The organism is Streptomyces shenzhenensis, from assembly GCF_003688995.1.
Classification (GTDB): domain Bacteria; phylum Actinomycetota; class Actinomycetes; order Streptomycetales; family Streptomycetaceae; genus Streptomyces; species Streptomyces shenzhenensis_A.
The window spans coordinates 1-56,873 of record NZ_PENI01000042.1 but is presented as its reverse complement, the minus strand read 5'-3'; the positions used below and the strand labels follow the sequence as shown (position 1 = coordinate 56,873).

The 56,873-nt window shown below is 72.7% G+C and carries 49 protein-coding genes and 2 pseudogenes (1 of these 51 running past the window's edge); 29 read left to right on the top strand and 22 right to left on the bottom strand.

Translation table 11 applies throughout. The features are described 5' to 3' along the window. Together CTZ28_RS40400 and CTZ28_RS40395 are read right to left on the bottom strand one after the other, a co-directional pair. Positions 1-429 carry the 5' portion of an AraC family transcriptional regulator gene (locus tag CTZ28_RS40400; protein ID WP_121894745.1) on the bottom strand. The gene continues 441 nt to the left of window position 1, outside the view, so the window shows 429 of its 870 coding nt (coding positions 1-429); the start codon lies at positions 427-429; its stop codon lies off the left edge, out of view. Positions 430-658: 229 nt separating this feature from the next. After that, entirely contained in the window at positions 659-1,111 is a 453-nt protein-coding gene (locus CTZ28_RS40395; RefSeq protein WP_121894744.1) for a phospholipase, read from the bottom strand. Between the two features lie 200 nt (positions 1,112-1,311). On the opposite strand from CTZ28_RS40395, the gene CTZ28_RS40390 reads away from it, so the two are divergent. The 3 genes from CTZ28_RS40390 to CTZ28_RS40380 all read left to right on the top strand — a co-directional run bounded on the left by CTZ28_RS40390 (position 1,312) and on the right by CTZ28_RS40380 (position 3,163). Next, the gene (locus CTZ28_RS40390) at positions 1,312-1,695 is read left to right on the top strand and encodes a DUF6086 family protein (protein ID WP_121894743.1); all 384 of its coding nucleotides are present in this window, start codon (positions 1,312-1,314) and stop codon (positions 1,693-1,695) included. Between the two features lie 82 nt (positions 1,696-1,777). Further along, positions 1,778-1,969 carry a hypothetical protein gene (locus tag CTZ28_RS40385; protein WP_121894742.1) on the top strand — a complete coding sequence of 64 codons (192 nt, stop codon included), beginning with the start codon at positions 1,778-1,780 and terminating at the stop codon, positions 1,967-1,969. Between the two features lie 216 nt (positions 1,970-2,185). Further along, positions 2,186-3,163 (top strand): NADPH:quinone reductase, encoded by a 978-nt coding sequence (locus CTZ28_RS40380; RefSeq protein WP_121894741.1) that lies wholly within the window; start codon positions 2,186-2,188, stop codon positions 3,161-3,163. Positions 3,164-3,245: 82 nt separating this feature from the next. Here the strand turns inward: CTZ28_RS40380 and msrA are convergent, their stop codons facing one another. Next, on the bottom strand, positions 3,246-3,755 hold the full coding sequence (msrA, locus tag CTZ28_RS40375; RefSeq protein WP_121894740.1) for a peptide-methionine (S)-S-oxide reductase MsrA: 510 nt from the start codon (positions 3,753-3,755) through the stop codon (positions 3,246-3,248). Positions 3,756-4,146: 391 nt separating this feature from the next. On the opposite strand from msrA, the gene abc-f reads away from it, so the two are divergent. Beyond that, entirely contained in the window at positions 4,147-5,781 is a 1,635-nt protein-coding gene (abc-f, locus tag CTZ28_RS40370; protein ID WP_121894739.1) for a ribosomal protection-like ABC-F family protein, read from the top strand. 71 nt (positions 5,782-5,852) lie between these two features. Here abc-f and CTZ28_RS40365 read toward each other — a convergent pair whose 3' ends face one another. Further along, positions 5,853-6,290, bottom strand: a complete 438-nt coding sequence (locus CTZ28_RS40365; protein WP_121894738.1) for a cupin domain-containing protein — start codon at positions 6,288-6,290, stop codon at positions 5,853-5,855. Positions 6,291-6,564: 274 nt separating this feature from the next. Between CTZ28_RS40365 and CTZ28_RS40360 the strand changes: the two genes are divergently transcribed. Together CTZ28_RS40360 and CTZ28_RS40355 are read left to right on the top strand one after the other, a co-directional pair. Further along, positions 6,565-7,209, top strand: coding sequence for a hypothetical protein (locus CTZ28_RS40360; RefSeq protein WP_259472040.1), 645 nt, complete (start codon positions 6,565-6,567; stop codon positions 7,207-7,209). Positions 7,210-7,696: 487 nt separating this feature from the next. Continuing rightward, positions 7,697-7,912, top strand: a complete 216-nt coding sequence (locus tag CTZ28_RS40355) for a hypothetical protein (protein WP_121894736.1) — start codon at positions 7,697-7,699, stop codon at positions 7,910-7,912. Positions 7,913-7,970: 58 nt separating this feature from the next. Here the strand turns inward: CTZ28_RS40355 and CTZ28_RS40350 are convergent, their stop codons facing one another. The 4 genes from CTZ28_RS40350 to CTZ28_RS40335 form a co-directional block, all read right to left on the bottom strand. After that, entirely contained in the window at positions 7,971-8,594 is a 624-nt protein-coding gene (locus CTZ28_RS40350; protein WP_121894735.1) for an Rv1733c family protein, read from the bottom strand. A gap of 231 nt (positions 8,595-8,825) precedes the next feature. Then, on the bottom strand, positions 8,826-9,665 hold the full coding sequence (locus CTZ28_RS40345) for a rod shape-determining protein (protein ID WP_121894734.1): 840 nt from the start codon (positions 9,663-9,665) through the stop codon (positions 8,826-8,828). Further along, positions 9,662-10,039 (bottom strand): TraR/DksA family transcriptional regulator, encoded by a 378-nt coding sequence (locus tag CTZ28_RS40340; RefSeq protein ID WP_398657730.1) that lies wholly within the window; start codon positions 10,037-10,039, stop codon positions 9,662-9,664. The genes CTZ28_RS40345 and CTZ28_RS40340 overlap by 4 nt, the downstream gene beginning before the upstream one ends. Before the next feature lie 47 nt (positions 10,040-10,086). Further along, positions 10,087-10,434 (bottom strand): TraR/DksA family transcriptional regulator, encoded by a 348-nt coding sequence (locus tag CTZ28_RS40335; RefSeq protein WP_121894770.1) that lies wholly within the window; start codon positions 10,432-10,434, stop codon positions 10,087-10,089. Positions 10,435-10,798: 364 nt separating this feature from the next. On the opposite strand from CTZ28_RS40335, the gene CTZ28_RS40330 reads away from it, so the two are divergent. From CTZ28_RS40330 to secD, 4 genes are all read left to right on the top strand, one after another. Beyond that, on the top strand, positions 10,799-11,758 hold the full coding sequence (locus CTZ28_RS40330) for a HAMP domain-containing sensor histidine kinase (RefSeq protein WP_183154835.1): 960 nt from the start codon (positions 10,799-10,801) through the stop codon (positions 11,756-11,758). A gap of 2 nt (positions 11,759-11,760) precedes the next feature. Further along, positions 11,761-12,420, top strand: coding sequence for a response regulator (locus tag CTZ28_RS40325; protein WP_121894732.1), 660 nt, complete (start codon positions 11,761-11,763; stop codon positions 12,418-12,420). Positions 12,421-12,542: 122 nt separating this feature from the next. Further along, positions 12,543-13,058 (top strand): hypothetical protein, encoded by a 516-nt coding sequence (locus tag CTZ28_RS40320; RefSeq protein WP_121894731.1) that lies wholly within the window; start codon positions 12,543-12,545, stop codon positions 13,056-13,058. A 68-nt stretch (positions 13,059-13,126) separates the two neighbouring features. Beyond that, positions 13,127-15,502, top strand: coding sequence for a protein translocase subunit SecD (secD, locus tag CTZ28_RS40315; protein ID WP_121894730.1), 2,376 nt, complete (start codon positions 13,127-13,129; stop codon positions 15,500-15,502). Positions 15,503-15,520: 18 nt separating this feature from the next. On the opposite strand, the gene CTZ28_RS40310 is transcribed toward secD, so the two are convergent. The 3 genes and pseudogenes from CTZ28_RS40310 to CTZ28_RS40295 all read right to left on the bottom strand — a co-directional run bounded on the left by CTZ28_RS40310 (position 15,521) and on the right by CTZ28_RS40295 (position 19,358). After that, a complete protein-coding gene (locus tag CTZ28_RS40310; RefSeq protein ID WP_398657727.1) occupies positions 15,521-15,832 on the bottom strand; it encodes a hypothetical protein in 312 nt (103 codons plus the stop codon). A 282-nt stretch (positions 15,833-16,114) separates the two neighbouring features. Continuing rightward, a pseudogene (locus CTZ28_RS40300) lies at positions 16,115-16,336 on the bottom strand (class I SAM-dependent methyltransferase); the annotation flags it as partial. Between the two features lie 418 nt (positions 16,337-16,754). After that, positions 16,755-19,358, bottom strand: a complete 2,604-nt coding sequence (locus tag CTZ28_RS40295) for a PA14 domain-containing protein (RefSeq protein WP_121894729.1) — start codon at positions 19,356-19,358, stop codon at positions 16,755-16,757. A gap of 157 nt (positions 19,359-19,515) precedes the next feature. Here CTZ28_RS40295 and CTZ28_RS40290 point away from each other — a divergent pair, with 157 nt between their 5' ends. From CTZ28_RS40290 to CTZ28_RS40270, 5 genes are all read left to right on the top strand, one after another. Next, positions 19,516-20,529: a LacI family DNA-binding transcriptional regulator gene (locus CTZ28_RS40290; protein WP_121894728.1), complete on the top strand. Its 1,014-nt coding sequence runs from the start codon at positions 19,516-19,518 to the stop codon at positions 20,527-20,529. A gap of 164 nt (positions 20,530-20,693) precedes the next feature. Then, entirely contained in the window at positions 20,694-21,791 is a 1,098-nt protein-coding gene (locus tag CTZ28_RS40285) for an ABC transporter substrate-binding protein (protein WP_121894727.1), read from the top strand. Between the two features lies 1 nt (position 21,792). Then, positions 21,793-23,310, top strand: coding sequence for a sugar ABC transporter ATP-binding protein (locus CTZ28_RS40280; RefSeq protein WP_121894726.1), 1,518 nt, complete (start codon positions 21,793-21,795; stop codon positions 23,308-23,310). Beyond that, positions 23,303-24,265: an ABC transporter permease gene (locus CTZ28_RS40275; protein ID WP_121894725.1), complete on the top strand. Its 963-nt coding sequence runs from the start codon at positions 23,303-23,305 to the stop codon at positions 24,263-24,265. Before CTZ28_RS40280 ends, CTZ28_RS40275 begins: the two co-directional genes overlap by 8 nt. Positions 24,266-24,288: 23 nt before the next feature. Further along, positions 24,289-25,293 (top strand): ABC transporter permease, encoded by a 1,005-nt coding sequence (locus CTZ28_RS40270; RefSeq protein WP_121894768.1) that lies wholly within the window; start codon positions 24,289-24,291, stop codon positions 25,291-25,293. A 1,115-nt stretch (positions 25,294-26,408) separates the two neighbouring features. On the opposite strand, the gene CTZ28_RS40265 is transcribed toward CTZ28_RS40270, so the two are convergent. Continuing rightward, positions 26,409-27,047, bottom strand: a complete 639-nt coding sequence (locus tag CTZ28_RS40265; RefSeq protein WP_121894724.1) for an HD domain-containing protein — start codon at positions 27,045-27,047, stop codon at positions 26,409-26,411. Between the two features lie 356 nt (positions 27,048-27,403). On the opposite strand from CTZ28_RS40265, the gene CTZ28_RS40260 reads away from it, so the two are divergent. Together CTZ28_RS40260 and CTZ28_RS40250 are read left to right on the top strand one after the other, a co-directional pair. Further along, a complete protein-coding gene (locus tag CTZ28_RS40260; RefSeq protein WP_121894723.1) occupies positions 27,404-28,615 on the top strand; it encodes an acyltransferase family protein in 1,212 nt (403 codons plus the stop codon). A 628-nt stretch (positions 28,616-29,243) separates the two neighbouring features. Then, positions 29,244-30,395 carry a glutathione-independent formaldehyde dehydrogenase gene (locus CTZ28_RS40250; protein ID WP_121894721.1) on the top strand — a complete coding sequence of 384 codons (1,152 nt, stop codon included), beginning with the start codon at positions 29,244-29,246 and terminating at the stop codon, positions 30,393-30,395. Here the strand turns inward: CTZ28_RS40250 and CTZ28_RS40245 are convergent. The 5 genes from CTZ28_RS40245 to CTZ28_RS40225 form a co-directional block, all read right to left on the bottom strand. Continuing rightward, positions 30,392-30,964: a DUF2269 domain-containing protein gene (locus CTZ28_RS40245; RefSeq protein WP_121894720.1), complete on the bottom strand. Its 573-nt coding sequence runs from the start codon at positions 30,962-30,964 to the stop codon at positions 30,392-30,394. The two genes, CTZ28_RS40250 and CTZ28_RS40245, sit on opposite strands and share 4 nt — an antisense overlap. 400 nt (positions 30,965-31,364) lie before the next feature. Next, positions 31,365-33,086, bottom strand: a complete 1,722-nt coding sequence (locus CTZ28_RS40240) for an MFS transporter (protein ID WP_121894719.1) — start codon at positions 33,084-33,086, stop codon at positions 31,365-31,367. A 60-nt stretch (positions 33,087-33,146) separates the two neighbouring features. Further along, positions 33,147-33,614 (bottom strand): MarR family winged helix-turn-helix transcriptional regulator, encoded by a 468-nt coding sequence (locus CTZ28_RS40235; protein ID WP_259472039.1) that lies wholly within the window; start codon positions 33,612-33,614, stop codon positions 33,147-33,149. Between the two features lie 153 nt (positions 33,615-33,767). Further along, entirely contained in the window at positions 33,768-37,142 is a 3,375-nt protein-coding gene (locus CTZ28_RS40230; RefSeq protein ID WP_183154836.1) for a pyruvate carboxylase, read from the bottom strand. Between the two features lie 180 nt (positions 37,143-37,322). Further along, complete coding sequence (locus CTZ28_RS40225; RefSeq protein WP_121894716.1) at positions 37,323-38,279, bottom strand: ion transporter; 957 nt, start codon at positions 38,277-38,279, stop codon at positions 37,323-37,325. Positions 38,280-39,438: 1,159 nt separating this feature from the next. Here CTZ28_RS40225 and rpmG point away from each other — a divergent pair. Continuing rightward, a pseudogene (rpmG, locus tag CTZ28_RS40220) lies at positions 39,439-39,605 on the top strand (50S ribosomal protein L33). A 13-nt stretch (positions 39,606-39,618) separates the two neighbouring features. On the opposite strand, the gene CTZ28_RS40215 reads toward rpmG, so the two are convergent. Continuing rightward, entirely contained in the window at positions 39,619-39,885 is a 267-nt protein-coding gene (locus CTZ28_RS40215; RefSeq protein ID WP_121894767.1) for a hypothetical protein, read from the bottom strand. A 172-nt stretch (positions 39,886-40,057) separates the two neighbouring features. Between CTZ28_RS40215 and CTZ28_RS40210 the strand changes: the two genes are divergently transcribed. From CTZ28_RS40210 to CTZ28_RS40170, 9 genes are all read left to right on the top strand, one after another. Next, positions 40,058-41,701 (top strand): multicopper oxidase family protein, encoded by a 1,644-nt coding sequence (locus tag CTZ28_RS40210; protein ID WP_121894715.1) that lies wholly within the window; start codon positions 40,058-40,060, stop codon positions 41,699-41,701. A gap of 234 nt (positions 41,702-41,935) precedes the next feature. Then, on the top strand, positions 41,936-42,400 hold the full coding sequence (locus CTZ28_RS40205; RefSeq protein WP_121894714.1) for a hypothetical protein: 465 nt from the start codon (positions 41,936-41,938) through the stop codon (positions 42,398-42,400). A gap of 142 nt (positions 42,401-42,542) precedes the next feature. Beyond that, positions 42,543-43,586, top strand: a complete 1,044-nt coding sequence (gene mgrA, locus CTZ28_RS40200; RefSeq protein WP_121894713.1) for an L-glyceraldehyde 3-phosphate reductase — start codon at positions 42,543-42,545, stop codon at positions 43,584-43,586. Between the two features lie 137 nt (positions 43,587-43,723). Continuing rightward, a complete protein-coding gene (locus CTZ28_RS40195; protein WP_121894712.1) occupies positions 43,724-43,906 on the top strand; it encodes a hypothetical protein in 183 nt (60 codons plus the stop codon). A gap of 357 nt (positions 43,907-44,263) precedes the next feature. Next, positions 44,264-45,274 (top strand): substrate-binding domain-containing protein, encoded by a 1,011-nt coding sequence (locus CTZ28_RS40190; protein ID WP_121894711.1) that lies wholly within the window; start codon positions 44,264-44,266, stop codon positions 45,272-45,274. A gap of 169 nt (positions 45,275-45,443) precedes the next feature. Then, complete coding sequence (locus CTZ28_RS40185) at positions 45,444-47,822, top strand: sensor histidine kinase (protein ID WP_121894710.1); 2,379 nt, start codon at positions 45,444-45,446, stop codon at positions 47,820-47,822. Between the two features lies 1 nt (position 47,823). Next, the gene (locus tag CTZ28_RS40180; RefSeq protein ID WP_121894709.1) at positions 47,824-48,255 is read left to right on the top strand and encodes a roadblock/LC7 domain-containing protein; all 432 of its coding nucleotides are present in this window, start codon (positions 47,824-47,826) and stop codon (positions 48,253-48,255) included. 1 nt (position 48,256) lies between these two features. After that, positions 48,257-48,616, top strand: a complete 360-nt coding sequence (locus CTZ28_RS40175) for a DUF742 domain-containing protein (protein WP_121894708.1) — start codon at positions 48,257-48,259, stop codon at positions 48,614-48,616. A 77-nt stretch (positions 48,617-48,693) separates the two neighbouring features. After that, positions 48,694-49,326 (top strand): GTP-binding protein, encoded by a 633-nt coding sequence (locus tag CTZ28_RS40170; protein WP_121894707.1) that lies wholly within the window; start codon positions 48,694-48,696, stop codon positions 49,324-49,326. A 36-nt stretch (positions 49,327-49,362) separates the two neighbouring features. Here the strand turns inward: CTZ28_RS40170 and CTZ28_RS40165 are convergent, their stop codons facing one another. The 4 genes from CTZ28_RS40165 to CTZ28_RS40150 form a co-directional block, all read right to left on the bottom strand. Beyond that, positions 49,363-49,986, bottom strand: a complete 624-nt coding sequence (locus CTZ28_RS40165) for an HdeD family acid-resistance protein (RefSeq protein WP_121894706.1) — start codon at positions 49,984-49,986, stop codon at positions 49,363-49,365. 56 nt (positions 49,987-50,042) lie between these two features. After that, positions 50,043-50,240 (bottom strand): hypothetical protein, encoded by a 198-nt coding sequence (locus tag CTZ28_RS40160; RefSeq protein ID WP_121894705.1) that lies wholly within the window; start codon positions 50,238-50,240, stop codon positions 50,043-50,045. A gap of 149 nt (positions 50,241-50,389) precedes the next feature. Beyond that, a complete protein-coding gene (locus tag CTZ28_RS40155) occupies positions 50,390-53,038 on the bottom strand; it encodes a winged helix-turn-helix domain-containing protein (protein ID WP_121894766.1) in 2,649 nt (882 codons plus the stop codon). A 172-nt stretch (positions 53,039-53,210) separates the two neighbouring features. Then, entirely contained in the window at positions 53,211-54,170 is a 960-nt protein-coding gene (locus tag CTZ28_RS40150; RefSeq protein WP_121894704.1) for a LysR family transcriptional regulator, read from the bottom strand. A gap of 199 nt (positions 54,171-54,369) precedes the next feature. Between CTZ28_RS40150 and CTZ28_RS40145 the strand changes: the two genes are divergently transcribed. Together CTZ28_RS40145 and CTZ28_RS40140 are read left to right on the top strand one after the other, a co-directional pair. Further along, the gene (locus CTZ28_RS40145; RefSeq protein ID WP_121894703.1) at positions 54,370-55,824 is read left to right on the top strand and encodes a glyceraldehyde-3-phosphate dehydrogenase; all 1,455 of its coding nucleotides are present in this window, start codon (positions 54,370-54,372) and stop codon (positions 55,822-55,824) included. A 399-nt stretch (positions 55,825-56,223) separates the two neighbouring features. Further along, positions 56,224-56,873 (top strand): lectin (locus CTZ28_RS40140; RefSeq protein ID WP_183154833.1); only part of this gene is annotated, 650 nt, incomplete at its 3' end.

Sequence of the window (56,873 nt, the reverse complement as noted above, 5' to 3'; positions counted from 1 at the left end):
GGCCTTGAGGCCGACGACGGTGAAGTCCGGCCGGTCCACTACGCGATAACGCATGCTGCTGCTCCCTTCGACGGTGAGGCGGAAGGCCAACCGGGGCTGGGAGACCAGCGCGGCACCGGTGCGGCGGGCCTCGCCCGGGCCGACGCCGTGCATGGCCCGGAACGCCCGGGCGAACGCCTCGCCCGAGCCGTAGCCGTAGCGCACCGCGATCTCCAGGAGCGGCTCGCGCCCGGCGAGCACCTCGGCGCCCGCGACTGTCAGCCGCCTGCGCCGGACGTACTCCGACAGCGGCATGCCCGCGAGCGCGGAGAACATCCGGCGCAGGTGGTACTCCGACGTGGCCGCGATCCGGGCCAGCCGGGCCACGTCGACCTCCCCGCCGAGATGGTCCTCGATATGCCCCATGGCCTGATTGAGCCGCTCCAGCACACCCGTTCACCTTCCTTGCCCGTGCCCGCCACGCTAGGCGGCACGCGTCCGGCCCGACCCGACATCCTGTGCCCGATCGGGTCGGGTGGACGCGTGGGCCCCACCGGCGACAGGCCCCCGGGCGGGCCCGCTTGGAAGGTTCATGACTCTCGCAGGGCGGAATGACGCGTTCCGGACGGGGGCGCGGCGCCGCCCGGGACACCCGCGCCCCGTCCGGTCGGTCAGTCGCTCAGCCGAAGACCTTGACGGCCTGGTAGTAGGTCCAGGCCGTGCCGTCGCAGGCGGTCTTGGTCGCACCGCCGTAGCCGGCGCAGACGCGCTTGAGGTCCTCGTAGAAGGCGCTGTCGAGGCGGGACTTGTTGGTGTCGAACGCGCCGGCCGCCTTGTAGTTGCGGTAGCCGAAGTCGTGCCGGGCGCAGGACGTGGCGAAGGGGAAGCCGAAGGGGTTGTCCGGGGAGGACGAGCAGTAGTCCGTGGACCAGTCGAACCCGTACGCGGACCAGGTCGCCTGATTCGCACGGGCCGCGGCCCACTGGTTGTAGCTCGACGCGCTGGTCTGCGTCCAACTGGCGAGCACCTGGGGCTTGTCGGCGGGGGCCGCGGTGGCCGCGGTGGCGGTGGCGGCGACGGTGATCAGGGCGAGCGCCGATGCGGCGAGGCCGGTGGCGAGTCTGCGGTGCATTCCACTCCTCCCGGAAGCTGCCGCTCTTTTACGAGCGACAGGGTCATGACAACCATGATCCGAACCGACCGGCCGCCCTCCCACCCCTCACCCCCTAATGAGCCGTGAACTCTTGGCTACACAAAGAAGCCTGAGATCCCGACGACAGCGCTGCGGCGGCTGGATACGCTGGCCCGTCGCGATCGTCTGAAAGGTGCCCTGTGAGCCAGTACTTCGACCTGGGCGACGAGACGCTGTGGAACCCGTCGAACGGGGTCTCCCGCCTGTTCCAGCACCACGTAGCGGTATTCGAAACGGAGTTGGGACTCCCCTCGGGCATCGGGCCGATGGCGGACGACGCATGTCAGATCGTTCCCGACACCTTCGAGGTCTTCGTCGAGGCCCTGCTGGCACGGCACCGGAGAACGAGCCACGCCGTCGCGCTCGCACTCTCCGAAGGCTTCGTCGCCACTGTGCTCGTTCTCGCGGAGCGCGCCGCGATCGAGGTGGACTGGGCACGGCCGGGAACCGCCCCGGAAGGCGGTGCCTCGGGCGTGGGACTGCGCGAGATGACACGGGAGTTGGGACGGCGTATGCCTCGCTGATCGGGGCCGGGCAACCCGAACGGCGCGTATCGGCAGCCGTGTTGGGGCATCCGAACAGGCGAGCAGTTGTTCCCTGGAACAGGTGATCGTCGCTCAGATGGTCGCCGGGGAGTCCGGGACGGGACGAGACTTACGGTGTGCGAGCGACGGGCTGCAGACCGTAGTCGACGCACAGGTCCCACACGACAGCTACACCGCTAGGAGCAGCACGATCATGAACCTTCTCACCGACGTCCTCGCCGGCCTCATCCACTTCATCGGCTGGCTGATCTGACGTCCGAGGACGTCCGCAGAAGCGCACGCGGCGCCGTCTCCCCGTCCCCGGGAGGCGGCGCCGCCGCGTTCCCGGACCCCGCCAGGACAGCGCGGCTCTCCTCCCCCGACCGGCCCCCACCCGCCGGCCAGGCGACAGTGCCGTTCCGGCGTACCGTCCCGCCGCCTCGCGCGTGCCCGGCGACCCGGGCGGCCCCGCGTGCCACAGTCGGTGTCCATGCGCGCCGCCTACATCACCGGACTCGGCCCACCCGACGCCATCCGCCACGGCGAACTGCCGCCGCCCGAACCCGGCCCCCATGACGTCCTCGTCGACGTCGAGGCCAGCGCGGTCAACCCCGTCGACGCCCTCGTCCGCTCGGGGGCGTACGCCACTCCCCTGCCCTTCCCCTTCGTCATCGGCCGTGACCTCGTCGGCACCGTGGCCGCCGCCGGGCCCGCAGCCCACGGTTTCCGGGCCGGGGACCGGGTCTGGTGCAACAGCCTGGGGCACGCGGGCCGACAGGGCGCCGCCGCGGAGCAGGCGGTCGTGCCAGCCGACCGGCTCTACCACCTGCCGCCGGACACGGACCCGATCGAGGCCGTCGCGCTGGCACACGCGGCGGCCACGGCGCACCTCGCCCTGTTCACCCACGGGCGGCTGCGGTGCGGCGAGACCGTCGCCGTACTGGGCGCCGCCGGCAATGTGGGCAGCGCGCTCGTCACGATGGCGGCGCACGCGGGCGCCCGGGTCATCGCCGTCGCCTCGGGCCGCGACGCGGCCTACGTCCGCTCCCTGGGCGCCGACCTGGTCATCGACTACCACCGCCCGGACACGGGCGCACTGATCCGGGAGGCCGCGCCCGCCGGGGTCGACCTCCACATCGACACCTCCGGCCACAACGACCTGGAGACCGGCGTGGGGCTGCTCGCCGACTGCGGACGCATCGTCGTCATGTCCGGCCTGCGCTCCCGGCCCGTCCTGCCCGTGCGGGACCTCTACGTCAAGGACTGCTCACTGCACGGGTTCGCCATCTCCCACGCCGACACCGCACAGCTCGCCGGCGCCGCGCACCACGTCAACATGCTCCTCGGAGCGGGCCGGCTGCGACCGCGCGCCGTCGAGACGCTGCCGCTGGACGCGGCGGCCGAGGCCCACCGCCGCATCGAGAACGAGAGGGTGCGCGGCAAGCTCGTCCTGCGCATCCGTGACTGACCCGCCCGGAGCCGGTTCCAGGACCCGCCGGTACGCGCGGCATCGGGCAGGCCGTCCGCCGGCCGGACGGCGCCACGACACCTCACGCCGCGCGCTTGGGCAGCCGCCAGTCGGGGCGCGGGAAGTGGCAGGTGTAGCCGTTCGGGTAGCGCTGCAGGTAGTCCTGGTGCTCCGGCTCGGCCTCCCAGAACGGGCCGGCCTGCACCACCTCGGTCACCACCGGGCCGGGCCACAGCCCGGACGCCTCGACGTCGGCGATGGTGTCCTCGGCGATCCGCCGCTGCTCCTCGTCCAGGTAGAAGATCGCGGAGCGGTAGCTGGCACCCAGGTCGTTGCCCTGCCGGTCCTTCGTGGTCGGGTCATGGATCTGGAAGAAGTACTCCAGGACGGTGCGGTAGTCGGTCACCGCGGGATCGAAGGTGATCTCAATCGACTCGGCATGGTTTCCGTGGTGGCGGTACGTCGGACGGGACACCTCGCCGCCGCTGTAGCCCACGCGCGTATTCAGGACTCCCGGCTGCTTGCGGATCAGTTCCTGCATGCCCCAGAAGCAGCCACCGGCCAGCAGGGCCTTCTGCTCATTGTCACTCATCACACATCACCCTTCGTCAGCGTCCGGACCTCCGGCGCGCCGCTCCCCGCCCGCGCCTCACGCCACGCGCGGGTCCCGGCCGTCCGCCGTGATCGTCCCTGCGAACCACCGGTGCTTCGCAGGATATTCCCCCGGGGGCCGTGGCACCGGGGGGCCGGGCCGGGCACGGCCCGTGGGCACACCGGGCTGCTACACTCGCCCGGACCTTTGACCGTTTCGGAGGGGACCAGACATGGCAGGTGACGACGACATCTCCGGGTGATACCCGGAGCTGATCGGCCACCGGCCGGCGCCACGGAGCGCCGCCGTCGTGGCCCGGTCGTCGTCGCCTTCTTCCCCTGTCTGCCCGGGCAGCGCTCTGCCCTGCCCCGTCCTCCCCCGAGGTCCCCTCATGTCCGACGCCCGCGTCGTCTGCTCCCAGCTGTCCTTCTCCTGGCCCGACGACACCCCGGTCTTCCGCGACCTGTCCTTCACCGTGGAGTCCGGCCGCACCGGTCTGGTCGCGCCCAACGGTTCCGGCAAGAGCACCCTGCTCCGGCTGATCGCCGGTGAACTGCGGCCCGCTGCCGGGTCGTTGACCGTCTCCGGCACGCTCGGCCACCTCCCGCAGTCCCTCCCGCTGACCGCCGGCCTGACGGTCGCCGAGGTACTGGGCGTCGCCGCGGTGATCCGCGCCCTGGACGCCGTCGAGTCCGGGGACGTGAGCGAGGAACACTTCACCACCATCGGCGACGACTGGGACATCGAGGAACGCACCCGGGCCCAGCTGGACCGGCTCGGCCTCACCGGCCTGGCCCTGGACCGGAGCCTCGGCACCCTCAGCGGCGGCCAGGTCGTCTCGCTGGGGCTCGCGGCCCAGCTGCTCGGGCGTCCCGATGTGCTGCTGCTCGACGAGCCCACCAACAACCTGGACCGCGACGCTCGGCACCGGCTCTACGACGTGCTGGACGACTTCACCGGCTGTCTGCTCGTGGTCAGCCACGACCGCGCCCTGCTCGACCGCATGCAGCGCATCGCGGAACTCGACCGCGGTGAACTGCGACTGTACGGCGGTGACTTCACCGCGTACGAGGAGGCCGTACGGGCCGAGCGGGAGGTCGCCGAGAAGAATGTCCGCACCGCCGAACAGGAACTGAAGCGGGAGAAGCGCGAGTTGCAGCAGGCCCGCGAGCGCGCCGAACGGCGTGCGAGCAATGCCGCACGCAACCTCAAGAGCGCGGGCCTGCCCCGTATCTTCGCCGGAAACATGAAGCGCGGCGCGCAGGAGTCCGCGGGCCGGGCGGGCCAGCTGCACGCCGCCCGGGTCAGCGCGGCCAGGTCACGGCTGGACGAGGCGGGGCGGGCCGTGCGGGACGAGCAGCGCATCAGCCTGGACCTGCCCGACACCGACGTTCCGGCGGGCCGCACCGTCTTCCAGGGCGAACACCTCCAGGTCCGGCACGGCGGGCGGACCCTGTTCGCCGGCGACGGCGTCGACCTGACGATCCGCGGTCCCGAACGGATCGCGCTGACCGGGCCCAACGGCGCGGGCAAATCCACCCTGCTGCGCCTGATCAACGGCACCCTGGAAGCGGAGACCGGGCGGATCAGGCGGGCCGACGGCCGGGTCGCCCACCTTTCGCAGCGCCTTGACCTGCTGGACCTCGACCGGACGGTCGCCGAGAACTTCGCCGCGTACGCGCCGCACCGCACGGAGGCCGAGCGGATGAACCTGCTCGCCCGCTTCCTGTTCCGGGGTGCGCGGGTCCACCTGCCGACCGCGGTGCTCTCCGGCGGGGAGCGGCTGCGGGCCACCCTGGCCTGCGTGCTGTGCGCCGAACCGGCCCCGCAGCTGCTGCTCCTCGACGAGCCGACGAACAATCTGGACCTGGTCAGTACGGGCCAGTTGGAGAGCGCGCTCGCCTCCTACCGGGGCGCGTTCGTGGTCGTCAGCCACGACGAGCGGTTCCTCCGGGAGATCGGAGCGAGCCGCCGGCTCCTGCTGGACCGGGGTGCACTGCTGGAGACGACGGCGCCCGAGGTGTGATCCGCCGGCGTGCCGGCCGGGCCGCGCACTCCGGTTGACGGGTCCTCGGGCGGCCCCCGGAGACATCCCCGCTACTGGAAGTCACACCCGGGGTTGGGGGCGTCCTCGGAGAGCGGCGCCCCGTGGGGCAGGACGTACAGCACGTCCAGGACGACCGGGGTCCTGCCGAGGTTGCGGCCGATGTGGACGTGGTCCTCGCCGGGCGGTTCGGTGAGGTGGCTGCCGGCCCGGTGGACGCCGTCGGACGCGCAACTGGCGTCGAAATGGCTGAGCGTGCCCTGCCGCACGGAGGCGTACAGAGGTCCGTCGTGATAGTGCCAGCCGGTGCTCTGGCCCGGCGGCACGGTTATCCGCCGGAGTATGTAGTCCGTCCCGCCCTTCGTGGTCTGGGCGATGATCGTGCCCGTGACGCCCGGTCCGGGCGGGGTGGCGAAGGCGGTGCCGGAGCAGAGCGACAGACCGACGGCGGCGGTCACGGCCATGGCGAGCCGTGACAGGTTTCTGCGCATGTGGAACACCTTTCCCGGTGAGGTGACCGACGTTGCCCCGCACGGCCGTTCGGCACCTGCGCGGGCTGCGCACACCCTAGTCGGCGGGGGCTGTCGCCGGGTACGGTACGCCGCAAACCGCGGTGCCCGGCACATGCCTTCCGTACGCCGGCCGTCGCTCGATCGAGTGCGATGTACGTGTGTTTCCGCCCCGACTCCCTCACACCTCGCAATACCGGGTCGGTGGATCGGTACCATCGCAGCACCATCCATTGTCTTCAGGGAGTGAATGATTGTGCCCAGCCCATCGACCGATGCCTCGATCCGTTCCCGTTACCTCGAGCAGGCCGCGTCGGATCTGCAGGAGAACCGGCGTCGGCAGGAAGAACTCGCCGAGAGGATCAGCACGTTGAAGCAGGAGGAGGCTCTCCTGCTGGACATCCTGAATCTCGCGGAGCGTTTTGACGCCCCGTCGGCCGGCCCCGCACCCGAAGCGGCGCCGCTGCCGCAGCAGGCACAGGACGAACCCACCCTGGTTCCCGCCGCCGCCACCGCCGCTGCCACCGCGGCACCGGCAGCGCCGCAGCGCCGTGCGCGTGCCGCGCGTGCGGTGGTGGGCCCCAAGCCCGGGAAGAAGAAGGCCGGTCGTGTCTCCGCGCAGGCGAAGTCACGTCAGCCCCTGCTCGGCGATGTGTTCCTGGACCTGCTCGGCGCGCACGACGAGCCCCGTCTGGCCAAGGAGTTGCGCGACGAACTGATGCGGGAACACCCCGAGCGGACGCCGACCCCTCAGGTCGTACGCAACACACTGGAGGCACTGGTCGCCAAGGGCCGCATCCAGCGTCACAAGCAGCAGCGCTCGGTGCTGTACTCGCTCACCGAGCCGACGTCTTCGCAGCCGGCCGACACCGAGAGCAACACGGCGGAGGGCGACGCCTGACACACTCCGGCACCCCAGGACGCCGGAGGTGACGCGCAGACGAAACGAGACGCACCGACCGAAACTGCGTTCGCCGCTCTCACACCTGCACGGCCGCACGACACATGTCCGCGGCCGGAGGCGGCTGGGCGGAGCCTTGTGCGGCCCGGGAACGATGCGAACGATGAAGTCGGCGTCCGGCCCGAACCCCTCCGCGCGGATCGTCGGCAGCCAGTTCTGGACGTATGCGAACCGCGTGGCCACGTATCCAGCCAGGCCCTGAGCGTCGACGGGATCGAGAAGCCGTACATCGGCGCGCCGATGAGCGGCTGCCCGACAGCCCGCCCTGCCTGGCGCCCACGGAGAGGTGACCGCACCGGGCTCGGTGCGCAGGCCGTCCTCCATCCGGGTCCGAGCCGGCCTCGGCTCCGCCGGGGAGCGGTCGGCAGCGATCACTCTGGGACGGCGTCCGCAAGGGCGCCGACGCCCCGTGATCAAGGAGAAGTGGATGCCGATCGACACCCTGGAGCGTTTTCTGGCCGCCCTGAGCCCGCACGACCGGGACCAGGTCCGGCGGCAGCCGCACGACGAGCAGGAACGGCTCGCGGCCGCCTGGGAAGAGGAACTGCGCACGGACACCGACCTCGACACCCTGAGCGAACTCTCCCCGGCCGCGGCCGAGAGCGAGGCGGCCAAGCGGGTCGTGGAGGGGCGGTTCGAATAGACCGAGGGGTGCTCGACGGGCCGGTCCCTCCCGGCCGGGGCCGGCGGGGCGTGGCCGCTCAGGTGGGGGTCGTCCAGCGGGGCGCCGTGCGGGCCCAGGCGGTGTCCCAGGCGGCGAGGTTGCGCCGTCGCAGGGCGCGCTCGGCGATGCCGTACACCGCGGCTCCCGCGAGGGCGACCGCCAGGGCGGCGATGATCGCCCAGCCCATGCTGCGGCTGCGGATCTGGTCGACGGACATGGGCGGATCCATGACCTCGCCCTCCGCGCCGGTCCAGACGGGGACCATGCTGCCCGCCGGCAGTCCGGGGCGGACATCGACGCGTCCGGTGTGGGAACGGCCGAGCCGGTCGATGAAGCGGACCTCGACCCGGTAACGGGTCCCCTTCTCCTCGTCCGACCCCGGCTCGGGGTGCTTCGGGGAGTCGTGGAGGAGCACCGCGGTGGCCTGGTGCCGGGTCTCGGCCTGGAGGCGGGCCGTGTGCGTGTAGTGCCGGTAGGCGGTGTCACCGATCAAGAACATGGCGCCGGGCATCGCCGCGAGCACGGCCAGCAGTATGCCGAGGCCGATCCACGCCTGGGCCGCATCGGTGGTCCGCCGCAAGGGGTTGCGGCGGAAGCGCCAGAGCAGGAGGCGGGGCAGGTCGTCGGGGGGCGGCTGTGCCCGCGGAATGCCGCCGGGCATGGGGATCCTCCTTTCCTCGGCCGGGGGAACGGGGGGACCTGTCGGCCGGAGAGCACGAGGGGACGTGGGACGTGGGGCGTGGGGTGGGAACGGGGCCGAGAACGACGGAGCCCTCGGCGCCGAGGACCGTGGGGACGGGGTGTGCGGACCTGGCCCCGGGCGGGGCCAGAAGGACGGGGCTGTGCGTCGCGGACCGTGGGACGGGGGTGCGGAGCGGGTCTGGACCGGCCGTCATGTGGGGTCGGGTGACCGGTGCGGATGCCCGGCGGGCGGTGGGACGACCCCGGTGACGGCGGGATGGGTGTGCGCCGCCTTCAGGAGTCTGGCGGCGCCGCGGACCGCCGCGGTGTGCGGTGCCGGCACCGGGCGCAGCGGTGCGTGCAGCCGGTCGGTGAGGCGGTGGGTGATCTCCGGCCACAGGGCGCCCCCGCCGGCCAGCAGCGCCCCTCGGTCCAGGGCGTCGCGCGTCAGTGACGTGCGGTCCTGCCGGACCATCGCCGTGACCATCGCGACCACCGCCTCGCTGATCTCCGCGGGCGGCGCGGAGTCGAGGTCGCTGGTGCCCAGCGGGGTCCGGTGGGCGTCCACGACCGCGCCCTCGGACAGCAGCACCACCTCGGTGAGATGCGCGCCGACGTCCACCACGAGCAGCGGACGGGTCAGATCCGCTTCGGCGCCCAGCGCGACGGCGCGGGCGCTGGGCACGGTCAGCACGCTCCGGGGCCGCAGCACCTCCACCGCGGCCCGGGCCGCGGCGCGGTAGGCGATCCCGTCCAGTACGGGCGTCGTGACCACGACCAGCGGACGGACCAGGCGGGGCAGCCGATGGCCGAGCAGCCGGTCGAGCAGCCGGGCCGCGCCCGCGGTGTCGACGATGGCCCCGCGCCGGATCGGGTACACGGCGCCACTGCCGGGGAACGTCACCGTGGGGACGTCGACGATCGTCCTCCGGCCGGCGAGCCATGCCCGGGTGCGGGCGCTGCCCATGTCCAGGGCGACACCGCAGCACTGCCGGCAGGCCGGCCGGTACCGGTGCCGGGACACGGCGAGGGAACTGCGCGCGGGGTTCATCGTCCGGCTTCCCTCACCTGCTGGCAGCGCGCGCAGTAGCGGGCCTGCGGCACGATCATCAGCCGTTCCCTGGCGATCGGACGCAGGCACAGGTGGCAGTCGCCGTAGCGGCGCTCGTCCATCCGGCGCAGGGCCGCCTCGACGTCGGCGAGGACCATGCGGGCCGAGGTCGCGAGTTTCACCCGGACCTCGACCTGTGAGGCCGCCGGCAGCCCGCTCCCGGCGGCTTCGCCGGGCCCGGCGGCCGCCGCCATCTGCTGGAGCTGCTCCCGGCGGAACAGACGTTGCTCGGTCAGGTTCTCGCGGAGCGCGGCGAGGTCCTCGGGTGTGAGGCCTGTGTCGCGGTCCCTGATGGTCTGCTGGTTCGGGTTCACCACTTCACCCCTTGGGCAGGGCCGGAGGACGGGGCCGGAGGGACGGCTCAGGCGGTGCTGCGGCGGCAGGCGACGCAGTGGCTCGTGTAGGGGAGGATCTCCAGGCGCTCCGGGGGCACGGGCTGGGCGCAGCCGGAGCAGATGCCGTAGCTGCCGTCCTCGATGCGGGCGAAGGCGGCCTCGATCTCTGCGAGCACTCCCTTGATGGCGGTCCGCTGCGTGGACATGAGGTGGTCGTCCGCCGTCTGCCCGGTCTCGTCCAGGGCCTCCAGCTGGGTCAGCCGGGTGGCGCGCGCGTGTTCGAGGCGCCGGCGTGCCTCGTCCGGGCTCAGCCGGGCGGGACGCGGTTCGGTGCGCGAGGTGTCGAGGGGCGTGCGCGGGGTGTCGACAGACATGGTGAGGGCCCTTTCTCGGCCGGTGCGGATGGTGGGCGGCGGCGGACGGCCCCGGGCGGCGGGCGGTCCGACGGCCACACCGTCCGTGGCCGGAGCGGTTCGGTCATGCCTCAACCCTGATCGCCGCGGCGGCGGAAACCCATCGGGCGCAGGCCCCATTTCCCTGCGGTCGGAACATCCATCCGGGGGCGGCATGGGTACGTCGAGCCACCCGAAATGGGCGTCAGGTCCCATCGACCCGCGACCTGGCGACGGTCATGCTGGGGCGGGCGCGGGCCGGGACCCGGGGGGCCGCGGGCCGGTGCCGGGGTGCGATGGACGACAGTAGAGGCAGACCGCGTCACACGAGGAGGAGTACGCACCGGTGTCCCTGTTCTGGCGGATCTTCGCGCTCAACGCCGTGGTGCTGGGTACGGCCACGGGGCTGCTGCTGTGGGCTCCCGTCACCGTTTCCGTGCCGGTCGTGCTGACCGAGGCGATCATCCTGTTGGGCGGGCTCGCCGTGCTGCTGGCCGCCAACGCCGCCCTGCTGCGCTGGGGCCTGGCCCCGCTGGACCGGCTCACCGGGCTGATGACCACCGTCGACCTGCTGCGGCCCGGCCAGCGGCTGCCGGCCCGAGGCGGCGCCGAGGTCGCCGACCTGATCCGCACCTTCAACGCGATGCTGGACCGGCTGGAGCAGGAACGCGCCACGAGCAGTGCCCGGGTGCTGCTCGCGCAGGAGGCGGAGCGCCGCCGTATCGCCCAGGAACTGCACGACGAGGTCGGACAGAGCCTGACCGCCGTGCTGCTCGCCCTGAAGCGGGCCGCGGACGAGGCGGAGGAGCCGCTGCGCGGGGAGCTGTGCCAGGTGCAGGAGATCACCCGGGAGAGCCTGGACGAGGTGCGCCGCCTGGTGCGCCGGCTGCGTCCGGGCGTGCTGGACGACCTGGGCCTGGTGAGCGCGCTGACCTCGCTCACCCATGACTTCGCCACCCACACCGGTCTGCGGGTGCAGCGCCGCTTCGCGGCCGACCTGCCCGCCCTGGAGCCGGAGACCGAGCTGGTGCTCTACCGGGTCGCCCAGGAGAGCCTGACCAACGCGGCCCGCCACGCGGACGCCGAGCGGGTCGTGGTGGCGTTGCAGCACACCGACGACGCGGTGGTGCTCGCCGTCACCGACGACGGCCGCGGTATGAAGGCGGCGCGCGAGGGCGCGGGCATCCGTGGAATGCGGGAGCGGGCCCTGCTCATCGGGGCCGCCCTCGACATCTCCCCCGTCTCCGCGCCCCGTACCGGCACCCAGATCCGGCTCGCCGCGCCCGTCCCGAGAAAGCAGTCCTGAGCATGCCCGACCCGACCAAGATCCGCATTCTGCTCGCCGACGATCACGCGCTGGTCCGGCGCGGCGTGCGGCTCATCCTCGACCGGGAGCCCGACCTGGAGGTGGTCGCCGAGGCGGGTGACGGGGCGGAGGCCATCGAGATGGCCCGCAGTCACGAGGTCGACCTCGCGGTCCTGGACATCGCCATGCCCCGGCTGACCGGGCTGCAGGCCACCCGCGAACTCGCCGGGCTGATGCCGGGCCTGCGGATCCTGATGCTCACGATGCACGACAACGAGCAGTACTTCTTCCAGGCGTTGAAGGCCGGCGCCTGCGGCTATGTGCTGAAGTCGGTCGCGGACCGCGATCTGGTCGCCGCCTGCCGGGCCGCGATGCGCGACGAGCCCTTCCTCTACCCGGGCGCGGTCACCGCCCTGATCCGCAACTACCTGGACCGGGTGCGGCACGGCGAGGAGACCCCCGACCAGATCCTCACGCCCCGCGAGGAGGAGGTGCTCAAGCTGGTGGCCGAGGGGCGGTCCTCCAAGGAGATCGCCGAGCTCCTCTTCATCAGCGTCAAGACGGTCCAGCGGCACCGGGCCAACCTGTTGCAGAAGCTCGGCCTGCGCGACCGGCTCGACCTCACCCGCTACGCGATCCGGGCGGGGCTGGTCGAACCCTGATCCTCCCCCCGCTCCCGGGGTCCTGGCCGTGCGCCCCCACTGCCAGGACCCCGGGTCAGCCCGCCGCACCACACCGACAGCCACCACGAGACGAACCACCACGAGACGAAAGGGGACGGCGCATGTCCGTGCGTCCGCACGCCGTCCCCGGGCCGGCGGCCCGCCGGCCGACGGCCATCCCCCGGACCGCGGCCGGCGGCCCGGCGCGGCAGCTGGCCGTGCTGGCTGCCGTCCTGCTGGCCCTGCTGACGACGGCGTTCGCCCCTGCGGACGCCCGGCCCGGTCCGGGCGCCTCGGCGCCGGTCACCGCGTCGGCGATCGCGGACGGTCACGAGGACCGTGCCGTCCACCACGACGAGGGCGTCCGCCTGAGCGCGGCCGTCCACCGGTTCGACACCGGCCCGCGCGCCGACGAGAACCACTACGCCGTCGGCGCCGCGCGAGCCGGCACCCGAGACGAGCAGCGCGCCGAACGCCCCGGTCCGCCCGGCCATCAGGCGGCCACCGCGGCCACCGCCGCGGCCCTCCCGGTACCCGCCGCCACGCGGGCACCGTGGTACAGGGCCGTTCCCAGCCCCTCCGGTACCGACGCGACCCGGCAGCGCGGGCGGGCGCCTCCCCCGCCCTCCGGCTCCTGACCTTCCCGTCCTGACCGTCCGCCGCGACCGCGCCGGCCGCAGCCGCGGCGTGCCCGCCGGAGGCACCGTTGACCCGTTCCCGTCCTGTCCGCTCTCGTCCTGCCCGTTCCCGTCCCTCCCGTCCGCCCTCGCGTTCCCGCTCCTCGCGCGGCCGTGCGCTGCTCGCCCTCGCCGTGATCGCCCTGTCGCTGTACATCACCCTGACCGTGCCGGTCCATCTCGGACTCGATCTGCGCGGCGGCACCCAGATCGTGCTGGAGACCCGCTCGACCAAAACCGTCGACGCCGACCGCGCGGCCACCGACCGCACCCTGGAGGTGCTGCGGGGCCGCGTCGACGCGCTCGGCGTCGCCGAACCCACCCTCGTCCGCTCCGGCAGCAACCGGATCATCGTGGAACTGCCGGGCGTGCAGGACCCGAAGAAGGCCGCCGGCGTGCTCGGCCGGACGGCTCAGCTCACCGTCCATCCGGTGCTCGGCATCGCCGACGAGAAGGCCCGGCCACAGTCCGGCAAACCCGACAAGCCCGACACATCCAAGGAATCGGTCCTGCCCGACGAGTCGGGACAGCTGCTGCGGCTCGCGCCCGCCGCCCTGACCGGGCAGGACGTCAAGGGCGCCGCCGCGCGCTTCGACCAGGAATCCGGCGCGGGCTGGGGAGTCACCGTCGACTTCAGCCGCTCCGGCCGCGACCAGTGGACCGAGCTGACCGGCGAGGCCGCCTGCCGTCCCGTCGGCGATCCCACCCGCCGGGTGGCGATCGTCCTCGACGACAAGATCATCTCCGCGCCGCAGGTCGACCCGTCGGTCTCCTGCGGGACGGGCATCCCCGGCGGCTCGACCCGGATCACCGGGTCCTTCGACGACGCCGACTCCCGTGAACTGGCGCTGCTCATCAGCGGCGGCGCCCTGCCGGTGCCGGTCGAGACCGTCGAGCAGCACACCGTGGGCCCCAGCCTGGGTGCCCGCGCCATCACCGCGAGCGCCTGGGCCGCGGCCATCGGCACCGCGCTCACCTCACTGTTCATCATCTGCGTCTACCGGCTCATGGGCGTCCTGGCGGCCGTGGCACTGCTCTGCTACGGCCTGATCTCCTACGCCGCTCTGGCCGCCGTGGGCGCCACCCTGACGCTGCCGGGCCTCGCCGGTTTCGTCCTGGCGATCGGCATGGCCGTCGACGCCAATGTGCTGGTCTTCGAACGCGCCCGCGAGGAGAGCGCCGCCCGGCCCAGGTCCGGCCCGCGGTCGGCCCTCGTCGCCGGTTTCCGCAACGCCCTCAGCGCGATCGCCGACTCCAACATCACCACCCTGATCGCGGCGGCCCTGCTGTTCTTCCTCGCCTCCGGTCCGGTGCGCGGCTTCGGCGTCACCCTCGGCATCGGCGTGCTCGCGTCCATGATCAGTGCCCTGGTCATCGCGCGGGTGCTCGCCGAGTTCGCCGCCGCCCGGCCCTGGGTGCGGCGCCGTCCACGGCTGACCGGCATCGCCACCACCGGCGCGGTCCGCGACTGGCTCGTGAAGCGGGACCCGCGGCTGCTGCGCCACCCGCGGCGCTGGCTGGCGGTCTCCTGCGCCGCCCTCGTCCTGGCCGGGTCGGGCATCGTGTTCCGCGGGCTCGACTTCGGCATCGAGTTCACCGGCGGACGACTCATGGAGTACGCCACCACCACCCCGGTCGACCCCGAGCGGGCCCGCGCCGCGCTGGCCGACGCCGGCTTCCCGCAGGCCGTCGTGCAGACCTCCGGCGACAGCGGGCTCACGGTGCGCACCGGAGAGCTGACCGATGCCGAGGCGGCCGAGGTCACCGAGGCCGTCGGCGGTCTCGGCGGCACGGCGGAGCGGGTCCGCGACGAGCTGGTCGGCCCCAGCCTGGGCGACGAGCTGCGCCGCAACGCCCTGATCGCACTGGCCGTCGCCCTCGGTGCCCAACTGCTGTATCTCGCCGCCCGCTTCCGCTGGCTCCTCGGTACCGCGGCGATCGTCGCACTGGCCCACGACGTGCTCATCGTGGTGGGCGTCTTCGCCTGGCTCGGCAAGCCCATCGACGGTGTGTTCCTCGCCGCGCTGCTCACCGTCATCGGCTACTCGGTCAACGACTCGGTCGTCGTCTTCGACCGGCTCCGTGAGCTGCTGGGCCGTGACCGCAAGGCGACGCTGCCGGACGTCGCCGACCGGGCGATCCTGCAGACCCTGCCGCGCACGGTGAACACGGGGATGGGCGCCACGCTGATCCTCACCGCGCTTGCGGTGCTCGGCGGCGACTCGCTCACCGACTTCGCCCTGGCCCTCCTGATCGGGCTGGTGATCGGCACCTACTCCTCGGTGTTCACCGCCACGCCCCTGGCCGTCGAGATGCACGGGCACCGTGGCCCGGTCAAGGCGAGCCGCCGGGCGGCCCGCACGGCCGCGCCGCGCAGCCGCGGGGAGCGCGAGCCGGCGGGCTGACCGGGGCGGGCGCGGCCGTCAGTCGCCGGTGCGGCGCAGACGCCACACGTTGTCGTCGCGGAAACCCTCCGTGCCGTCCGGCGACTCGCTCGTGCGCCGCACCGTCTCCAGCGTCTCGACGGTCCAGCCCGCCTCGGGGAGCGCGAGCTCGTCGAGGACACCGCGCAGCGTGGGGAACGGGTGGTCGAAGGGCGGCTCGGTCTGCCAGGACGGCCAGCCCGCGTGCAGCACGACGAGGAGCGTGCCGCCGGCGGCGACCGCGTCGGCGGCACGGCGCAGCACCTCGCGCTGGTCCAGTTCCACCGGGGACTGCAGATACTGGGCGTTCACCAGGTCGAACCGGCCCTGCGGGAAGCTCGGGCCCAGTTCGTGGCGCTCCCAGACCGTGCGGCCGGCGACCCCGGCCGCGGCGGCGTGCGCGGCGGCGCGGTCCAGGTCCTGTCGTCAAACTCCCGTCGTCCGCCCGGAGGGCGGGCCCTGCGGCGTCAGGTGCGTGCTCTCGGTGCGCCGGGCGCAGGTCCTCGTACTGGACGTACTTGGGCCTGTGTCCGGTGCGGCGAGAGTGCGTGCATGGCGTCGCGGGGCAGGCGGGAGTTTGACGACAGGGCCTGGCGCCGTGGTCGATATGTCGGCGCCGGTGACCCGCCAGCCGCGCGCGGCCAGCCACACCGCGTCGGCGCCCTCGCCGCAGCCCAGGTCGAGGGCGGTACCGGGGCGCAGTCCGGCCACCTCGCGGACGAGCAGCGGATTGGGCCGGCCGCTCCAGACCCGGTCGTTCCGCCGGTACCTGGTCTCCCAGAACTCCTCGGGTCGCATGGTGGGCATCTCGGTCATGGGGCCTCCCTGGAGGTTCGGCGCAGCGCGGGCTGCGGTGGGTGGTCCCGGCGCCACCCGGGGAGAGCCTGCGCCGATACGCCGGATCCGGCAAAGTTCTTTGCGGATTCGGCAAAGCACGCCTCCGGCCCGCCCGTTGCTCCTCCGGGCCGACGCGACCTGGTGTGCCGTGCCGGGCGCCGGCGGGGTACGGCTGATGCCCGCCGACTGTCCCGGCAGGTGACCGCGCCACCTCAACGCCGGGGTGTGGCCGGCCGCTTCGGGCGGCGCGCACGCCTGGGACCACGTGGCGTCCTGCACGGCGACACGACCCGGGCCGAGCCGGACCCCTGAACTGTCGGCGTCCTTGTGCGCCCGGAAGTTCCGGTGGCCGGGGCCGCCCGGCGAGCGGGAGTGCGCTCGCCGGGCGGTCCGGGGGTCAGACGCAGCCTGCGGGGGTCGCCCGGGACGCGTCGTCGATCAGTGCCTCGTGGGCGGCCGCGAGTCGCCGCACATCCGGCTTGACGACCTTGCGGTCGTAGGTGATCAGCCCGTTCAGCTCGCCCTCGACGTCCGTGATCTGGGTGTACACGGCGCCGTTGCCGCCCCGGCAGGCCAGGGCGTGCACCTCGGCGAGCTTGGTGAGGTAGTCGTCGGTGTAGGTGGCCGGATCGACGTCGACGTACGACTGCTGCACCGACCAGGCGTGTCCGGGCACGGCGAGGCCGAGGCCGCCGTACTCGCCGCTGACCAGGGCCCGTTCGCCGTCCGGGTGCGGTGGCAGCGCGGGGCTCGGATAGCCGTGCTCGTCCATGATGTCGCCGGTGCCGCCGTCCGCGCCGAGGTTGAGGCCCGACATGCTGTTGACCAGCCGGGTCGGGTCCCATGCCGCGGCCTGGTCGGCGATGCGGGCCATGTCGTACTGGCCCCAGCCCTCGTTGAAGGTGACCCACATGACGATCGACGGGCTGCTGATGTGCTCGTCGATCATCTGCTTCATCTCGCGCTCGTACTGGGCGCGGGAGTCGGCGTCCGGGTTCACGCCCGCGGTCATCGCCGGCATGTCCTGCCACACCATCAGGCCCAGCTTGTCCGCCCAGTAGAACCAGCGGTCGGGCTCGACCTTGATGTGTTTGCGGACGGCGTTGAAGCCCATCTTCTTGTGCATCTTGAGGTCGTAGGCGAGCGCCGCGTCGCTCGGCGCCGTGTGCAGGCCGTCAGGCCAGAAACCCTGGTCCAGGGTGGCCATCATGAACACGGGTGCGCCGTTGAGGACGGTGCGCGGGGTGCCGTCGATCTTCTCGACCGCGATGGACCGCATGCCGAAGTAGCTGCCGACGCGGTCGGCGCCGACGCTCACCTTCAGGTCGTACAGATACGGGTCGTCCGGCGACCACAGCCGCGGGTTGCGGATCTTCAGGGTGAGCGGGGTGCCGCTGCGTCCGGTGACGGTGGCGACCGGCCGGTTGCCGGCGTACGCCGTCGCCGTGACCGGAAGTCCGGCGCGCACGCCCTTCGGCTCGACGGTCAGGGTGCCCGCGTCGACGTCCGGGGTGAGCTTGAGCGAGTCGACGTGGTCGGCGGCGACGGGTTCCAGCCATACGGTCTGCCAGATGCCCGAACTCGGGGTGTACCAGATGCCGCTGGGGTCGAGGCGCTGCTTGCCGAGCGGCGGGTTCTCGCCGTTCGCGGCGTCGGTCGGGTCGTAGACGCCGACGATCAGCTCCTGGGTGCGGCCGGGCTTGAGGGCGTCGGTGATGTCGGCGCTGAACTTGTCGTAGCCGCCCTCGTGTTCGGTGACCTTGGTGCCGTTGACGTACACCTCGGTACGCCAGTCGACCGCGCCGAAGTTCAGTTGCAGGCGCTTGCCGGAGCCGATCTTCCAGCCGGCCGGGACGGTGAAGGTGCGCCGGTACCACATCCGGTCCTCGTGCCGTTCGAGGCCCGAGAGCTGGGACTCGACCGGGTAGGGGACGAGGATCCGCTCGGCGAGCTTGCGGCCGACCGGGGGCTGCTCACCGGCCTCGGCGGCGGCGAACTGCCAGGTGCCGTTGAGGTTCTGCCAGTCGCCGCGGGTCAACTGGGGCCGCGGGTACTCTCGGTGGGCGTTGGCCGGGGTGACGTCCTCGGCCCAAGGAGTGCTCAGCTCGTAGGTGGAGCGGTTGCCGCCGCTGCTCCAGAACGGGCTGACAACGTTGCCGCCCGTGCTGGTCAGGCCGCCCGCTCCGTCGTAGCGCACATCGGCGGTGCCGCGCGCGGTGCCGGTCTTGTTGCCGACGACGGGCTCCTTCAGCGGGACCAGCAGTGCCTTGTGGTCGGCCGGGTCGAGCCGGGCCCGGCCGAGCGGCCAGGTGGCGCCGCCGATCACGGCGTCCAGGTGGTCGGTGAGTGTGGCCGGGGGCGCCGTCAGCGACTGGGCGAAGTCGAGGCGGAGGGTCCGGCCGTCCTTGAGGACCGTGGTGCCGATGGCGCCGTCGTAGGCATAGCCCTCGGGCAGCCGGAACGCGGACTGCGGGACGGCCGTCTTCGTACCGCCCGGCGGGGTCCAGCGGACGTGCAGGTTGGAGCCCCCGTAGTGCTCGAAGTACTCGACCTTGAAGTCGTAGGCCTGACCGGCCGTCAACTCCACAGGCTCGGCGGTCTGTTCGCGGTCCCAGTCGTCGACCCAGTGGTCGATGACGAGCCGGCCGCCGACCCAGAGCCGGAAGCCGTTGTCGCCGATGATCGAGAAGGTGGTGGGGCCGGTCTTCTCCGGCACGATCCGGCCGGTCCAGCGGACGCTGACGTCGTCCGACCGTCCGGTGGCCGAACTCAGCCGGGACTCCAGCGAGTCGAAGTCCAGTTGCGGGTCGAATCCGGTGGCCTTGAGTTCATGGAAGTCGAAGGCTCCGGGAGCGGACTGGGTGTAGTACTCGCCCTTGAGGCCATGGACCTCGACGGGGTCGTCCGCGGCCGTCGCGGCGGGCGCTGCGGCCAGTCCCGCGGCGCCCAGCACTGCCGCGAGGAGCAGGACAAGTCGATCTCTGAACGGTCTGATGCGCACGAATCCTCCTTGGCTGAGGAAGGGTGGCGGCTCGGTGCTTCAGTCTGTACAACGTTGGAAGCAGAGGCAGTTGGCATGAGAGCACGGCTCCCAGCCGCTGTCCAGATCCATGACAAAAGCTCCGCCCCGGAGCACCCGTCGATGCCGAGGAGATCCCTTGCGGGTCAGCCTGAAGGACGTGGCCGAACGCGCCGGCGTCTCGATCAAGACCGTGTCCAACGTCGTGAACAACTATCCGCACGTCACCCCGGCGATGCGGGCCAGGGTGCAGCAGGCCATCGACGAGCTGGGCTACCGGCCGAATCTCACCGCGCGCCATCTGCGCAAGGGCCGTACCGGCATCATCGCGCTGGCCGTCCCCGAACTCGGCAACCCGTACTTCGCCGAGCTGGCGGGCGCCGTGATCGATGCCGCCGCCGAGCACGAGTTCACGGTCCTGCTCGACCACACACGCGGCGAGCGCGAGCAGGAGCTGCTGGTCAGCCAGGGGTTCCGGGCCCGGGTGATCGACGGTCTGATCCTCAGTCCGCTGGAGCTCGAGGCCGAGGACCTGCGCGGCCGGGCCGACGACGTGCCGCTGGTCCTGCTCGGTGAGCGGGAGTACGGCCTGCCGTTCGACCACATCGCCATCGACAACGTGGCGGCGGCCCGCACCGCGGTGCGCCATCTCCTCGGCCGCGGTCGGACCCGGATCGCCTATCTGGGTGTCCGCACGGACTCCGCCAACCGCCCCGCCCATCTGCGCCTTGACGGCTGGCGGGCCGAGCTGGCGGCGGCCGGCGTGCCGGCCCCGGACGAGCTGATCGTGCCGGTCGGCGGCTGGGACCGGGACGACGGCGCGCGGGCCATGGCGCAGCTGCTCGACGCGGGCGTGCGGCCCGACGCGGTCTTCGCCTTCAACGACCTCATCGCGATCGGTGCCATGCGGGTGCTGCACGAGCGCGGGCTCAGGGTGCCGTGGGACGTCGCCGTGGTGGGCTTCGACGACATCGCCGAGGGCCGCTTCGGAGCCGTCTCGCTGACCACGATCTCGCCCGACAAGCTGGCGATCGCCCGGCTCGCGGTGGCCTCGCTGCTGCGCAGCCTGTCCGGCCGGCAGGACCCCGGAGGACGTGAACTCACCGCGGAATTCCGGCTGGTGGAGCGGGAGAGCACCCTGGGCCGACGCTGACCGTCGGCCCGGGCGGGCCGGGCGGATTTCGGACGGAAGGGTTTACAGCGCCATTCCAACGATGTAAAAACCTCCTCTGAACGACGTGCACGCCGTGTTGACCGCAAGTGCCCACCTCCCCGTGAGCGCTCTCAGCGCCGGGGCCGCGCCGTTTGGGGACTCCCATGAAGCCCACGTCACTCCGTGCCCGTGCCGCGGCACGGACCCTTCTCGCCACCGGACTCGTCACGGGCCTGGCCCTGATCACCGGATGCGCCAAGTCCGAGGACTCCGCCGCCACGACCGACAAGGCGTCCGCCGAGCAGGGCGACTCGGGCCAGGTGGTCGCCTCGCCCAGCGCCTCCGGGCCCACCTGCGCCATCGACGCGTACGGCGGTGACAAGACCGATCTCAAGTCCGCCACCGTCGGCTTCTCGCAGTCCGAGAAGGAGGCCAATCCGTTCCGGATCGCGGAGACCGCCTCGATCAAGGAGGAGGCGGCCAAGCGCGGCGTCAAACTCCTCACCGCCAACGCCCAGTCCCAGTTCTCCAAGCAGATCAGCGACGTCCAGGACCTCATCGCCAAGGGCGCCGACCTGCTGGTGATCGCACCGCTCAACTCGGACGGCTGGGAACCCGTGCTGCGCACGGCGGCGGCCAAGCACATCCCGATCGTCACCGTCGACCGCAAGATCAACGCCACCGCCTGCAAGGACTATGTGAGCTTCATCGGCTCCGACTTCGTGGCACAGGGCCGGCGGGCCGCTGACCGGATGATCGAGGCGACCGGCGGCACGGGCGAGATCGCCATCCTGCTCGGCGCGGCCGGCAACAATGTGACGACGGAACGCACCAAGGGCTTCGAGGACCGGCTCAAGGAGAAGGCGCCGGACCTGAAGGTGGTGTTCCGGCAGACCGGCGAGTTCGCCCGCGAGAAGGGCCAGTCGGTCACCGAGAACCTGATCCAGTCCAAGCCCGGGATCAAGGGCATCTACGCCGAGAACGACGAGATGGGGCTGGGCGCGGTCAACGCCCTCAAGGGCGCAGGCAAGAAGCCGGGTGACGTGAAGATCGTGACGATCGACGGCACGCGCAACGCCGTGCAGGGCATCGTGGACGGCTGGATCGACGGGGTCATCGAGTCCAACCCGCGCTTCGGGCCGCTCGCCTTCCAGACGCTCGACGCCTTCACCCGGGGCGACGCCGTCGCCCAGGACATCGTCATCGAGGACAGCGCGTACACGTCGGCCAACGCCGAGTCGGACCTCGGCAAGGCGTACTGAGGTGCTCTCGGTCACCGGGGTCTCCAAGATCTTCCCCGGCGTACGGGCGCTGTCCGACGTGGACTTCACCGCCCGCGCCGGGCAGGTGCACGCCCTCGTCGGCGAGAACGGCGCGGGCAAGTCGACCCTCATCAAGGTGCTCACGGGCGTCCATCCGCCGGACGCGGGCGAGGTCCGCCACGACGGCAGACCCGTCCGCTTCACCACCCCGCTGCAGGCCCAGCAGGCGGGCATCTCCACCATCTACCAAGAGGTCAACCTGGTCCCGCTGATGAGCGTGGCCCGCAATCTGTTCCTGGGCCGTGAACCCAGGGGCAGGTTGGGCCTGATCGACTTCCGGCGTATGCGCCGGGAGGCGGACGAGGCGCTGCGCGCCCTGGGCATCCGGGTCGACGTACGCCGTCCGCTGCGTGAACTCGGCGTCGGCGCCCAGCAGATGGTGGCCCTCGCCCGGGCCGTGGCCGTCGACGCGCGCGTGGTGGTGATGGACGAGCCCACGTCCTCCCTCGAACCACGCGAGGTCCACACCCTGTTCGAGGTGATCCGCCTGCTGCGCGACCGGGGCGTCGCCGTGGTCTATGTGAGCCACCGCATGGACGAGCTGTACGAGATCTGCGACGCGGTCACCGTGCTGCGCGACGGCCGGGTGGTGCACACCGGCCCGCTCGCCGGGCTCGACCGGCTGCGGCTGGTCTCGCTCATGCTGGGCCGGGACATCGGCGAGGTGCGCGGCGAGGGCCTGACCAAGTTCACCGGCTCCCATCACGCCGCGGCCGAACCCGTGCTGAACGCCGAGGGACTGACGGTCCGTCACCAGCTGCACGAGGTGTCGCTGTCCATCCGGCCCGGCGAGGTGGTCGGGCTGGGCGGGCTGCTCGGCTCGGGCCGCAGCGAGACGGCGCGGGCCGTCGCCGGGGCGCTGCCGACGGACGCCGGCCGGGTCTCGGTCGGCGGCGTGCCCGTGCGCGGCGGCTCACCGCCCGCCGCGATCCGCGCCGGGATCAGTCTGCTGCCGGAGGACCGCAAGGCCGAAGGGATCGTCCCGGGGCTTTCGGTGCGGGAGAACATCGCGCTCGCCGCGCTGCCGGCGCTCTCCCGGTTCGGTCTGGTCGACGACGCGCGCATCGACCGGATCGTGGACACCTTCGTCCGGCGGCTGCGCATCAAGACCGCGGGCCCGCACCAGAAGGTGGGCGAGCTGTCCGGCGGCAACCAGCAGAAGGTGCTGCTGGCCCGCTGGCTGGCCGTGCATCCGAAGGTGCTGCTGCTCGACGAGCCGACGCGCGGCATCGACGTCGGCGCCAAGGCGGAGGTGCAAGCGCTCATCGACGAACTCGCCGAGGACGGTCTCGCCGTGCTGCTGATCTCCTCCGACACCGAGGAGCTGATCGAGGGCAGCGACCGGGTCGTGGTGCTCAAGGACGGGCGCGTCGTCGACGAGTTGACCGGCGACGCCGTCACCGAGGACGCGCTGCTGCGGGCCGTCGCGGCCGTACCCGCCGGGGGCCGCGATGACTGAACTCGCCGTCGCACGCGGCGCGCTGGACCGCGGCCGGCTGCTGCGTCTGGCGCAGCAGTACGGCGTGTACGCGGGCGTGGCGGCGCTGCTGCTGTTCAACTTCGCGTTCACCCCGCACTTCGCCTCCGCCGAGAACTTCCGCACCCAGGCCGTCCAGGTCGCCCCGGTGCTGATCGTCGCGCTCGGCATGGCGCTGGCGATCGGCACCGAGGGCGTCGACCTGTCGGTGGGCTCGGTGATGGCGTTGGCCACCTCGCTGCTGTCGCTGTACCTCGGTTACGGCCCATGGGTCGCGGCGCTGGTGGCGGTGGTGGGCGGCGTCCTGGTGGGGCTCGCGAACGGCGCCCTGGTCGCGTTCGTGGGCGTGCAGCCCATCGTCGCCACGCTCGCCCTGATGGTGGCCGCGCGCGGGCTGGCGCTGGTGCTGCTCCCCCAGCTCAAGGATGTCCGCGACCCGGGCATGTCGGCTCTCGGTTCCGGCGATGTGCTGGGCGTGCCCTATCTCGTGCTCATCGCCGCCGCCCTGGCCCTGCTGGTCGCCTTCGTGGTGCGGCGCAGCACGTTCGGGCGGCAGCTGCTCGCCATCGGCGACAGCCGGCCGGCGGCCCGGCTGGCCGGACTGCCCGTCCGCCGGGTCCTCATCGTGGTGTACGTCTGCTCGGGCGCCCTCGCCGCGGTCGCGGGCGTCCTCGCCACGGCCCGGCTGACGGCCAGCGACCCCACGTCGCTTGGCACCCTGATGGAGCTGTCGGCGATCACCGCGGTGGTCGTCGGGGGCACGCCGCTGTCCGGGGGCCGGGTGCGCATCGGCGGCACGGTCGCCGGCGCCGTTTTGATCCAGTTGCTGACCACCACACTCGTCAAGCACGACCTGCCGCCGTCGTGGACGCAGATGGCCCAGGCCGTGGTGATCGTCGCCGCCGTCTACGCGGCCCGCGAACGGGGGAAGCGATGACCACCGGGACCACGGAGGCCGGTATGCCCGCCGACACCGTCCATCTGGACGCCGACGAGCAGGGCGGCCCGGGCCGGGCCGAGCGGCTCAGCGCGCTCGCCCAGCAGCATGGCGCGCTCGTCACCCTGCTGCTCGCCATGGTCGTGGCCTCGCTGAGCTTCGACACCTTCCTGACCGGCGACAACCTGGAGAACATGGCGCTGTCCTCGGCGTTCCTCGCCGTGGTCGCGCTGGGCATGACGTTCGTGATCGTCACCGGTGGGATCGATCTGTCCGTCGGCTCGCTCTTCGCCCTGGGCGGAGTGCTGGCCGCCTGGGGATCCCAGTACGGCACGGCCGTCGCGCTGCTGCTGCCGCTCGCGGTGTGCGGACTGATCGGACTGGTCAACGGGCTGCTGATCGCGCGGTCGGGGCTGGCGCCGTTCATCGTGACGCTGGCCGCCATGCTGGGCGCCCGCGGCATCCTCCTCGCGGTCACCGACGAGGGCTCGCGGACGTATCTCGTCGACAAGGACTCCTTCTTCGCGACGCTCGGGCAGGGCTCGCTGCTCGGGATCGGCGTGCCGGTGTGGATCACGGTGGCGCTCTTCGTGCTGGGCGCGGTCGTGCTGCGCCGCTCCAGGTTCGGGCAGTACGTGTACGCGGTGGGCGGCAACGAGGACGCGGCGGCCCTGATGGGGGCGCCGGTGGCCCGCACGAAGATCGCCGTCTACACCCTGTCCGGCCTGTACGCCGGGCTCGCGGGGGCGCTGAACGCGGCGTGGCTGGTGTCGGGCGTGACGATCCTCGGGTCGGGCATGGAGCTGGAGGCGATCTCCGCGGTCGTCATCGGCGGCACCCTGCTCACCGGCGGGTTCGGCTTCGTCAGCGGGTCACTGGTCGGTGTGCTGCTGCTGAAGGTGATCCAGAACGTCATCAACCAGATCGGCTCCCTCGACTCGGCTTATCAGCAGGTGGTCAGCGGTGCGTTCCTGGCCGTGGTCGTGGTGGCCCAGACCTGGCTGGGCCACCGCCGCCGAATGCTGTGACCCGACACGCCCCGAGGAGCCGGCGCCGCGGGGAACCCACCGAGCCCCGGCCGCGACCGTGGCGGCGGGCCGCACGGGTGGTACGGAAACGAGCGGCCCCGACCGCTGGCGCGGGACCCACTCGCCCCGACACAGCCGGACCCTGAGCGGTGCCGGCAGCCGGACCAAGGTGACCACGCCCGCGGCACGGTCATCAACCCGCCGCGGCCATGGTGCGCGACCCGGCTCGGCGTCTCGACGGAGCCGGGCCGGAGGCGGTGCCGGCGCGACACCATTCCCGGCGCCCCCTGCCGACCGGGGTGCCCAGGCACCGGCCGGGGCACCGATCCGCCATGACGCGACAGACCACCGGCGTGCCCCTGGCCGCCGGCGCGGGACCCGGCTCGGCGACTCGACGGAGCGGGGCCCGAAGCTGTGCCGGCGACACCGTTCCCGGCGACCCCTGCCGACCGGGGTATCCAGACACCGGGCGCGACCGTGGCAGGCGGGCCGCACCGGTCGTCCGGAAACGGGCGCCCCCGGCCACTGGTGCGGAACACACCGGCCGTGCGGCACGGGTCACACCGGCGGCCGCAAACAAGCGCCACCGACCACTGTCACAGAACCCGACTCACCCCCCGACACCGCCGGACCCCGGGCGATATCGGCGGCGACGTCCCGACGGCTGGTGACGACCGGGGTGCCCAGGGACCGGGCCCGGCGCCCGCCGTCGTGGCCGGGGCACCGATCCGCCGCGGCAGGCGTAGGCGGGCCGCACCGGTCGTCCAGAAGCGGGCGCGACAGACCGTCAATACGCCCCCGGCCATTGGTACGCAACCCGCCGCGACCGTGGCTGCACGGACCACACCGGCCGTCCGCGAACGAACGCCGCCGACCGCTGTCACAGAACCCGACTCATCCCCCGACACCGCCGGACCCCGGGCGATGTCGGCGGCGACGTCCCGACGGCTGGTGACGACCGGGGTGCCCAGGGGCCGGGCCCGGCGTCCACAGTGGTGGCATCCGCCGCAGCAGGCGTAGGCGGGCCGCACCGGTCGTCCGGAAGCGGGCGCGGGCTCGACAGACCTCCCGGTGCGGCCGGATGAGGGTGCCTGGATTCGATCAGGGCGGTGGTGTCACTCCTTCCACGCTGATTCGAGGATCGTGTCCACGAAGTCGCCGCGTTCGAAACCCGGCACGTAGCGGGCGAGGACGTCGGCCTTGACGTTGCCGAAGGTGGTCTCGGGCTTCGAGCGGATGCCCTCGGTGAAGGCCTCCAGGATCCGCCGCTTGAAGTCGGGGCGCGGGTGCAGGGCCACGATCGCGGCGCGGTCGGCGTCGGACACGTCGTCGTAGCCGATGCCGAGGACGTCGTACTCGACACCCGCCGTGACCAGGGCGATCTCCGGTTCCATGAACTCCGGAATGCCGGGCGTGGTGTGCAGGGCGATCGCGGTCCACACCCGGCGCACGCTGTCCGCGGGGACATCATGGGCCTGCAGGAACCGCTTGGCCTCGTCGGCGCTGTCGACCTCGAAGCGGCGCCCGCTGTCGTGGAACTCCTCGTTGAGCCCGAGGTCGTGGAACATCGCGCCGATGTACAGGAGTTCGGGGTCGAAGCCGAGGCCGCGGTTGCGTCCCTGGAGGGTGCCGAAGCAGTAGACGCGGTGCGAGTGGTGGTAGATCAGGTCACTGGTGGTGTCCCGGACGAGCCGGGTGGCCTCGCGGGCGAGCGCGGTGTCGGGGATCTTCACATCGAGGTCTGCGCCGGTCATGGTGTGCCTCCTTGCGCGGGGATGGGGCCGGACGGCCGCGCGGCTCTCTCCAGGATCACCACCGGCGCCCGACCGCTGCCATGGCGATCACGACACGTCTCCCACAGATCCCGCCATGGCCGGCCACCGCCCCGCCGTTCCCTCGACCGGGGGAAATCCCCGGCCGCCTACCGGCACGGCCCGCCGGCGGGCCACCCCCGGTCCGCCATACGAGGGGCCTGCCACGCCCGCCAAGACGCGCCGTCAACGCTCCGCAACCGCCGGGGTGTGTTGTTTCAGAACGACCCGCATGAAAAACGGCGAACTGGCAACGTTCCCTTCCATGCCCTGCCCACACTCCCCCGGAAGGTGATCCGATGACGACGGCGACCAGGACGACCCGCACCGCCGGGACGCCGCCCGTCACCGCCCCCTCCCCCGCCGCCCGGCTGCCACCCACCGCGTCCGCGCCCTCCCTGCCGTCCCTGACCGGGCTGCGCTGGGTGGCGGCGCTGCTGGTCTTCGGACTGCATGTGCGCAACTACCACTACTTCGGGGGCGCCGGCGACCGCTATGCGACCTGGGCGTTCGGGCCCGGCGCCAACGGCGTGTCGTTCTTCTTCGTGCTGTCCGGCTTTGTCCTGACCTGGTCCGCGCGGCCCAAGGACAGCGCGCTCGCCTTCTGGCGGCGGCGGATCGCCCGGATCTATCCGGTGCACCTGGTGACGGCCGCGATCGCGCTGCTCATGGCGTACACCCTGGCCCACCAGACGAAGCCCGAGCCGTCCCAGACGGTCGCCAACGTCCTGCTGGTCCACTCCTGGTGGCGGCCGTGGTGGCAGACGCTGAACCCGGTCAGCTGGTCGCTCGCCTGCGAGGCGTTCTTCTACGCGGCCTTCCCGCTGCTGGCCCTCCTGCTGCGCCGGCTCGGCGCCCGCGGCACGACGGCGCTGGCCGGGGCGTCGGTGCTGGCCGTGCTGGTGCTGGCCTGGGCGGAGACGCACCACTGGACGGCGGAGTCGATCAGCGCCAACCCCGCCGCCCGGCTGCCCGAGTTCGTCCTCGGCGCGGCGGCGGCCCGGCTGGTGTTCCTCGACCGGTGGCGCGGCCCCGGTCTGGAGGCCTCGCTCGCCCTCGCGGTCATCGGCTACTTCCTCGTACCGCAGGTCACCCCCGGCTATGCGGCCACCGCCTGCACCATCGCGGGCTTCGCGCTGCTCATCCCGGCGGCGGCCGTCGCGGACCTCCGGGGACTCCCCTCGCTGTGGCGGCGCCCTCGGCTGGTGCGGCTCGGGGAGCTGTCGTTCGCCTTCTACATGGTGCACCTGCTGGTACTGCGGGCCGGCACCAACGTGCTCGGGCTCTCCCCGCAGTTCGGTGTGGCGGCGGGCCTCGCCGTGACCGCCGGCGCGTTCGCGCTGTCCCTCGGCCTGTCCTGGGTCCTGTACGAGAAGGTGGAGCGTCCCGCCCAGCGGCTGCTGCTCGGCGGTCGCCGCGCCGCCGAGGCCCGGCAGGCCCAGCAGGCCGAGCAGGCGCTCCAGCCCGCCCGGACCGGTCCCGCACCCGGCTCGTCCCGCGCGGCCGATTGACCGTCCGGACGGCCCCGGTTCGGACCGCGCCGCCCGGGACGGCGTCCGTGCGCAGCAGCGGGACGACACCGGGTGCGGGACCGGTCCGCGGAGGCCCTTCTCGCGCGGCTCGACGCCGTCGGCCGGCTACCCGGCGCCGGTGAACTGCTCTTCCTTTCTTACGGCTTGCTCGGCGTCGCCCCGGACGAGCGGATGATCGCAGTCGCGCGCCGGCCTGTGGCCCGGGGCGGACTTCCGGATCGCGGAACCCTGCCGGCTGCCGTCGCCTGGGACGGCTGCCGGGCCGACAAACCCGAGGCGGCCCCCTGCGGTCCGGGCCGGCCGAGGGCGCCCGGGCCGCGGGCGCAGGCGGACGGCCGGATCGCCGAGCAGCGGCGGCGGGCGGGGGCCGACCGGCTCCTCCTGGCGCTGCCGATGTTCACGGCCGCGGGCCGGCGAGGTGCGCGGGACGCGGGTTGCAGGTGCTGACGTACGGGCGTTCCCTGGAAGTATCGAGTGGTGAAGCAAGAGCGCCTGGGCCTGCGACACGGGCCGACGGGCCGTGCCACATTGCGCGCCTCGTTGCGCGCCTCGGCGGATGCGGCGGCCTCGTCGCCGACGCCGGGCGTTCGACGCGGAGGTGGTACAGGTGAAAGCCGTCGTCTACGAGAAGCCCTTCAGTGTGGCTGTGAGGGATGTCGACGATCCGCAGATCCAGCATCCGAACGACGTGCTGGTACGGGTGACGTCGAGCGCGATCTGCGGATCGGACCTGCACATGTACGAGGGCCGCACGGCGGCCGAGGCCGGCATCGTCTTCGGGCACGAGAACCTCGGCATCGTCGAGGAGGTCGGCAGCGGGGTGACGTCGTTGTCCGCCGGGGACCGCGTCGTGATGCCGTTCAACGTCGCGTGCGGGTTCTGCAAGAACTGTCTTGCCGGCAAGACCGGGTTCTGTCTGACGGTCAACCCGGGGTTCGCCGGCGGGGCGTACGGCTATGTGGCGATGGGCCCGTACAAGGGCGGTCAGGCGGAGCTGTTGCGGGTGCCGTTCGCCGACTTCAACTGTCTGAAGCTGCCGCCGGGCGAGGAGTTCGAGACCGACTTCGTACTGCTCGCCGACATCTTCCCGACCGGATATCACGGTTGCGAGCTCGCCAAGGTGTCCCCCGGTGAGAGCGTGGCCGTGTTCGGTGCCGGGCCCGTCGGTCTGATGGCCGCCTACTCCGCGCTGCTGCGCGGCGCGTCCAAGGTGTTCTGTGTGGACCGGGTGCCCGAACGGCTCGCCAAGGCGGCGGAGATCGGGGCCGTTCCGATCGACTTCACCAAGGACGACCCGACCGAGCAGATCAAGGAGCAGACGCGGGGCGAGGGCACCGACAAGGGCGTGGACGCCGTCGGATACCAGGCGCAGGCGCACGACGCCAGCCACGAGGAACCCGCCGTCGTCCTGAACACGCTCGTCGAGACGGTACGGCCGACCGGCATGCTCGGCATACCGGGCCTGTACGTGCCGTCCGACCCGGGCGGCCCCGACGAGCACGCCAAGCACGGTCAACTGCTGGTCTCCATCGGCAAGATGTTCGAGAAGGGGCAGCAGATGGGCACGGGCCAGTGCAACGTCAAGCAGTACAACCGCCAGTTGCGCGACCTGATCATCTCGGGGCGGGCCAAGCCCAGCTTCGTGGTCTCCCACGAACTGCCGCTGGACCAGGCTCCGCAGGCGTACGAGAAGTTCGACCAACGGATCGAGGGGTACACCAAGGTCGTCCTGCATCCCGGTCACGCGCTCGCCGCCTAGGCACGCGAACCGGCGTGGTGGTGCCCGGCCCGAGTGGGCCGGGCACCACCACGCACAGCCTCTCGGTGACCGCGGGCGGCCTCGCGCCGCCTGCGCCCGCGCCGGGTCGGGCCCCAGGGCTTGAGTACCGAGATCACCGTCATGAAGACATAGGCGGCCAGCGACACGGCCGGTCCGGTCAGGACGGCACCGGCGTCGGGCAGGGGGCCGCCGCCGGCGACGGCGGCGACCGCCGCATGCACCCCGGGGCGCAGCGCGAAGGCCGTCGCGGCGGTGGTGGCCAGGGTCAGCCAGAACTTGATCCAGACCCAGCGATGCCGCGCCAGCCCCCACGGTGTGCCGAGGGACAGCACCAGACCGCTGCCGAGCGTGGCGAGCGCCACGGGAAGCAGCAGCCGGTCGGCGAACAGTCCCATGGACCGCACGGATGCCGCCACGGCCGCCGCCTGCCAGGTGGTGGCCGCGGTGATCCCCAGCGCGAGCAGCCCGAGCGTGAGCCCGAGCCAGCTCGCGGAGGCGGTGACATGGACGACGAGAAGGGACCGGCGGGCGGGGCGGCTCAGTTTCATGGCCCTCACCGTGCCGGTCCCGGCCCGCCGGGTCGTCTGCCGGCGGGAGTAACCCCGCGTACGTTCCCGGGCGTACGGCCCCGGTCCCCGGTACCGGGCGCGTCGGTGCACGCACCGGCGCCGGTGAGCGGCTGCGGTGTCCGGCGGTACCGGCTACCGGGCCCGGCCTGCCGGGGCGGGGAACAGGGGCTGCCCGGTCGACGGTGCGCGCGCCGCCGACCGGGCAGCGGCCTGTCCGTCCAGCCGTGCGGCCGGGTCGTCGCGGCGAGCCGGTCGGGCGGCTCGGGCGGCCATGGATTCCGGTGCTCCGCCCCTTGCGCTTTCGCGACGCGCGAATGCCACGGGGCGGGCCCGTCGGGTGACGGGTCCGCCCCGTGGGGATGCCGGTGGGCGGTGCGGATCAGTGGGCCTCGGCGCGCAGTTCCGACAGCGTGGCCGAGGTCAGGGGCCGCGGTGTGTGCTCGGGGTCGACGAGGACGACCGTGCAGTCGGCGGCGTGGGTGAGCGCGGTGGTGAGGCTGCCGTCGGCGAACTGGGCGAGGGGGCCGCGCGGCGAACGGCCGACCGCTATGGCGCGGGCGCCCACCTCGGCGGCGTGCCGGGCGAGGACGCGTCCCGCCGCGGCGTGGTCGCCGACGCTGCTGAGGATCTGGCCGGTCACGGGGATGTCGAGCGCGGCGAGGCGGTCCAGGTGGGCGGTGACGGCGGCGCGGGCCTGGTCGGCGGTCTCGGTGTCGACGGCCTGTTCCTCGACGACGGCGGTCTGCTGCACATGGACGATCTCCAGCGGGCTGCCCGTGTCCTGGGCGAACCGGGCCGCGGTGTCGACGGTCGCGGCGGCCCCGTCGTGGCCGCCGACGACGACGATGACCGGCCGGGTGCCGCCGCGCGGTGCCGCGCCGACGGGTGTGAGGACCGGGGTCAGTGGTTCGCCCTCGCCGGTGTCCGTCTCGGCGGCGCGCAGCAGGCGGTGCCCGCTGGCCAGCACCGGGATGGCGAGCAGGAAGGTGGCGGCGCCGAGGTAGAAGGGGACGCTGAGGTCGGTGGCGTCGGCGAGCTTGCCCGCGACGTAGGGGGCGAGGCCGCCGCCGATGAAGCGCAGGAAGCCGTAGGCGGAGGAGGCGACCGGCCGCTCCACCGGGGAGACCAGCATGACGGCCTGGGTGGTGAGGGTGTTGTTGATGCCGATGAACGCGCCGCTGAGGATGACCGCGACGATCACGACGGCCGGCGTCCCGACGCCCGCGGCGATCACGGCCAGCACGATGCCGAGGCCGAGCAGATTGGCGTAGAGCACCGGGGCGGTGCCGTAACGGGCCTGCAGACGCGGGGCGAAGAAGACGCTGAAGGCGGCCACCAGCAGGCCCCAGCCGGTGAAGACCAGCCCGAGCTGATGGGCGTCCAGCTCCATCGGGTACGGCGCGTACCCCAGCATGGTGAAGAAGCCCCAGTTGTACAGCAGCGCCATGATGCCCATCGTCAGCAGGCCGCGGTGGCGCAGCGCCTTGAGCGGGTCGAGCGGCGAGCTGCGGCGTTCCGGCCTGGGCAGGGCGGGCACGAAGGCCAGGGTGGCGACGAGGGCGATGGCCATCAGCACCGCGACGCCGAAGAACGGCCCCCGCCAGCTGATCTCGCCCAACTCCCCGCCCAGCAGCGGGCCGACGGCGATGCCGAGGCCGAGCGCGGTCTCGTACAGGATGATCGCGCCACCGAAGCCGCCGCTGGCCGAGGCGACGATCACCGCCAGCGAGGTGGCGATGAACAGGGCGTTGCCCAGGCCCCAGCCGGCCCGGAAGCCGACGATGCCGTCGATGGAGCCGGAGGTGCCGGCCAGCGCCGCGAAGACGACGATGACCGCGAGGCCTATGACGAGGGTGCGCTTGGCGCCGAACCGGCTGGAGAACCAGCCGACGATGAGCATGGCCACCGCGGTGACGATGAGATAGCTGCTGAACAGCAGGGAGACCTGGCTGGGCGAGGCGTGCAGGTCCTCGGCCAGGGCGGGCAGGATCGGGTCCACCAGACCGATGCCCATGAACGAGATCACGCAGGCGAACGCGACGGCCCAGACGGCCCTGGGCTGCTTGAAGGGACTGGCGGCCGTTCCATGGGATGCACTCATGTGCACTTCTCTTCCGGAGCGTTGACGGGGAGGGAGAAAAAAGCGGTGTGGCTGTGCGGGTCAGGAGGGGGCCGGGCGCTCGGGGCCGTCCTGGACGGCCCGGGCGAGGGCGGGCAGCGCGATGGTCACCGCGTCCTGTTCCGCCTCGGTCAGGTGCGCGACGAGGTCCTTGAGCGCCTCGGCGCGCTCGGCGCGTCGCTGCCGGAAGACGTCGAGGCCGGTGGGGGTGGCCGCCACCAGGACGCCCCGGCCGTCGCTGTGGTCGGCGGTGCGGCGCACCAGGCCCGCCCGCTCCAGCCGGGTGATCAGTTGGGTCATGTTCGGCTGGGATACGCCTTCGGCGCGGGCCAGTTCGGTCAGCCGCTGGGGTCCTTCGCGGCCGAGCCGGGCCAGTACCGAGGAGGCCGCCGTGCTCAGGCCGCCGGCGGTGGCGCTGCGGCGTACGTAGCGGACCAGCTGCTCGACGGCGATGATCAGGTCCTCCGGCGCGCGGTCGGCGGCCGCCGGATCCATAATCCGCTTATGCATCACTGCATTATGCATTTAGATGTAATGTGAAACAAGTTGCCGGGACGGAGCCGCGCGGGCCGCTCCGTCGTGCGTCGGCCCGTTCTTCGGGAGGCGGCCGTCCCGGGGCCCGTGACGGTCAGACCGTGCTGGAAGGGGCCGGAGACCGGGCGGTCACGTCAGTTCGACCAGGAGGTCGCCGCCCTCCACCTGCTGGATGCGGTTGATGGCCAGCCGGGACACCAGGCCCGCGCGCGGGGCGGTGATCGCGGCCTCCATCTTCATCGCCTCGATGGTGGCCACCGTCGCCCCGGCCGCCACCTCCTCACCCTCGGCGACCGCGAGGGTCACCACGCCGGCGAACGGCGCCGCCACCTGGCCGGGGTTGGAGCGGTCGGCCTTCTCCGTGACCGGCACGTCCGAGGCCGCCGCCCGGTCGCGCACCTGGATCGGCCTGAGCTGCCCGTTCAACGTGGCCATCACCGTGCGCATGCCCCGCTCGTCGGCGTTGCCGACGGCCTGCAACTCGATCAGCAGCCGCACCCCGGGCTCCAGGTCGACGGCGTACTCCGCCCCGGGGCGCAGCCCGTAGAAGAAGTCCTTGCTGTCCAGCACGCTGGTGTCGCCGAAGCTCTGCCGGTGGGTCTCGAAGTCCCGTGTCGGGCCGGCGAACAGCAGCCGGTTCAGCGTGGCACGCCGGGACTTCTCCAGACCCTCGCGGTCGTCGGCGGTCAGCTCCCGCACGGGCTTGGGCTCGGCCCGGCCCCGCAACGCCTTGGTGCGGAACGGCTCCGGCCAGCCACCGGGCGGGGTGCCCAGCTCGCCGCGCAGGAAGCCGATGACGGAATCGGGGATGTCGTACCGGTCCGGCGCGGTCTCGAAGTCCTCCGGGCGTACGTCGGCGCCGACCAGGTGCAGGGCGAGGTCCCCGACGACCTTGGAGGAGGGGGTGACCTTGACCAGGCGGCCCAGGATCCGGTCGGCGGCGGCGTACATGGCCTCGATGTCCTCGAAGCGGTCGCCGAGGCCGAGCGCGACGGCCTGGGTCCGCAGGTTGGACAGCTGCCCGCCGGGGATCTCGTGGTGGTAGACCCGCCCGGTCGGCGCGGCGAGGCCCGCCTCGAAGGGCGCGTAGATCCGGCGGACGCTCTCCCAGTACGGCTCCAGGTCCCCGACGGCCTGGAGGTCGAGGCCGGAGGGCCGCTCCGAGTGGTCGGTGGCGGCGACGATCGCCGACAGCGACGGCTGTGAAGTGGTGCCCGCCATCGACGCCACCGCGCCGTCCACCGCGTCCGCGCCCGCCTGGATCGCGGCCAGGTAGGTGGCGAGCTGGCCGCCCGCCGTGTCATGGGTGTGCAGATGGACCGGCAGGTCGAACTCGCGGCGCAGCGCCGTGACGAGCGTGGCCGCGGCCGGGGCGCGCAGCAGTCCCGCCATGTCCTTGACCGCCAGGACATGGGCGCCCGCGGCGACGATCTCCTCGGCGAGGCGCAGATAGTAGTCGAGGGTGTAGAGACGCTCGGACGGATCGCTGAGGTCGGCGGTGTAGCACAGGGCGACCTCGGCGACCGCGGTGCCGGTCTCGCGCACGGCGTCGATGGCCGGGCGCATCTGGCCGACGTCGTTGAGCGCGTCGAAGATCCGGAAGATGTCGACGCCGGTGGCCGCGGCCTCCTGCACGAAGGCATCGGTCACCTCGGTCGGGTACGGCGTGTAGCCGACGGTGTTGCGGCCGCGCAGCAGCATCTGCAGGCAGATGTTGGGCACGGCCTCGCGCAGGGCGGCCAGCCGCTCCCAGGGGTCCTCGGCGAGGAAGCGCAGGGCGACGTCGTAGGTGGCGCCGCCCCAGCACTCCAGGGACAGCAGCTCGGGCAGGGTGCGGGCGACGACGGGGGCGACCGCGAGAAGGTCCTTGGTGCGCACCCGGGTGGCGAGCAGCGACTGGTGGGCGTCGCGGAAGGTGGTGTCGGTCACGGCGAACACCGGCGACTCGCGCAACCCGCGGGCGAAGCCCTCGGGGCCGAGCGCGACGAGCCGCTGCCGGGAGCCGGCGGGCGGCTCACCCGCGGGCAGCGGGGGCAGCTTGGTGACCGGGTCGATGAGGTCGGGCCGCTCCCCGTGCGGCCTGTTCACGGTGACGTCGGCAAGGTAGGTGAGCAGCTTGGTGCCGCGGTCGGCCGAGGAGCGCGCGGTGAGCAGGTGGGGGCGTTCCTCGATGAACGACGTCGTCACCCGGCCGGCCTGGAAGTCCGGGTCGTCCAGGACGGCCTGCAGGAAGGGGATGTTGGTGGCCACGCCGCGGATCCGGAACTCGGCGACGGCGCGCCGGGCCCGGACGATCGCGGCCTTCAGGTCCCGGCCCCGGCAGGTGAGTTTGACCAGCATGGAGTCGAAGTGCGCGCTGATCTCGGTGCCGGCGTGGGTGGTGCCGCCGTCGAGGCGGATGCCCGAGCCGCCCGGCGAGCGGTACGCGCTGATCCGGCCGGTGTCCGGGCGGAAGCCGTTGGCCGGGTCCTCGGTGGTGATGCGGCACTGCAGCGCGGCACCGCGCAGGGTGACGGTCTCCTGCGAGAGCCCCAGGTCCGCGAGGGTCTCCCCGGCGGCGATCCGCAACTGGGCCTGGACCAGGTCGACATCGGTGACCTCTTCGGTCACCGTGTGCTCCACCTGGATGCGCGGGTTCATCTCGATGAAGACGTGGTTGCCGGCCCGGTCGAGCAGGAACTCGACGGTGCCGGCGTTGCGGTAGCCGATCTCGCGGGCGAAGCGCACGGCGTCGGCGCAGATCCGCTCGCGCAGCGCCGGGTCCAGGTTGGGCGCGGGCGCGAGTTCGATGACCTTCTGGTGGCGGCGCTGCACGGAGCAGTCCCGCTCGAAGAGGTGCATGACGTTGCCGTCGCCGTCGGCGAGGATCTGTACCTCGATGTGGCGGGGATCGACGACCGCCTTCTCCAAGAAGACGGTGGGGTCGCCGAACGCGGAGGCCGCCTCGCGGGACGCCGCCTCGATGGCCTCACGCAGCTGGGCGGGTTCCGCCACCCGGCGCATCCCACGGCCGCCGCCGCCCGCCACGGCCTTCACGAACACCGGGAAACCGATGTCGTCCGCGGCCCGGACCAGTGCGTCGACGTCCGTGGAGGGCGCCGAGGAGCCCAGCACGGGCACCCCGGCGGCGCGGGCCGCGGCCACGGCACGCGCCTTGTTCCCGGTCAGTTCGAGCGTGTGGGCGTCAGGTCCGACGAAGGTGAGACCCGCCTGTTCGCAGGCCCGGGCCAGCGCCGGGTTCTCGGACAGGAAGCCGTAGCCGGGGTACACCGCGTCGGCGCCCGCACGGCGTGCCGCGCCCACGATCTCCTCGACCGACAGATAGGCCCGCACCGGATGCCCGGGCAGGCCGATCTCGTAGGCCTCGTCGGCCTTGAGCCGGTGCAGTGAATTGCGGTCCTCGTGCGGGAACACGGCGACCGTGCGGGCGCCCAGCTCATAGCCGGCGCGGAATGCGCGAATCGCGATCTCACCACGGTTGGCGACCAGCACCTTGCGGAACATCATCGACCCCTTCGGCCTGCCGGCGACGAACACCATCGTGGCGGCGACTCCGCTGCCCTGCCACGCGGCCACGTTAGGGGCGAGCGGACGACCTCTGAAGGGGGTGAACATCACATTGACAGCCGCGACCGCCCGGGGTCCGTCCGGAGTCCTGTCGCGCTCCGGGGGCCGGGCCGGGCGTCAGGGGCCGCCGCCCGGTGCCGGAAGCGTGGGCTCCGCGCCGACCGTGAGCGGGGCCCGCGCGAGCCTGGGGTCGCGGTCGGGATCGCCTTCGAGGTCGCGTTCGAGGTCGTCGAGCGCGCGGCGGGCGGTCGCGATGCGCTGGGCGAGGCGCCGCCGCTCCTCGGGTCCTGCGGGCGCCGGACGCGACTCGTCCCGTTCCAGCTCGCGGGCCTCTTCGAGCGAGGTCAGGACCACTCCGATCAGCACGTTGACCAGGACGAAGGAGGCCAGCAGGACGTAGGAGGCGTAGTAGAGCAGGCTCCAGCGGGACACCTCGAGACCGGCCCGGACCGCGTCCCCGATGCCGTCCAGTGTCATCAGCAGGAACAGGGTGAGGACCGCCCGGCCGACGGATCCGTAGTGCTCGGGGTCGGAGGTGCCGAAGAAGACCCAGCCGACCATGGCGTACACGTACAGCAGCAGCGCGCCGACGAGGAGGAAGCTCAGCGTGCCGGGCAGGCTGCGGGCCACGGCGACCAGCACGATGCGCAGTTGCGGCAGGAACCGGGCGGTGCGCAGCACCCGGGCCAGCCGCAGCAGCCGCAGCACGGTGGTGTTCTCGCGGACGACGGGCAGGAAGGCGCAGAGCACGACGGCCAGGTCGAAGATGTTCCACGGGTCCTTCCAGAACTCCCGTGGCCGGTCGGCGTGGGCCGCGAGACGCAGCAGGATCTCGACGGTGAAGACGGCCAGGCAGATGTGTTCGGCGAACTTCAGCCAGTAGCGCCAGTCGGCGACGAGGCCGGTGTATGTCTCCACGCCCAGCAGTGCCGCGTTCGCCAGGATCACCGTGAAGACCGTGAGCGCGAACCAGCGGGCCTCCGTGACGGCCCGGCAACGTCGTGCCAGTTCGCGCCGGGCGGCTAACGGCGCCGGCTCGGTCCCTTGCTGGTGCTGGTCCGACTCGTCCGACATGGTGTTGCTTCCGCTCCTTCGCACGCCACACCCACCCGACCGCACCCGACGGCACGGCGGTCGAGTGATCACCTTCCAGGAGAGATTTCTACAGCAATGTAGAGACCGATGAAGAACCGGTGTGCGACGCGGGTCCGCGGACGGCGGCACGGACCACGACGGCACGGCCCCACCGGCCGAGAATGCCCCCTCGGAGTCCAAAAAGAGGCCCCCGGACGCCGCGGACCCGGTATGCGCCACCTGCCCCCACGGCCTGCGCCACCGGGGTACGTGGTCCGCACGCCTCGCCGGACCGGGACGGGCGCCTACCCCTCGCCGCCGCGGCCGCCGGCGCCGTCCTCAGCCAGACGACCACCCGCGCCCCGCGACGCCCCCGCCGAGGCCGGCGACAAACCGACGCACGTCACCACCGGACAACCCGGCAGGCGTTTCAACGCACAAAAGAGCCCGGCACGCCGTCGCCGCCAGCCACGCCCCGGCACCGGGGTACCTCGTCCGCACGCCTCGCCGGACCGGGACGGGCGCCTACCCCTCGCCGCCGCGGCCGCCTGCGCCGTCCCCAGTCAGACGACCGACCACCCACACCCCCGCCGAGGCCGGCGACAAGCCGACGCACGTCACCACCAGACAGCCCGGCGAGCGTTTCAACGCACAAAAGAGCCCGGCACGCCGTCGCCGCCAGCCACGCCCCGGTCCGCCGGGGTACCTCGTCCGCGCGCCTCGCCGGACCAGGACGGGCGCCTACCCCTCGCCGCCGCGACCGCAGGCGCCGTCCTCAGCCAGACAACCGACCACCCACACCCCCGCCGAGGCCGGCGACAGCCCGGCGAGCGTTTCAGCGCACAACGGTGCCCGCCACGACCTCGGCCAAAGAGCCCGGCCCGCCGTCGCCGCCCCGGGCTCTCCGTCCGGCGGCCGGTCACCCGCGCCGAGATCGGCGACGAGCCGGGCCCGTGTCACCGCCGGATGGCCCGGCGCACGAAGGTGTGCGGCGCGGGTCCGAGTCCGGCATGCGTTGCCGTCGGCCACGCGTCATGGCTCCGGGGTCCCCACGCCTTCCCGGGGCAGGGCGGGAATGTGTGGCGTGAGGGTGGGGTTGGAGGGGATGTTCTGTCATGCGCGCTACAAATGTGCGGATGCGGCTGGAGAGGAGAACCCCATGGCACGCAGTACCACGCGTCCCGTCGTCACGCTGAGGTCGACGGCCGCGACCGGAGTCACCTACGTGACCCGCAAGAACCGGCTGAACGACCCCGACCGGCTCGTTCTGCGCAAGTACGACCCCGTGGCGGGGCGGCACGTCGCGCCTTCCGCGAGGAGCGCTGACACCGGCGGCCGGTCAGGGGGCGTCGCCGCGCCAGTCGTAGCGACGGCCGTCCGGCGGGCGGGGCACGTACAGGGCCCGCCCGCCGGGGCCGTACCGGCCCATCTCGGTCACCAGCGCCACCTGCTCCCCCGGCACCCGCCCGGCCCGGCCGGTGACGTCCAGGAGCAGTCCGTCCAGGGGACCCCCGACCAGTTCCGCATAGGCGCGGCCGGGCCGGGGGCCGGCGTCGTCGTGATCGGCCCCGTACACCCGCCCCCGCATGAACTCCTGCTCATCCATGCCGTGCAGGGTCGCATCCGGCACTGACATCGAGATCGCCGCGCGGGTTCCGGTGGTCGCGGCCCCGGCATCACCGCGCCCCGCCTCCGACCTCATGATGCGCGGCCCCCGACATCATGACGCGCCGCCTCAGATACCGGACATATCAGCATGAAACGTGTGTTATTCATCCATGCACAAACCTTCGCGGCGTACCTTGCTCACCGCCTCGGTCGCGGCCGTCGGCTCGGGACTCCTGTCGGCCTGCACCGGAAACGGCTCGCACCCGCAGTCCCGGCCGGGCGCGACGGCCAAGGGCGACAGCCACGGCTTCGTCCCCCCGGGGCCCAAGGGGTATGTGAACCCCTCCGGCCCCGAGGTGCACGCCGCCGAACGCAGACGCGGCTCCGGGCCCGTACGCAAGTTCGAGTTCACCGCCGCCGAGACGACCGTGGACCTGGACGGGCGAAAGGTCCGCACCTGGACCTACGGTCACAACCTGCCAGGCCCGCTGGTCCGCGTCACCGCGGGCGACGTCCTCAGTCTCAACCTCGTCAACCGCCTGCCCGCCGAGACCACGCTCCACTCGCACGGTGTGCGCATGCGCTGCGACATGGACGGGGTGCCCAGCCTGACCCAGGAAGCCATCACATCGGGCCAGGACTTCACCTACCGCTACACCGTCAGCCACCCCGGCACCTACCTGTTGCACTCCCACTCCGGCATGCAGCCCGACCGCGGTCTGTACGCCCCGTTCATCGTCGACGACCCCAAGGAACCGCTGCACTACGACAAGGAGTGGCTGATCGTCCTCGACGACTGGGTCGACGGCGTCAGCGGCTCCACCCCGGACGGGATCCTCACCGAACTGCGGCACGGCAAGACCATGTCCATGGACGGCATGGGCATGGACAAGGGAATGGGCAAGGGCCCCGAAGCCGGCGGCCACGGCGCCTCCGCCCCGCCGCACCCGGCGCCCCCCGCGAAGCAGCAGGGCCCCTCCCGGATGCTGCACGGCACGCGCAGCCCCATTCTGCACAGCGTGGGCGGCAACGTCGCCTACCCGCACTACCTCGCCAACGGCCGGCTGCCCGGCAACCCGTCGGTGTTCCGGGCCAGGCCCGGCGAGCGGATCCGCGTGCGCATCATCAACGCGGGCTCGGACACCGCCTTCCGGGTCGCCCTCGGCGGGCACAAGATGACCGTCACCCACACCGACGGCTATCCCGTCGAGCACACCGAGACCGACGCGCTGATTCTCGGCATGGCGGAACGTTACGACGTGCTGATCACCGCGAAGGACGGCGTCTTCCCGTTCGTCGCGCTCGCCGAGGGCAAGGGATCCCGGGCCATGGCCCTGCTGCGCACCAGCGCCAAGGCGTCCGCGCCGCGGGCCACCGTGTCCCCGGAGGAACTCGACGGCGAACTGGTGCCGGCCCGGCGGATCAGCCCGCACGAGTCCGTCGCCCTGTCCGAGCGGAAGCCCGACCGCGAGATCCGGATCCGGCTCACCGGCGACATGAAGCAGTACAACTGGTCGTTCGACCACAAGCCGTACTCGCTCACCCAGCGCCATGCCGTCCGGCAGGGCGAGCGCGTCCGCCTCACGCTCATCAACGCCACCGACATGTGGCACCCGATGCATCTGCACGGTCACACGTTCGCGGTCGTCGGCCTCGACGGTGCGGGCGCCCGCAAGGACACCTCGATCGTCCTGCCGCACCGCAAGCTGGTCGTCGACTTCGACGCCGACAACCCCGGGCTGTGGATGCTGCACTGCCACAACCAGTACCACTCCGAGTCGGGCATGATGACCATCCTCGGCTACCACACATGACCCCTGGCCGGTGCGGGCCCGCCGTCCCCGGACAGCGGCCCGCACCGGCCGTGCGCGGCCCCCAACTCGCCCGCGCACACGGGTTCGCCGCCCCCTGCCGGCCGTCACGGGCCGTGGCGGCGCGCGAGTGGTGGATCTCCCGGGAGGGCCGTAGCGTCGGTACAGAGGCGGCGGTGTCCGGGGCGGCAGCCGGGACGCGGGACCGCGAGTGCGGCAAGGCCGACGGGAGCGAGCATGCGCAGACCAGTGCGGGGTACCGCGATCATGCTCTCGGTGGGCGTACTGCTCGCGGGAGCCCTCTCCACGGCCGCGGCGGCCCCGTCGGCGCCGGTGCGGGCCGGTCACCAGGCCCGGCAGAGTGCCACACCCGTCCTCGTGGACTGCTTCTGGAACTCCAGTGTGCGGCCCGGCGACTTCATCCTCGCCTGCGGTGACGGCAACAGCCGCCTCACCGAACTGCACTGGTCCGCATGGGGCCGGGACTCGGCCACGGCCCAGGGCGTCAACCTGGTGAACGACTGCAAGCCGTACTGCGCGGCGGGCAAGTTCCACGCCTACCCGGTCACCGTCCGGCTGGACCGCCCCGAGCGGTGGCAGCGGCACCCGGAACTGAACCACTACACGCGGATCAGCCTCACCTACTCCGAGAAGCGGCCGGACGGCTACGAGCGCGTGACGACGCTGCCCCTGTGGAGCTGACCGGGATCGGCGGATTCAGAAGTGACCGTGCTGAATCCCATGCGATCGTACGGTTGGACTTCAGGATCATGGCGGCGCAAGGTGGAGGGAACCCCGCACCCACGGGACAGCCCGTGCCCCGCCCCCCCCCGGAGAAGAGCCGATGAACCACGTCGCGAGCCCCGAGCGCTACCACGGCTCCATGCAGTACCGGCGCACCGGTCGTTCGGGACTGGACCTGCCCGTGCTGTCCCTGGGCTACTGGCACAACTTCGGCGACGACCGCCCGTTCGAGACCCAGCGCGAGATCGCGCTGCGCGCCTTCGACCTCGGGATCACCCACCACGACCTGGCGAACAACTACGGCCCTCCGTACGGCTCCGCCGAGATCAACTTCGGCCGGCTGCTGAAGCAGGACCTCGCGCCGTACCGGGACGAGCTGGTGATCTCCACCAAGGCCGGCTGGGACATGTGGCCCGGCCCCTACGGCCAGGGCGGTGGCTCACGGAAGTACGTGCTCGCCTCGCTGGACCAGTCGCTGCGCCGCATGGGCCTCGACCACGTGGACATCTTCTACTCCCACCGGCTCGACGCGACCACGCCGCTGGAGGAGACGATGGGCGCGCTGGACACCGCCGTGCGCCAGGGCAAGGCGCTGTACGTCGGCATCTCCTCCTACGATGCCGAGCGCACCCGCGAGGCGGCCGCCGTCCTGCGCGAGCTGGGCACCCCGCTCCTCATCCACCAGCCGTCGTACAGCATGCTCAACCGCTGGATCGAGACCGACGGCCTGCTCGACACCGCGCAGGAGGAGGGCTTCGGGGTCATCGGCTTCACCGCGCTCGCGCAGGGGCTGCTCACCGGGCGCTATCTGCACGGCGTCCCCCGGGACTCGCGGGCCGCGCAGGACAAGTCCCTCGACCCCGCCTGGCTGTCCGAGGACATGCTGCGCCGGCTGCGCGCCCTCGACGACATCGCCGCCCGCCGCGGGCAGACCCTGGCGCAGCTGGCCCTGGCCTGGGCCCTGCGCGACCGGCGGGTCACCTCGCTGGTGATCGGCGCCTCCCGGGTGGACCAGCTGGAGCAGAACGTGGCCGCGCTGGAGAACCCCGACTTCGACGCCGAGGAACTCGCCGAGATCGACAAGTACGCCACCGACGGCGGCGTCGACCTGTGGCGGGACGCCCGGCTCGGCCGCCTCGACTGATCGCCCCCGCCCCCTGGCTCCCGCCGCCCGCTCCCCCGATCCCGTCTGGCACTCAGTGACACTCGTCACTGACAAATTCGATCAAAAGGAACAAAATAGGGGCACCGCGACCGCGACTTCGAGGAGCCGCACCCGCCATGGCACACGGAGCCCACCACAGCCCCCTGCCTCCCCACCCGGACCTGAGCCTGGCCCGTGACTGCGAGCACTGCCTCGGCTGGGGAACCGTCGTCACCTTCGACGGCCGCCACGAGCTGTGCCCCACCTGCCAGCCGGAGACCGGCGACGGCGAGGCCACCACCGACACCGCCGCCCCCTGAGCACTCCCGGCGTCCTCGGCGATGCCTCCCGACGGCGTCGCCGAGGCGTCCATCCGTCCGGGCCGCCGGCCCGGACCGCAGCCGGAACACGACCGCGCCGCATCCCGACGTGACCGCGCCGTCACACGGGCACCGCGGCACTCAGTGCCCCGGCGCCCTCGCGCGCCTGCCGCCCCACCGCACCCCCATCATCACGATGCGGCACCGACAACCCCCTGACCCTCTCGGCACACTTGACTACCCGCGGTCACACGCGATTGGCTCCCGCCGGGAGAGCGGACCGGCCGGCGCGCCCGAGCGCCGGGCCCGCGCTCCCTTCCGCTCCTGCCAGGCCGCACAGCGAGGTGCCGCACCCTCATGAACACGACTTCCCCACGCTCCTCCCCCGGTAGACCGGCGCACACGACAGCGCTGACCGCCGCCGCGGCGGGCTGTCTGCTGGTGGCCGGCTGCTCCGGCTCCGACGGCACGCAGTCGTCGGCCGACACCGGCAGGGCGGGCGCCGCCCGGCTGAAGATAGCCCTGGTCAGCCACGGCGACCGGGGAGATGCCTTCTGGGACCTGGTACGCAAGGGAGCCGAGGCGGCCGCGGCCAAGGACGGCATCGAGCTGACGTACGCGAACAACCCCGACGCGGCCGGGCAGGCGGAGCTGGTCCGCGACGCGATCCGCGACCAGGTCGACGGCATCGCCGTGACGCTGGCCAAGCCCGAGGCGATGAAGGGCCCGGTCGACCAGGCGAAGGCGGCGGGCATCCCCGTGGTCGCGCTCAACTCCGGCATCGACGCCTGGCAGTCGGCGGGCGCCCTGGAGTACTTCGGCCAGGACGAGAGCGTGGCGGGCCGTGCCGTCGGCGACAAGCTCGACGATCTCAAGGCCAAGCACACCCTGTGCGTGATCCACGAGCGCGGCAACATCGCCGTGGAGGCGCGCTGCGCCGGTGTGAAGAAGACGTTCGGCGGCCGCACCACCATCGCCTATGTCGACGGCACCGACATGGACGCGCTCACCGAGGCCGTCGCGGCCCAGCTGCGGCAGAACCCCGACATCGACGAAGTGGTCACCAACGGGGCGCAGTTCGCGCTCGCCGCGGTCAAGTCGGTGAAGCAGGCCGGCAGCCGGGCCCAGGTGGCGACCTTCGACCTCAACAAGGACCTGGTCAAGGCCGTGCAGAGCGGTGACGTGCAGTTCGCCGTGGACCAGCAGCCCTACCTCCAGGGCTATCTCGCCGTGGACGCCCTGTGGTTGTACAGGACCAACGGCAACATCAGCGGCGGCGGGGTGTCGCCGGTGCTCACCGGCCCCGCGTTCGTGACCAAGACGAACGTGGCCGCCGTGGCGAAGTTCGCCGCCAACGGGACGCGCTGATCCGGCCGTTCATCCCGGCCGACACCAACGATTCGACCACTCGCGGCACATGCGGTCACATGTGCGGATAGCATCCTGCGCATCCCTGGTTCCGTACCGGACACGCAGTCACCCGCCGCGCTCGTCCCCCGCCCCACCCCCGCCCCCGAAGACCGCTACTAGGACGACGATGTCTCCACGGACAGGTGCCCGGCGCCGCCTAGGCTCCATACGTCTCTCCCTGATCCTGCTGGCCCTGGTGCCGAGCGTCACGCTCGCCGCCGTCTGGGGCGTGACCACGACCCAGATGTTCTCGGAGGGGCTACGGCTGCGGGCGCAGACCCAGTTGAGCCGGTCGACCGGGGCCATGGGCACCGAGGCCACCCTCGCGCTGCAGCAGGAACGCCGGCTGTCCGCCGCCTGGCTCGCCGCCCCGCGCGGCTCCCGGACGGCGCTCGACGCACAGCGCAGGACGACGGACGCGGCCGTCGCCAAGCTGGTCAGGCAGACCAAGGAGATCCGGCAGGCCCCGGCCCGCGTCAAGGACCGCATGTACTCGGTCGTCGCCTCGGTCGGCAGCCTGGAGTACTACCGGGGCCAGGTCGACGACCCCACCGACATCACCGCCGAACAGGTACTGGACCAGTACACCGCGATCATCGACGACCAGATCCACGCCTTCCAGGAGCTGTCCCAGGTCGACGACGGCGACCTCACCTCGCAGGCCGGGCCGCTCGTCGCACTGGAGCACGCGGCGGAGCAGGTCTCCCGGGAGGACGCGCTGCTCGCCCTGGCCTGGTCGACCGGGCATCTCACCGACGACCAGCGGACCGCGTTCACCCGGCTGGTCGAGACCCGCCGCTGGCTGGTCGAGGACCAGGTGGTGCCCGGGCTGCGCGGCAGCGCCAAGACACAGACCGAACAGATCCTCCAGGGCGCCGCATGGATGGCGCTGGAGCGCGTCGAGGACCGGATCCTCGCCGCCGGGGCCACGGCCGGCGAACCGGACGGCCGCACTGTCCTGCCCGACGTACAGTCCGAGTGGAGCACCGCGCTGACCGAGGTCGGCGCCAACTACTCCAGCCTGATCCAGCGTCAGACGTCCGCGCTGCTCGACCGCAGCGCCGGGCGGGCGGACGACCTGCTGATCACGGCCGGCTCGCTGAGCGTCGGCGGACTCGTCGCCCTGCTGCTGAGCGTCGGCATGTCCTGGCGCATCACCCGTTCGCTGTCCCGGCGGCTGCGCGGGCTCCGGGAGGCCACGCTCGGCCTGGCCGAGGAGCGGCTGCCCGACGTGGTCGCCCGGCTGGAGCGGGGCGAGCGGGTCGACGTGGAACTGGCGACCCCGCCGCTCGACTACGGACGCGACGAACTCGGCCAGGTGGCCCAGGCGTTCAACACCGCCCAGCGCACGGCCGTGCACACCGCGGTCGAACTCGCCGACACCCGGCGCGGGTTCCAGAAGGTCATCCTCGGCATCGCCCGGCAGAGCCAGAACCTGGTCAACCTCCAGCTCAGCAAGCTGGACGCGCTGGAGCGGCGGCACAGCGACCCGGACGTCCTCCAGGGCCTGTACGAACTCGACTCCACGGCGAGCCAGTTGCGCCGCTACGAGGAGAACCTCGTCATCATCAGCGGCGAGCAGCCCCGGCGCAGCTGGAGCGAGCCGGTCGCGCTCATCGACATCCTGCACAGTGCCGTCGGCGAGGTCGCCGAGTACCAGCGGGTCGAGGTGCGCACCGACGAGGAGGTGAGCCTCGCCCCGCCCGCGGTCGCGGACGTGATCCATCTGCTCGCCGAACTCATCGACAACGCGACCGTCTACTCCCCCGCGCCCAGCCCGGTCGGGGTGCGGGCCGCGACGGTCGCCAAGGGACTGGCCATCGAGGTCGAGGACCGCGGCCTCGGCATGTCCGAGGAGGACTACGCCTCGCTCAACGCCCAGCTGGCGGTGGCGCCCCAGTTCGACGTGGTGGGGCTCGGCGACGATCTGCGGCTCGGCATGTTCGTCGTCGCCCGGCTCGCCACCCGGCACGGGATCGCCGTCACCCTGCGCCCGTCGCCGTACGGCGGGACCACGGCCATCGTGCTGGTGCCGCACGAGATCGTCGTGCGCGAGACCCCCGACGCCACCGCGCCAGGGGGCCGGGATCCGCAGGAGGACGGCACGGAGCCCGGCGCGGGGCAGGCCCCGAGGAACGGGACGGAGAACGGCACGGGGAACGCCGTGGCGACGGCCGTCGCCGTGCGGGCCCGGCACGCCGGGCCGGCCAGGTCCGCCGCGGCCCACCGCCCCGAGGAGGCCCCGGACACGGACGGCCTCGCCCCGCTGCCGCGCCGGGTGCCGCAGACGAGCCTGGTCCTGGAGCTGCGCGAGGAGGCGCCGCAGCCCGAGGAGAACGGCCACCACGACGACTTCACCGCGGAACGCGCCGCCTCCTCCCTCGGCGGGTTCCAGCGCGGCACGCTGCGGGCCCGTGACGAGGACGCCGAGCCGCCCGCGGCCCCGTCCGAGAACGGGGACCCTGATGCCCGACTCCGCCCGTCGACCGCTCACGAAGGACGCTGACATGACCCGCCCCACCCCCGCCACGCACACCCAGCTCGACCAGCTGCTCACCGGTCTCGTCGACCGGGTCGCCGAGGTGAACCAGGCCGTGGTCCTCTCCGAGGACGGACTCGTCATCAGCAAGTCCACCGGGTTCCTGCGCGACGACGCCGAGCGCCTCGCGGCGACCGCGTCCGGCCTGATGAGCCTCAGCAAGGGCGTCAGCATGGACTTCCGCGGCGGCCCGGTGCGCCAGGCGCTCATCGAGATGGCCAACAGCTTTCTGATCCTGACCTCCGCGGGCCCGGGCGCCCATCTGGTCGTCCTCACCAGCCAGGGCGCGGACGTCGGCGTGGTGGCGTACCAGATGAACATGCTGGTGAAGAAGATCGGTGAGCATCTGAGCGCGGCACCGCGCGCGGGCGTCGTCATCGCGTCCGACCGCGGCGAGTGAGGTGAGCGGAGGCGACGCGGCGGGCCGGCTGGTACGACCGTTCACCCTGACCGGCGGGCGGACCCGGCCCAGCCGCGCCGACTTCACCCTCATCACGACGGTGACCGCGGTCGATCCGCAGCCCGCCTGGGCCGAGCGGCTCCAGCCCGAGCACACCCGCATCCTCAAGCGATGCGCGCGACCGGTCGCCGTCGCGGAACTCGCCGCCCTCCTCGACCTTCCGGTGAGCGTGGTCGTCATCCTGCTCTGCGACCTGCTGGAGGAGGGCCGGATCACCGCCCGCCCGCCGCACCCCGTCTCCCGCAGCACACCCGACCTGGAGCTGCTGCAGAAGGTGCGCGACGGCCTCGGCCGGCTCTAGGTCCGGTCGGGTCGGTCCCGGTCGGCTCCGGAGCCGTCAGCCGGCTCACCCGCTTCGACGAAAGGGCATCCCGCCTCATGGTCAGCAAGATCGGCCGCCCGGCCCCCGGCTCCCCCGCCGGGGCGGTCGCCGCCCCCGACACCGTCAAGATCCTCATCGCCGGGGGGTTCGGCGTCGGCAAGACCACCATGGTCGGATCCGTCAGCGAGATCGTCCCGCTGCGCACGGAGGAACCGCTCACAGCCGCCGGGCTGGGCGTCGACGACCTCGACGGCATCGAGGAGAAACGGGCCACCACCGTCGCCCTGGACTTCGGCCGGATCAGCATCGGGCAGGATCTGGTGCTGTACCTGTTCGGCACCCCCGGGCAGCAGCGGTTCTGGTTCATGTGGAACGACCTGGCGATCGGCGCCCTGGGGGCCGTGGTGCTGGTGGACGTGCGCCGGCCGCGGACCAGTTTCGCCGCCATCGACTTCTTCGAGCGGCGGCGCATCCCGTTCGTGGTCGGCGTCAACGGCTTCCACGGCCGGCATCCGTACCCGGCCGACGACATCCGGGACGCGCTCGCGCTGTCGGCGGACACTCCGGTGCTGCTGTGCGACGCGCGGGAGCGCGAGTCGTGCCGTGACGTGCTGATCGCGCTGATCGACCGGCTGATCGCCACGGCCCGCACCGGCGGCGAGCACCACGCGGCCGACCGGTCCGGCTGAGCCGCACACACGGCCCGCCCCGGCCACGTGCTCCGGTCAGCCCAGTCTGCGCAGGGCGGCGCGCAGGGCGAGGGCCGTCGTCAGCTCCATCAGTCCGAGCAGGACCAGCCACAGGCCGAGCAGCCGGGTCAGCACCACCGCCGACGCGGCGGGCAGGGCGAGTACCACGATGCCCGCGGCGACACCCAGGACGCCCGCGGCGAAGGCGACTCCCCGGTGCGGCAGCGCCTTGGTGGAGACGGCCGCGTACAGCGTCAGCATGCCGGTCACCAGCCAGGTCACCCCGACGATCAGCGAGAGCGCGGCGATGGTCTGCAACGGGTGGCGCAGACACAGCACACCGGCCAGGACGAACAGCAGGGCGACCAGCACCCCGGTGAGCCGTTCGCCGTGCGCCTGCCCGGCGAACGCGGTGACCAGCCGGAACACCCCGCTCAGCAGCAGGTACAGGCCGATGATGACGGCCAGTACATGCAGGGTCTCGTTCGGCCAGACCAGGATCAGGATGCCGGCCAGCAGCGTGACCAGCGCCGCGCCCAGGGTCCACAGCCAGGACGCGCCGAGGGCGGCGAGCACCTCCGCGATGTCCCGGTCCTGGCCCGGTGCGCCGGGGTGCGTGCCCGGTCCGGCTCGCGGTCCCGATCGAGGCGGTTCGGTCATGGCTCCTCCTCACCTGATCGTGCGGTGCGGGGACGGATCCCCGACGGCACGGCGCGTCATTCCGGCAGCCGGCGCATCTCCAGCACGCACAGGCCCAGCGACTGGCACCGGGCCAGCAGCCCGTAGAGGTGCGCCTCGTCCACGACCGGCCCGTACAGCAGGGTCTGGTCGGACACGACGACGTGGTCGAACTCGGGAAAGGCCCCGGCGAGCGTCTTCGACAGATGTCCGTCGACGCGGATCTCGTACCGCATGAGCTGTTCTCCCCGCGGGTGGCGTGTACGCAGGCGAACTGTGCCCTTTCCTCGCGATCGTCCGCCCCCGCGGCCCGCCCCGGCCTCACCCGGCGCAGGTGATACCGGCTCCGCGGTCCGTCACCGCCGGGGCACCCGCCGGCGGCGCCTCACAGCAGCCGGAGTTCCCGGGCCCGGCGCACCGCGTCCGCCCGCCGGCCGACCGAGAGCTTGCGGTAGAGGCCCTTGAGATGGGTCTTGACCGTGTTGACGGACACATACAGGTCCGCCGCGATCTCCTCGGTGGACATGAGCTGCGCGAGCCGGCACAGCACGTCGCGCTCGCGCGGGCTCAGCTCCTCGACGACCGGGGCGGGCCGCAGGCCGGTCGCGTCCCGGGTGCCGCCGCCCGCGACGAGCCAGTCGTGGGCCGGGGCGGTGGCGAGCAGGGGCCGCAGCCACGGGCCGGCCTCGCGGAACGGCCGGCGCAGCCGCTCGCGGCGCGCGTCGCACAGCGCCCGGGCGACCAGGCGGCGGGCGGCGGCGATGTCGCCGGTCCGGTCGGCGGCCTCGGCGCGCACGAGGGCCGCCCGCACGGTCAGCGCGGGACCGCCGGGACCCGGCGTCGGCAGCGTGTCGAGCAGGCCGAGAGCCGTACCGGTGTCGCCCGCCGCGAGCCGGGCTCGCGCGGCCGCCACGGCGCAGGCGGGCAGCCGCCGCGCGACGGGTTCCAGCGCCTTCGCCGCCGCCTCCGGGTCGCCGCCGGCCAGCCGGGCGGCGGAGGCGACCAGCGCGGCGTGGTCCGCGGCCCAGGGGGAGGCGACCACGGCCGTGCCGCGGTCCTCCACGGCGGCCACGGCCGCGCCCGGATCGCCCCGGGCCAGCAGCAGGTGTGCCCCGGCGAGGGCCCTGGCGGCCGCCGCGACCGGGTCCGCGGTGCCGTGGCCGTCGGCGGTGACCCGGTCGAGCAGGGCCTGGGCGGCGTCCAGTTCGTCGCGTTCGACGGCCACGGCGGCCAGGACGAGCCCGGCGACGGCGGAGCGGGCGGGTGCGGGCAGCCCGTACCGGTCGGCCTCCCGCAGCGCGGCGAGCGCCTTCCGCTCCGCCCCGGCGGTCCGGCCGGCCAGCCAGTCGATCAGCGCGAGGTGGCCGAGGGCGTCCTGGCGCGGCAGCGCGGTGGCGGCGCCGCCCGGGCGGGTGACCGCCTCGGCGAGCGCGGCGCGTGCCTCCGCGACGTGCCCGGCCCACAGCCGTGCCGAGCCGACGTGGGCCAGCAGCAGCGCGAGGAGTTCGGGGTGCCGGTCCAGGCGCTCGGCGGGCACGGACCGGCTCAGGTCCCGGGCGCGTCCGGCGGCCCGTTCGGCCCGGCCGGGTGAGCCCGTGAGGCGCGCGGCAAGCGCCTCCAGGAGGGCGCAGCCGAGCCGGTCGGGCACATGGTCCGCGGTGTCGTCGGCGAGGAGTTCCTCGGCGTGCCGCAGCCGGGGCAGCCCGTGGCCGAGGTCGCGGCCCGCCAACTCACGGGCCGCCAGGACGAGTTGCCGGGCGGGGCTGTCGGTGCCTGCGGTCATGCGGGCGAACGGCGTGCCCAGGTCGTCGGGGCCCTGGCCGGTGAACAGCCGGCCGATCGCGAGATCGTCGACGAGCGCGCGGGCGGCGAACTCCCAGTCCCCGGCGGCGCAGCCGTGGGCGAGCGTCTCCGTGAGCGATCCGGAGCGGCTCAGCCAGCGGGCGGCCCTGCGGTGCAGCTCGGTCTCCAGGCCGGGGTGCCGCTCGCGCAGATGGGCCCGCAGGATCTCCGCGAACAGCGGGTGCAGGCGGTACCACGTCTGCCCGAGGGGTTCGACGAACGCGTTCTCCCGCCGCAGCCGGGCCAGGATCCGCTCGGCGTCGGACCGCCCGGTCAGCGCGTCGGCCAGCCCGGGCCGGAACCGTTCCACGACGCTCACGCGCAGCAGCAGGTCCTGTGTCCCGGCGGGCTGCCGCCTCAGCACTTCGGCGAGCAGATAGTCGGCGACGACGCTGTGTCCGGCCTCGAACTCCTTCAGACAGCGTTCCGGGTCGGCGCTCTGCCGTGCGGCCAGGGCGCACAGGCGCAGTCCGGCGGCCCAGCCCCGGGTGCGGCGGACCAGGGTGTGCGCGGCGTCCGCGGAGAGCCGCAGGCCGTGGGCCGCCAGCAGGGCGGCCGCCTCCTCCGGGGTGAACGCCAGTTCCGCGCCGCGGATCTCGGTGATGCTGCCGGCCGCCCGGTGGCGGTGCAGCGGGAGCAGCGGTTCGCTGCGGGTGACGAGGATCAGCCGCAGGCCCGCCGAGGCGTGGTGCAGTACGAACTCCAGTTGTTCGGCGATGTCCGCGGTGGGCACCCGCTCGAACTCGTCGACGACGACGATCGCGGGCTCGGGGCGGCCGCTCAGGTCGGCCGCGAGCCGGGCCAGCAGGGCCCGGTCGACGCTGCTGGGGTGCGCCGGGGAGCCGATGCCGGGTGCCGGCCGCAGGCCCGCGACCCGCAGGGCCTGGAGCAGATAGGCCCAGAACAGTCCGGGGGCCCGGTCCGCCGGGTCGGCGGTGAGCCAGGCCACCGGCCGGTCCAGGCGCGCGGCCCAGTCGGCGACCAGGAGCGTCTTGCCCGCCCCGGCCGGCCCGTCGACCAGCGTCAGCGGGGTGCCGAGACCCTGGTCGAGACGGTCGGCGAGGCGTGCCCGGCGCAGGAAGGTGAGGGGCCGTGCGGGGGCGGCGAAGCGGGTGCCGAGGAACGGTTCGCCGCGGGGGTCGACGCGCGGTTCCGGTGCGGAGCGGTCCCGGTGCCGGTGCCGATGTGCCATGGCGCTCACCACCACCGTCCGTCAGGTCTTGGCCGACGGTCCTCCGGTCAGTGTGTCAGCCCCGCCGGACATGTGCGCGGCGACCCGCACCGGGTCGACCCCGACGTACCGATCGAGACCAAGGTGAAGGAGATCACCGCGGAGCAGCGGGTGCCGCCGGCCCTGGCAGGGCCTAGGTCCCGGTGACGTTCCAGGTGCGGGCCGCCCAGTTGCGCAAGTGCGGTGACTGCGCGGCGAGTTCCCGGTACGCGGCGGTGGCGCACTGGTGCAGTGCCTCGGCCAGCTGCGCGTCGACCGCGGCGCGCCGCCAGGCGAGTACGTAACGGCACCACAACGGCGTGCCGGCCAGCGGCTTGATCACGACGTGCGGGATCGGCCGGACGGTCGCCTGGACGACGGACACGCCGAGCCCGTCGGCGATCATGTTCTGCAACTGGGTCCGGTCGCCGAGGAATTCATGCACGGTACGGGGTGTGAATCCGGCCGCCGCGCAGGCGGTGTAGAAGACGCCGGGCCAGCCGGCCCCGTCGTCCGGGGTCAGGAACCAGGCGTCCCCTGCGAGGTCGGCGAGCGAGACCTGCGCCGCGTCCTTGAGCCGGTGCCGGGCCGGGAGGGCGACGAAGTTCGGCTCGGTGACGATCCCCTGGTGGGCGACGGCGGCCGAGTGCCTCAGCTCCATCCCCGGGTAGTCGGCGGCGATGGCCGCGTCCGCCGTGCCCTCCTCCAGGAGCTCGACGATGCGCGAGGAGGCGTACACGCTGCTCACCGCCGGTGACACCGCGGGCAGCCGGGCCCGCAGCCGGGACACCGTCCCGGACAGCATGGGCGAGTTGGTGGCCGCGAGGCGCAGGGTCCGGCCCGCCGGCGAGGCGTCGGCGGGGGCGCGGCGCCCGATCGCGTTGGCGCGGGCGAGGACGTCGCGCGCCTCGGCGACGACCTCGGCACCGTACGGTGTGGTCCGCACCCCCGCGCTGCCGCGCTCGAACAGCGGCTCGCCGAAGTGCCGTTCCAGCCGCTGGAGCTGGGTGCTCACGGCCGGCTGCGAATAGCCGAGGACGGACGCGGCCCGGCCCACGCTCCCGGCGTCGGCGAGCGCGCACAGCACGCGCAGATGCCGCAGCTCCAGCTCCATCCGTCCTCGTCCCGTCGGTCCACGGCCGCCGTCCCTCGCGTCGTCGCGCGCATCGGCCACTGCGTCGGATCATACCGAGCACAGACAAGGGCAAATCTCCCCAATCGCCGTCATCCGTCCCCCGGTCCGTCACCCCCAGGAAAGATCGAATCGAGTCGTGGTTACCATATGAGCGCCGCCTAGCTCGAAAGATAGATCTGTGACTGTCAACGAGGACTCGTTCACCAACTGGAAGAACCGCGAGGAGATCGCGGAGTCGATGATCCCGCTCATCGGGAAGCTGCACCGGGAGCGTGACGTCACCGTCCTGCTCCACAGCCGCTCCCTGGTGAACAAGTCGGTGGTCAGCATCCTCAAGACCCATCGGTTCGCCCGGCAGATCGCCGGCGAGGAACTGTCGGTCACCCAGACCATGCCGTTCCTGCAGGCGCTGATCGCGCTGGATCTCGGCCCGTCCCAGATCGACATCGGCATGCTCGCCGCGACGTACCGGAGCGACGACCGGGGCCTGTCCGTCGCGGCCTTCACCGCCGAGGCCGTCGCCGGCGCCACGGGCGCCAACAAGCTGGAGCGCCGCGAGGGCCGCGATGTCGTCCTCTACGGCTTCGGCCGCATCGGCCGGCTCGTCGCCCGCCTGCTCATCGAGAAGGCGGGGTCCGGCAACGGCCTGCGGCTGCGCGCCATCGTGGTCCGCGGGGACGCCCGCCGGGCCGCCGAGGACATCGTCAAGCGCGCCTCACTGCTGCGCCGCGACTCCATCCACGGCCAGTTCCAGGGCACGATCACGGTCGACGAGGCGAACGGCGCGATCATCGCCAACGGCAACGAGATCAAGGTGATCCACGCCGACGACCCCGCGTCCGTGGACTACACGGCGTACGGCATCAAGGACGCCATCCTCATCGACAACACCGGAAAGTGGCGCGACCGCGAGGGCCTGTCGCAGCATCTGCGCCCCGGCATCGACAAGGTCGTGCTGACCGCCCCGGGCAAGGGCGACGTCCCCAACATCGTGCACGGCGTCAACCACGACACCGTCAAGCCGGACGAGCGGATCCTGTCCTGCGCGTCCTGCACCACCAACGCGATCGTGCCGCCGCTGAAGGCCATGGACGACGAGTACGGGGTGCTGCGGGGGCATGTGGAGACCGTCCACTCGTTCACCAACGACCAGAATCTGCTGGACAATTACCACAAGTCCGAGCGCCGTGGCCGCTCGGCGCCGCTCAACATGGTCATCACCGAGACCGGCGCGGCCTCCGCGGTCACCAAGGCGCTGCCCGACCTCAGGGCGAGGATCACCGGCAGCTCGATCCGGGTGCCGGTGCCGGACGTCTCGATCGCGATCCTCAACCTGCAGCTCGCCCAGGAGACCACCCGCGAGCAGGTGCTCGACCACCTCCGGAACGTGTCCCTGACCTCGCCGCTCAAGCGCCAGATCGACTTCATCAGCGCGCCCGACGCGGTCTCGAGCGACTTCATCGGCTCGCGCCACGCCTCGATCATCGACGCCGGCGCCACCAAGGTGGAGGGCGACAACGCGATCCTCTACCTCTGGTACGACAACGAGTTCGGCTACTCCTGCCAGGTCGTCCGGGTCGTCCAGCATGTCTCCGGGGTCGAGTACCCCACCTACCCGGCCCCGGCGGTCTGACCCTCGCGGCGGCCGCGCGAGCCGCCCGTGACCGTCAGCCTCGTGATGCCGTCGGCCGACTCCGGCCGGCGGCATCACGCGTTCCGGCGGACGGACCGGCCGCGCCGCGGCGCCGCGGCCGGATCCGGTGCACGCGTCGGCACCGCGCCCTGCCGCAGCGGCGCGGTCGCGCCGAAGTTCCGTTGCGTACGGGGTAGTTGACGGCTCCACCCGCGCCTGCCATGGTCTAGACCTAGTACCGCCAGAAGACTCCGCACTCCTTCCGGGCCGGCCGGTGCCGCTCGTCAGGCTCTCGCCCGTCCGGCCGTGCCCCGCGCAAGAGCCGCTCACCGGCGCCGCCCGACGGTCCGCCGGTGCGTCCGCACTCCGCCTCCCCACCGTCAAGGAGTCATGTCCACCATGGCCACCCCCCACGCCGGCCGGCTGTCCGGCAGACGCGTCGCCTCGGTCCGCACCCTGATCGGTGCCGTACTCGCCGCCCTTCTCGCCACCCTGTTCGCCACGGCCCCGGCCCAGGCCGCCGACGGCCAGATCACCGGACTCGCGGGCAAGTGCGTCGACGTGGCCGGCGCCGACAGCGCCAACGGCACCGCCGTACAGCTCTACGACTGCAACGGCACCGACGCCCAGCGCTGGTCCAACCCGGGCGACGGCACCCTGCGTGCGCTCGGCAAGTGCCTCGACGTCGTCGACCGCAGCACCGCCGACGGCGCCTCGGTGCAGTTGTGGGACTGCTCGGGCGGCGCCAACCAGCAGTGGGTGGTCACCGCCGCCCATGACATCGTCAACCCGGCGGCCGACAAGTGCCTGGACGTCCGGGACAACAACAGCGCCAACGCGACCCGGCTGCAGATCTGGACCTGCTCGGGCGGCGCCAACCAGAAGTGGAACGCGCCGGCGAGCGGCGGGGGCGGCAACCCGTCCGGATTCGTGGTCAGCGAGGCGCAGTTCAACCAGATGTTCCCGGGCCGGAACGCGTTCTACACCTACAGCGGGCTGACCGCCGCGCTCGGCGCGTACCCCGGCTTCGCCACCACCGGCAGCGACAC

Bases quoted from the DNA above. Each gene is read 5' to 3' on its own strand.
- CTZ28_RS40235 (WP_259472039.1), bottom strand. From the start codon at position 33,614: ATGCATAAGCGGATTATGGATCCGGCGGCCGCCGACCGCGCGCCGGAG.
- CTZ28_RS40190 (WP_121894711.1), top strand. From the start codon at position 44,264: ATGAACACGACTTCCCCACGCTCCTCCCCCGGTAGACCGGCGCACACG.
- CTZ28_RS40205 (WP_121894714.1), top strand. From the start codon at position 41,936: ATGCGCAGACCAGTGCGGGGTACCGCGATCATGCTCTCGGTGGGCGTA.
- CTZ28_RS40325 (WP_121894732.1), top strand. From the start codon at position 11,761: ATGCCCGACCCGACCAAGATCCGCATTCTGCTCGCCGACGATCACGCG.
- CTZ28_RS40155 (WP_121894766.1), bottom strand. From the start codon at position 53,038: ATGGCACATCGGCACCGGCACCGGGACCGCTCCGCACCGGAACCGCGC.
- mgrA (WP_121894713.1), top strand. From the start codon at position 42,543: ATGAACCACGTCGCGAGCCCCGAGCGCTACCACGGCTCCATGCAGTAC.
- CTZ28_RS40230 (WP_183154836.1), bottom strand. From the start codon at position 37,142: ATGTTCCGCAAGGTGCTGGTCGCCAACCGTGGTGAGATCGCGATTCGC.
- CTZ28_RS40345 (WP_121894734.1), bottom strand. From the start codon at position 9,665: ATGAACCCCGCGCGCAGTTCCCTCGCCGTGTCCCGGCACCGGTACCGG.
- CTZ28_RS40215 (WP_121894767.1), bottom strand. From the start codon at position 39,885: ATGGATGAGCAGGAGTTCATGCGGGGGCGGGTGTACGGGGCCGATCAC.
- CTZ28_RS40285 (WP_121894727.1), top strand. From the start codon at position 20,694: ATGAAGCCCACGTCACTCCGTGCCCGTGCCGCGGCACGGACCCTTCTC.
- CTZ28_RS40365 (WP_121894738.1), bottom strand. From the start codon at position 6,290: ATGCGCAGAAACCTGTCACGGCTCGCCATGGCCGTGACCGCCGCCGTC.
- CTZ28_RS40150 (WP_121894704.1), bottom strand. From the start codon at position 54,170: ATGGAGCTGGAGCTGCGGCATCTGCGCGTGCTGTGCGCGCTCGCCGAC.
- CTZ28_RS40240 (WP_121894719.1), bottom strand. From the start codon at position 33,086: ATGAGTGCATCCCATGGAACGGCCGCCAGTCCCTTCAAGCAGCCCAGG.
- CTZ28_RS40170 (WP_121894707.1), top strand. From the start codon at position 48,694: ATGGTCAGCAAGATCGGCCGCCCGGCCCCCGGCTCCCCCGCCGGGGCG.
- CTZ28_RS40350 (WP_121894735.1), bottom strand. From the start codon at position 8,594: ATGCCCGGCGGCATTCCGCGGGCACAGCCGCCCCCCGACGACCTGCCC.
- CTZ28_RS40160 (WP_121894705.1), bottom strand. From the start codon at position 50,240: ATGCGGTACGAGATCCGCGTCGACGGACATCTGTCGAAGACGCTCGCC.
- CTZ28_RS40245 (WP_121894720.1), bottom strand. From the start codon at position 30,964: ATGAAACTGAGCCGCCCCGCCCGCCGGTCCCTTCTCGTCGTCCATGTC.
- CTZ28_RS40395 (WP_121894744.1), bottom strand. From the start codon at position 1,111: ATGCACCGCAGACTCGCCACCGGCCTCGCCGCATCGGCGCTCGCCCTG.
- CTZ28_RS40380 (WP_121894741.1), top strand. From the start codon at position 2,186: ATGCGCGCCGCCTACATCACCGGACTCGGCCCACCCGACGCCATCCGC.
- CTZ28_RS40270 (WP_121894768.1), top strand. From the start codon at position 24,289: ATGCCCGCCGACACCGTCCATCTGGACGCCGACGAGCAGGGCGGCCCG.
- CTZ28_RS40185 (WP_121894710.1), top strand. From the start codon at position 45,444: ATGTCTCCACGGACAGGTGCCCGGCGCCGCCTAGGCTCCATACGTCTC.
- CTZ28_RS40225 (WP_121894716.1), bottom strand. From the start codon at position 38,279: ATGTCGGACGAGTCGGACCAGCACCAGCAAGGGACCGAGCCGGCGCCG.
- CTZ28_RS40180 (WP_121894709.1), top strand. From the start codon at position 47,824: ATGACCCGCCCCACCCCCGCCACGCACACCCAGCTCGACCAGCTGCTC.
- CTZ28_RS40320 (WP_121894731.1), top strand. From the start codon at position 12,543: ATGTCCGTGCGTCCGCACGCCGTCCCCGGGCCGGCGGCCCGCCGGCCG.
- CTZ28_RS40275 (WP_121894725.1), top strand. From the start codon at position 23,303: ATGACTGAACTCGCCGTCGCACGCGGCGCGCTGGACCGCGGCCGGCTG.
- msrA (WP_121894740.1), bottom strand. From the start codon at position 3,755: ATGAGTGACAATGAGCAGAAGGCCCTGCTGGCCGGTGGCTGCTTCTGG.
- abc-f (WP_121894739.1), top strand. From the start codon at position 4,147: ATGTCCGACGCCCGCGTCGTCTGCTCCCAGCTGTCCTTCTCCTGGCCC.
- CTZ28_RS40265 (WP_121894724.1), bottom strand. From the start codon at position 27,047: ATGACCGGCGCAGACCTCGATGTGAAGATCCCCGACACCGCGCTCGCC.
- CTZ28_RS40260 (WP_121894723.1), top strand. From the start codon at position 27,404: ATGACGACGGCGACCAGGACGACCCGCACCGCCGGGACGCCGCCCGTC.
- CTZ28_RS40355 (WP_121894736.1), top strand. From the start codon at position 7,697: ATGCCGATCGACACCCTGGAGCGTTTTCTGGCCGCCCTGAGCCCGCAC.
- CTZ28_RS40195 (WP_121894712.1), top strand. From the start codon at position 43,724: ATGGCACACGGAGCCCACCACAGCCCCCTGCCTCCCCACCCGGACCTG.
- CTZ28_RS40165 (WP_121894706.1), bottom strand. From the start codon at position 49,986: ATGACCGAACCGCCTCGATCGGGACCGCGAGCCGGACCGGGCACGCAC.
- CTZ28_RS40335 (WP_121894770.1), bottom strand. From the start codon at position 10,434: ATGTCTGTCGACACCCCGCGCACGCCCCTCGACACCTCGCGCACCGAA.
- CTZ28_RS40210 (WP_121894715.1), top strand. From the start codon at position 40,058: ATGCACAAACCTTCGCGGCGTACCTTGCTCACCGCCTCGGTCGCGGCC.